Raw genomic sequence first — 57,671 nt, 5'->3', positions numbered from 1 at the left:
TTTGGGAGGAACAATTTTGTAGAGCGCGAGCACTTGATAGCTGAAAATGATGAGCAAGAGTACCGGTATAGCTCGAAAGAACTCAACAATAACTGCACAGAGCACTCGGACAATTCGAGATTGCGCTAACCTGCCAAGTCCGAGAACAATACCAAGTAAAACAGCAAAGAGAATAGATAAAAAAGCTGATTTTAAGGTACCGATAAGCCCAGGAAGTAAGTAGGTTTCCCAGGTAGTGTTTTGGGTAAAAGGTAACCACTTTTCGCTATCGAGCTGTCCATTATCCCAGAGAGCAAACCCAATCCATGCAAGAAGTGCAACGAAGATAATCGTCGTAATAGCTGTATAAACTCTATTACGTTTTCTCGTTAGAGGACCTGGAGCATCATAGAGGATTGTTGCAGAAGCACTCATTTTTTCACCGCCAATTTATGAGATAAATAGTGCGTGGCAGCACTCGTGAGCAAAGTAAGAATTATGAAACCAAGAGCAAAAACACCAAAGATGATCCACAGCTGGTGTGCATGATTTTCGATAACAGATTTCATAAGCAAAGATGCTTCTGCTACACCAATTACCGAAGCAATAGTGGTGTTTTTGGTAAGTGCAATGAATGTATTGCCCAAAGGAACAATGGCAGCGCGCATTGCTTGCGGCAAAATAATACTGCGGAATGTTTGACCAAAACTCAGCCCCAAAGAACGTGCAGCTTCAGCTTGCCCCAAACCAACAGTATTGATACCGCTGCGTAAGCACTCTGCAACAAAAGCAGCAGTGTAGAGAGTAAAACCTAGCACTGCTAAGCGGAAGTTGTTATCGGCAAGGAAAGTCGGACTATTTTTGTTGGCTAATTGTATGCCCAAAGTTTGATACAACCCAAAGGAACAGAACAACACGATAAGAGTTAATGGTGTGTTGCGCACCGTATTGATATACGCGCCAGCAATAAAGCGAAGTACCCCTAGAGGGGATACTCTCATTGCTGTGAGTATCGTGCCTAAAATAAGCGCTCCAACTGCACTAAAAACCGTGAGCTTTATGGTGATCCAAAAAGCTGGTACGACAGCTGGTCCTAATTGTTGCCACATGGCATCCATGTTCTAATCTCCCAAAGACTTAGCCGCGAAAAATTTGGTAACACAACGAGTGAGTTATTTTTCATCTAAGAAAGAGAAATCACCTATTTCCGTTTTGCTTACGGCTTCTGCAGCGCCAAGGTTCTTTTCCTTTACTTTGTCGAATTCTCCTGATTCATAGAAGTCCTTCAATGCAGCATTGACTGCATCAGTTGCCTCTTGATCATCTTTCGCTAAGCCAACTCCGTAGTATTCATTGGTAAAAGGTTGGTTATCTTTTTCAAGGTTAACCACCCGGAATTTTCCTTTATCCTGCTCAGAGTATCCATTGAGAATGGTGGCGTCGGTAGTCAACGCATCGATATTTCCCTGGCGCAATGCTTCAACGCAGGAGGAATAGGTGTCGTATTCTTGAAGTTGCACACCAGGCATTGCTTCTTTTACTTTCTGCGCAGGGGTAGAACCTGTTACCGAGCATAGGATTTTTCCATTGCCGAGGTCGTCGAGGGAACTGATAGAAGTATCATCAGAACGTACAAGTAGTGCTTGGTGGGTTAGTAGATAAGGCCCACCAAAATTGATGCTTTCAGCACGGGAACTGTTGATGGAATAGGTTGCGGCAATTAAATCGACTTCACCATTTTGGATAAGAGTTTCGCGCTGTGCAGATGGTGCTTCTTTCCAGGTGATTTCTGGTGCTTTCCAGCCTTTTTCTTCAGCAATGTGATTGACGATATAGGTTGCTAGATCAACGTCGAAACCAGACATGGAACCATCTGGGTTTTTGATCGCCAAACCAGGTTGATCATATTTAGTACCAATTGTTACTTTTCCTGATTCAAGGTGAGCGAGTAGATCTGCTTCTTCTGTTGAACCGCCACAAGCGCTGAGGCTGAGCATTGCAAGGATGCTGCTAGCGGCAAAGGCGAATGTTTTGGTCTTGATATCTGTAAACATTGTTTCTCCTTGGTAATTGGTTAATTGGTAGTGTTGTCGGTTGCTTAATGAGCAAGGATTTTGCCGAGAAAATCTTTTGCTCGTTCTGTTTGTGGATTGTTGAAGAATGATTCTGGATCGCTGTCTTCAAGTATTGCTCCGTCAGCCATGAAAATAATTCGATCGGCTGCCTTGCGTGCGAAACCCATTTCGTGTGTGACACACAGCATGGTCATTCCTTCTTGTGCAAGGTCACCCATGACATCGAGTACTTCATTAACCATTTCTGGATCTAATGCCGATGTCGGTTCGTCGAAAAGCATAATTTTTGGTTTCATGGCTAATGCTCGTGCAATAGCAACGCGCTGCTGTTGTCCACCGGATAATTGTGCTGGATATTTATCAGCTTGCTGCGCGATTCCGACGCGTTCCAACAGCTCCATTGCTAAAGAATCGGCTTCGGTTTTGCTGAGTTTGCGCACCTTGATGGGGGCGAGGGTGATGTTGTCTTTAATTGTGAGGTGGGGAAATAAATTGAATTGTTGGAACACCATTCCCACGTCAGATCTCAGCTGAGCTAGTGCTTTTCCTTCTTCGGGAAGGGCAACGCCATTAATAGTGATGTGTCCTTCTTCAATGGTTTCTAGACGATTGATGGTACGGCATAGTGTTGATTTCCCTGATCCAGATGGGCCAAGTACAACAACGACTTGTCCAGGTTCAATATCAAGGTTGATATCTTTGAGCGCATGGAACGTATCAAAGTATTTATTGACACCTTTTAATGAGATCATTGGCACTTTTTCTTGCTTAAAGTTGTCTTTGTCTCTTTCTGTGGGTCTTGTGTGTTCTGCCATGAGTAAAAAACTACCTTTAATTATTTGTCGGGAACATAGTTTTAGAAAGAAAGTTGAATAATCGCAGTTGATAAATGGTTGGTAGGGGTAAAAAGTAGGGTATAACTATAATAGTATAGAAATTATGGTGAGAGGAAATTTTTAGAAACAGAGCAAAGGGGATTAGACTTATCGGTCGTGTTACAACCCCAAAGTGAACGTAAAGAAAAAATGCAACAAGACTCATATACCAATAAACAACGCACCTATGAAGTGCGTACTTTTGGATGTCAGATGAATGTTCATGATTCAGAGCGTCTATCGGGATTATTAGAAGATGCAGGATATATTCCTGCACAAGATACTGAACCTGATCTTGTTGTATTTAATACTTGTGCGGTACGCGAGAATGCAGACCTGCGCTTATACGGAACTTTGGGGCAGCTACGTTCAGTTAAGGCACAGCACCCCGGTATGCAGATAGCAGTGGGCGGTTGTTTGGCGCAAAAAGATAAAGAAACTGTAGTGAAAAAAGCGCCGTGGGTTGATGTGGTTTTTGGTACCCATAACATTGGTTCATTGCCTGCGCTGCTGGATCGAGCGGCACATAATAAAAAAGCAGAAGTAGAAATCGTCGATTCGCTAGAGCAGTTTCCATCTGTGCTACCAGCTAAACGTGAATCCTCCTATGCAGGTTGGGTATCAGTTTCTGTGGGCTGTAACAATACTTGTACTTTTTGTATTGTTCCCTCATTGCGAGGTAAAGAAGTCGATCGACGCCCAGGTGATATTTTGGCTGAGGTAAAGGCCTTAGTGGAGCAGGGGGTAACCGAAGTAACCTTGCTTGGACAAAATGTTAATTCTTATGGCGTTAATTTTGCCGATCCTGATATTGAACGAGATCGTTCTGCCTTTTCTAAGCTATTACGTGCTTGTGGTGATATTGAAGGGCTGGAGCGTTTAAGGTTTACCAGTCCGCATCCTGCAGAGTTTACTTCTGATGTTATCGACGCTATGGCACAGACGCCTAATATATGTCCACAACTGCATATGCCATTGCAATCTGGTTCAGATAAGGTGCTCAAAGAGATGCGTCGCTCCTATCGCTCCAAGAAATTCTTAGCGATTCTTGATGAAGTACGCGCAAAAATTCCTCATGCAGCAATTACCACAGACATTATTGTCGGTTTTCCTGGTGAAACTGAGCAGGATTTTCAAGATACTCTCGACGTTGTGGCAAAAGCTCGGTTCAGCAGTGCATATACTTTCCAATACAGTCCTCGTCCTGGTACTCCGGCTGCAGAATATGATCAGCAGATTCCTAAGGAAATAGTCCAAGATCGTTACGAACGTTTGCTTGCGCTTCAGGAAAAAATTAGCTGGGAAGAAAACGCAAAATTAGTTGGTACCCAGGCAGAAGTATTGGTTCACGCTTTGACGACTAAAAAGAATAGCGGTATCAATCGTATGACTGGTAGAGCTCGTGATGGTAGATTGGTGCATTTCATGCCACAGGGCAATATCGATGGAAACATTCGTGCTGGTGATATTGTTCGGGTCGAAATTACTGATGGTAGACCGCACTTTCTCATTGCTGATGAGGGTGTATTGGAACATCGTCGTACCAAAGCTGGTGACATGAGCGAAGCTGGTCAAGTACCAACTACGCAACCTGTAGGAGTAGGATTGGGATTGCCAAAAATTGGTGCGCCGAAAAAGGAATTTCCTGACAATGCTCAGGGTTGTAGCTCATGCAATTGCTAAGAATCAATCCTGAAGACTAAGTGATAGTGCATATGGCGTGTCGATAGTAACGAGCGTGTATATGCAGATGTGAATAGGAAACTTAATATGCCTCATACTTCTCATGCTGATGTGCAAAAAACACTAGCTGAAAAAGAAAAAGAAGCCGCTAGTCACATAGAACTTGGTCGAATACGCATAGTGCTGATGCTGTGCTGCTGTGTTTTTCTTATTGGGTTATTGCTACCGCATAGTGGAAAAGCGCATGGCTATGATGTGTTGTTCCATTCTCAAAATGCACTATCGGTGCAAGTGAAAATTACTGAGTACCTTTTTGTTTGGCTCGGTAGCGTCGCTGTAGTAATTATCAATAGTGCTCTTGTTCTGACTCAGCGTACTATCTTTGCAAATATCAGTTTTCTGCTTTCTGGTATCGCATTGATCATTTCACTTTTTGCTTTGTGGCTTAGATTGCAAAATGCCGAGAACCTTGGATTATCAGGTATAGGTATGGGGTTTTATTTGGAAGTAAGTGCAGTTGTTGTTTCGGTATACGCATTGTGTCGTGTAATTTTTGCAAAAAGTGAGAAACAACGCGCATTGGCAATTCAGCGTGCTCAGCATGAGGAGCTTGATGAAGTAGCTTATGCACAGCGTTCAGCATTGGTCAGCCGTCAGCACAATACACCAGAAACTAATCCATTATTTGTTGATGATCGTAGGCAGCAAGCAATGCAGCGTTTTCGGACGAATAGTGATGGATAACGATGAACAAGCGAGGATCAGTCAAGGATAAATAAAAATACTCCTACAGTATTTGATAGCTGTAGGAGTTTTGCTTTACCACATCAGCGGGAAAACAAAGATATTGCAGTGAGAGCAGTGTAGCCTAGTTGGCATTAAAGCTCATTTACTGCTTTATTAGCTGCATCTGCCCATTCTTGCCACTGAGCAGCTTGTGCTCGTAGCTCAGCAGCTTTTTTGTCATTACCCTTTTCTTCTGCTGTTTGGGCTTGTTTAGTCAATTGCTCAACCTTGGCAGTGAACTGTGCGACACGCGCTTGAGTCTCAGGATCGGTTCGGCGCCACTGAGCTTTTTCTGCTTCACTCACTCGTGCTTCGAGAGCAGAGATTTTTTCCTCAAATTCGCGAACACGATTACGTGGTACAAAACCAATGCTATCCCACTGTTCCTGGAGCTTTTGCAAATGAGTGCGTGCTGCATTGATATCGGTCTGTGGATCTATGAGTGCGTCATACTCTTGCAACAGTTTTTCTTTGGCTGAGGCATTCTCAGCAAATTCACGGTCGCGCTCATCATTCTTAGCATTACGTGCTGCAAAGAAATGATCCTGAGCACTCTTAAATGCTGCCCATAGTTTGTCATCAACATCACGAGGGGCACGTCCAGCTTTTTTCCACTCTGCCATGAGCTGACGGAATTTATCTGCAGTTTCGTTCCAGTCGGTAGAGTTTTCTAGTTGCTGTGCCTTTTCTACAATTTCCTCTTTTGCCTTGCGTGCAGCAGCACGTCCACGATCAAGTTCTGCGAAATGTGCGCCACGACGTCGGTTAAAAGCATCACGTGCTCGTGAGTAGCGTCGCCATAGCTCGTCGTTCGTTTTTCGGTCAATTCCGCGGATCGTTTTCCATTCTTCGAGAATGTCTCGGATACGATCGCCAGCATTTTTCCAGTCTGTAGAATTCTGAGCAAGTTCTTCTGCCTCGGCAATCAGCGCTTCTTTTTGCGCGATCGCTTCCTGACGGCGACGCTGTTGTTGCTGCTTTGCTTGTTCTCCGACGCTATCTGCGGAATCAATAATAGTTTTTACTCGGCTTTTTACATTATTAAGATCGCCGATAACTGCAGCAGAATCTAGTTTTTCATAGATTTCTTGTGCTTTTTCTTTAATATGTGCTGATTCCTGTGGGTGATTGTTAAGCCGAGATTCGAGGAGCTCAACTTCTGTGTTGAGATCATCAAAGCGTGCTGCGTAGTGGGCAAGTCCTTCCTCTGGAGTTCCTGCTTGCCAGGAGCCAATGAGCCGCTCCTCATTGTCGAGTATCAGGAATACTTGTCCTTGTTCATCGACGCGACCCCATTTTTGCGGATCATCTGTGGAAGCATGAACAGCAGGACGACTACTATTTGGACGTGCGAGCGCAGAAGGTTTTATATGTGCACCTGGCTTTGGTCCTGGTTTCGGGATGGAAGGAGTCATGGTTAGTATTCCTTTTCTCTAGATGTGTCACGCGACGCGACTGCCATAAGTTATTGCAACAGAGGAATGAAGACCTCTATCAAAAAGATACCGTGAAAATGGTAATTGTGTTAGCTAAAGGGGGATAAAGCAGTAGGGAAACAGCCCCATAGGTGTAGAATGTGGAAAGAAAATAGAATCAGAAGTGGGATCTGTGCATTACTTACTTATCATTCCTTCAAGTCCAGCGCTTATTCGTGAATTAGCGCCTGCACATCAGCCTTCGCGGCAACTACAGGAAAAAATAACCGAAACTATTCATGAATTATGCTCTGCTTATGTAGAACATATTGAGTTAGTGTTTCCTAAAAACAACCGTGACTATACAAAGCTAACAGGTAGTTTCCAAGCCTGGGGAGCGTCGAGTGTCAATGTAGCGGCAGGAAATTATCTACCAGAATTAGTTGCTCGTTATCTCATTGGTGTTACGTATCAGCATCGCATTTGCACAGTTACGGAACATTTGTCATATGAATCATATGGCAAAGCACAGAATGTATTGACCATTGTGCTTGCCGACGGCAGTGCCGGTCTTAATGCTCAGGCTCCTTTATCAGAAGTTGCCGGTAGTTGGCAGGCGCATCAACTGTGCCAAGAGATTTGTTCGGGAAAGTTACCGCCGTATGCAACTAATATGGAAAATCTTAGTGCATGGTTGAGCACGCGAGGGGTGGTAGAGCCACAACCTTGGGTAGAACTGGCTACTTTTCTGCAATCAGGTAAGGTGACCCAAGCATCTGTATTCGCTGTCGACGATTCCCTCGGCGTAGGGCGTTATTGTGCATTATGGCAGTGTAGAGCATAGGAATAGCTAAGGATGGTACAACTCATATGATGACGATTCGACCACTTGCTATCGTTGGCGCAACGGCTTCAGGAAAATCAGCTTTAGCGATTGCACTAGCTCAACAATTAGATGGAGAAATAGTCAATGTTGATTCCATGCAGCTGTATCGAGGGATGGACATTGGTACTGCAAAGGTACCCGTCGAACAGCGTTGTGGTATTCCACATCATCAGTTAGATGTGTGGGAGGTGACCCAAACTGCGTCGGTTGCACAATATCAGCAAGCGGCGATAGCAGATGTGCAGGCTATTATGGCTCGTGGGAAGATACCAATTATGGTTGGTGGTTCCATGCTCTATGTTCAATCGCTTATTGACGATTGGCAGTTTCCACCCACTGATGCTGTGGTGAGAAAGAAGTGGGAGCAAGAACTAGAACAGTTGGGTATTGATGCATTGCATTCTTATTTAGCTCAGGTAGATCCGGCTGCTGCTCGTATTATTGAAGATAAAGATCCACGCCGTACTGTGCGCGCCTTAGAGGTAATTGAGCTTACCGGTAAACCCTTTCAAGCAAGTCAGCCACCCAAATCTGCGCCACCACGATGGAACACACAGTTGATTGGGTTACGCACTACATCCCAATGGCTTAATCCTCGTATTGAACAGCGTACTGAGATGATGTTCGAGAATGGTTTTATTGAAGAAGTTGCTCATTTATGTGAGCATAATGGATTAGTTGCGGATTCAACTGCAGGTAGAGCAATTGGATATGCGCAGGTTTTGGCTGGGTTTGCAGGACATATGTCTTGGGACGAAGTAAAAGAAAGAACAATTACTGGTACACGGCGTTATGTACGTCGACAACGAAGTTGGTTTAATCGGGACAAACGTATCCATTGGATAGATGCGTCTATCGGCTTGGAACAGCAAATAAAAGCGGTAAAAGGAATTACACAGTTATGAAACATCAATTCGCTAAAGGGCACGGTACAGAAAACGATTTCGTTATCGTGCCAGATCATCATGCACAATTGCAGCTTGAGGCACAAACAATCACTGCCATATGCGATCGACGTGCAGGCATTGGCGGGGATGGACTACTAAGAGTATCTACTGCTGGAGCTCTTCTAGCAGCAGGTGTGATTGATCATATTCCTCAAGGCGCACAAGAAGATGATTGGTTCATGGATTACTACAATGCTGACGGTTCTACAGCAGAAATGTGTGGTAACGGTGTAAGAGTTTTTGCCCATTGGATACGTGCTCAGGGATTAGTGCAGGAAAATTCTTTTCGCGTAATCACAAGGGCAGGTGTGCGCAGTGTTACTGTTCATCACTATGATGATAAGAGCGCTGATATTAGCGTAGATATGGGGCAGCCTAGACTTCTTGGAAAAACTTCGTGTACCGTCGACGGGCAGATTTTCCACGGTGTAGGAATTGACGTTGGTAATCCACATTTAGCTGCAGTAGTGCCAGAGTTTGATGAGCAAAAACTCAGAGATTTTCGACTCACCATGCCTGAGTACGATCAAGACTTTTTCCCCCAGGGAGTCAATGTAGAGTTGTTGACACCAATGTATAGCAATCAAGCGCATATGCGTGTATATGAACGTGGTGTAGGTGAAACTCGAAGCTGTGGCACTGGTACAGTTGCAGCAGCGTGTGCTGCACTTGAATATGAAGGAAAGACCACAGGCGTAGTAGAAATTATTATTCCAGGTGGTGTTGTCACAGTAACAATCACACCGGAATCTGCTATTTTGCGTGGTCCTTCGCAGTTAGTTGCTGTAGGGGAACTACAGATTCCTGTCCAGTAGATGAGGCGTTAGTTACTCGGTGGTACATCGCCTTCCATAACAATTTTTTCTTGTGTATTACTCCAGGTAAAGGAGGCGTAGCTCTTACCAGAGTCCCAAGAATAGGTTACAGAGATTGAGCGATCGCTTGTGCGCTGGACTTGTGGGTAATAAGGATAAGGCTCGAATGTAGCAGTACCGAGATATTTTCCATTTTTATATAGCGTGATGTGATACGGTGCTTGATTTTCTGGTACATTGCGTACTCCCACTACTATCCACGATAATGTTGCGCACGGATCATAAGTAGAAGTATCTGCTCCCTGAACGTCCCAAGACCATCCGTCTTGTGATCCTGGCAGTGTCTCAGCAACAGCTCGGGCTAGTATAGTGCTGCCAGTAGCAGTATCAGGGCAAGAAGAACCAGATGATGTGGTACGTTGTGGGGAAGGGGATGCTATTGCTTGACTATCATCACCATTTTCAGGTGTTACTGGTTCATTATTTTCTTCTTCGTCGTCGAGCTGAGTTTCGCTATCGTGCTGTTCAGTATCGCTTTGTTCGATGACTGTAAAAGCAGGTGCTGGGGTAGTGGTAGTGGGTCGAGAGAGAATATCTGTAGAACACGCGCTTAAAGCTAGTGCACATAGTGTGAGTATGCTTGCGGTTTTTAGAGTGTGAGAGCGCATTCTTATCCTTAATCTTTTCCATCACTTGTAGAGATAATCATTAATATACCGATGTGAGCAATGAAATAAAGTAGCAAAAGCATGAATAATGCTCTTGCTACTTATCATGTTTTCTATATCGCTAGATATAACTCAAGCGTTAGGCTTGTGGAGAATGAGGTGGAATATATCCTTGATTATTTCCATTAGGCTGCTGTGGATAACTTTGCTGTGGTTGTTGCATCCAAGGTTGTCCATCAGGGGTGAACGCTGCAGAAGCCTGTGCTGCCTTTTTGCTTTGGTTAAGGAAATATACGGCAGCGGCGATGATAAGCACCAGTACAAGCCAGGTCAGTATGAGTCCAATTCCTGGAACGAAGCTAACTTGTTCTTTGACGACTTCTGGATCTTCATCGGATAGTTTCGCTATTGCTCCTGGTATGGAGAAAGAAACTAGATATGTGAGAATACTGAGGACGAAGTAGGTAATGATGCTGATACCACCTAGGCGAAGCGCACGATTGAGATGTGCTTTAGAAAAGGCAAGTCCAGCTGATACCAACATTAAGATCAGCAGCACTGCAGTGTAGCTAGCAATCATTTTTAAGGAGAAGCTATATACTGTGCTTTTTTCTTCATAGGCAACGAACTTGCCGTTTCCATGGAGTCGAATACCTTTATTGTCTATTTCGGTACTCTTTGCGTTAACCCAAGAAAGAGTACGCAGTCCCCACAAAATGAGGGTAAGCACAATCATACTGATGCTAAAAATTTGGGCATTAGAGAAAGAAGATACTTTATTTCTTATCTCAGTTGCGGAGGGAACAGAGTATGGTTGCGCTGGTGTAGGTTGCTGTTGTTGGTAGCCATATGGTTGTGATGGCTGTTGAGGTGTAGTCATTATTGTTCTCTACCTTCTTTGTATCTGTTGTAACTACTGTTGCTGCGGGTTGTTGCTATTTGGGGTACCTGTCCATGGTTGAGCTGGTTGCGGTGATTGCGCAGGTGCTGGCAGCATGGATGGTTCTTCCTTGGTGGAACGTAGGAACAAGATAACGCTTAGCCCAGTGAGTGCAAGCACTACTAATACAGCTAGCCAATAGAAGAGAGTTGGTTTTACGTCGCCCATAGAATGGAAAAGATCGAGGAAACCAGATGCTGCTTCTTCGGATTCGAGCAAATCGGACATCTCGGTAAATAGGCTAGATAGGGAAGTTGCACCCAAAGTGACCCAGTATAGGGAAATGATTGATCCTAGTAGAGCTAAGAAACCACCTAGGCGTTGGGTTTTTGCTTTATTAAAAGATAGTGCAGCAAAAATGAGCAAAGCAACGGCTACAAGTGGTACTAGAACAACTGTAGGGGTTAGTTGCCACATTGAATCAGAGGCGCTGATTTCCATGTATTTAGCCAGTTTACTTGGCATACTGTATCCGATAACGCCAAAGCCACTGACACCAATTTTTACTTCCCCTGCGAAGCTATCGGAATCACTATAGGTAGACACTCGCCAATTAAAGAAGTTCAATACGAGGAATAGTAGAGAGCCGATGAGTAATGGCAAGAACCCTAGTGCTTGTAGCGTAGCATTTTTGACAGATGTGCTTGCTTTATTAAAAGAGTCTTTTGCTGTTGCTCCAAGCTGTGCTGCTTGCTGTGCAGCTTGATCGAAAGCATTAGGTCCTTGAGGGTTCTGAGCACCTGGAGCACCTTGGAAAGCATTGTGGTGTGCCTGCTGGAAATTTTGTTGAGGTGCTGCTTGAGAGCCATATGGAATGTGGGTTTGAGGCTGGGCACTCTGTTGTGGTGCTCCATAAGCTGGAGCAGCAGGTTCTTGTGCGGCAGCTGGTTGTTCCTGTGGCGCGCGAGAGTGGTATTGGGTTTGTCCGTAATAAGGTTGTACGGTTTCTTCCTGCTGCTGAGGAGAATTATTACCTGGCATTTGTGCTAATTCTTGTAAATCCTGTATAGAAATTGCGCGTATTGCAGGATCTTGTGCGAGCACTCGGTCGTATTGAACTTTCTTTGTGCTGTCAAGGAGGATCGCTTCTGCAAGCGTGACAAGTTCTTTCTTTTCTATATCCCAATCAGGAACATGGGTTTTTGCTTGCTCAACAGCACTGGAGATGTGCTCCTGAGTAGCAGATTTATCAAGATTTAGCTCTGCATATAGATCTATATGTTTTGGCATTTTTCTCCTTAAAGTACATCAGTTGATTCTTGGAAAAATCAAACTTAGCCATTAGAAATGGTAACGAAGATACTGAAACAAAACAACTATTCATGTTTCATTTGTGCTGGTTAGTGTGGTTATTATTATCCTTATCCAATACAGCTATACGACGTAGCTCTGGTACATCAACATAATCCCTCGTATCGTGCAGTCTGGAATCGTAGATTTTTCGTCGATAAGCAGAAGATAAGATGTTAATAGAGGTGGTAAGCATATCTACTTCCGGATCATTAATATCTTGCCCTTCGTCGTACGCAGACTGCAAGCGTTGGCTAAGAAGATCATTAATTGCTGTGCAAGACAGTGAAGGATCTATTTTTAATTTTTTGTATAGGTCATAGTGCATGTTGTTCCTCAAATACTAGAGAGGTATGGTGCTGGGCAAAATGTGGAATCATAACTTTTGCGCCTGCAACTGAGGATAAATGTTAAAAAAATATCTTAAAAGCCGATAGGAAGAATATGAGTAAAAATACTCGTAAGGTTGCTCGGTATGAATGGGAATAGTAGGTTTTAGTTAATTACAAGAAACTACGTATTTAGTTTTAATAGATATATAGACGGTATAGAGACATTGAGCAGGAGAAAATGAGCGAAAATACCCACAATAATTCTTTCGACGAAGCCCATTCTGCTCCTGTATCAGCAGATATAAGTTCTGAACCCACTCTTGATCCTGACGCATCGCTCGGGGCGAGTAAAAATGAGTTGTGGGGTGGAGTGACACGCCATGACTATATTGTGGACTACATTCAGGAGCATGAAAAACTAAATGGGCTTGAGTGTATTGGTCGCGGTGGTATGGGAACAGTCTATAAAGCGTGGGATCCCAACCTCAGCCGTACTGTGGCAATTAAAGTCTTAGGCGATAGCATTGGCCGTACCCGAGCTGATGATAATCGTTTCCGTAGTGAAATGCAGATTTTATCGGGTCTGAAACACCAGCATATTGTGAGTATTTATGATTCAGGTGTTACTGATCGCGGTGATGCATATTTTGTCATGGAATATATTGATGGTGTTCCACTAGAAAAATATATTAATGATCGAAAAAACAAGCATATACCGTTTACTGTAGAAGAAGTATGTCAGCTTCTCGCTCCCATTGCAGAGGCGCTTGATTATCTGCATAGTCGCCAACCAGAGGTTATTCACCGTGATATTAAGCCTGCAAATATCATGGTTCCTAAAGATTACTCCGGGGCAGTGTTGGTTGATTTTGGGATTAGTAAAACAACTGAGAGCACAAAAATTACTTCTTTTGATTCAGTGATTGGTACTCGGTGTTATATCGCGCCAGAATTATATGACACCGCTAGCTATCAGGAGGAAACAAAAAATACTGATAATTATTCTTTTGCGCTCATTGCTTTTGAGATGCTAACTTTGCACTCTTTGGAGTCGTTAGTCAATAGGCACGCATGGACAACTCCGCATGGAAGACGACTACCGGCGAATCTTTTGGGATTGTTGTCTCCTGCTAATGTGTCACGGCATAGTGATATTGGGTATGTACTCCAGAAGGCATTACATAATGATCCGCAAGAAAGATTTACAACAGCTACTGATTTTATCCAAGCGCTTTCTGGGAGATTCATTTCCCAGAACCGCAGTGATGATACTCGTTTCTATGAGGCGGCGAGTGAAAATACAGCAGATAGTGGTGCATACAGGGTAGAGAAGAAAAAGAATAAACCTCTTCTCTTTTCCCTTGTCGGATTACTTGTAGTTGCTCTTGTTGCTGCTGGATTATTCTGCTATACGACGTTTTTCCAAGACAAATGGGAGGCAGAAGCAGCTAACATTGCACAGGCTTTTCCTGGGCTTGTATCTCAAGCACCTGGTAAACCAGGGTGGGAGAACGCGAAGTGTGAATTAGAACAGCCACAGGATAAGGAGAAAGCTCGCATAGCGTGCCATAATGATGAGGGATTGTCATATGTGATTGCTGATTTTTCTGATTCTGCGATACGTAATGACATAATCGGTGTGGATGATATACAAGATGAAGACAAGGAAACGCTTTCTAATGGGCTATGCACAATAACGTCGGTAGAGCGTGTTGAAGGTGATAATCATTATTTCACTTTATTGCCGGAAAAAGACAAGTCTCGTTTTGCAGTGCTCGTTTATGGAACCGATTCCAGTCAAAAAAGGATGAACATACCACTATGCAGCTAAATATTTCTTCTGAGCAATCGCGTGCACAATCATTGCCGCCGCGATTGTATTTTGATGATTTATTGGGCAAAAAAGAGTTTTTTACTCCACCACAAGACACAGTAGTTACTGTTGGGCGGGGTGGAACATTCCGCATCGGTGAGGATGATCAATTTCTTCACCGTGAACTCATGCGCTTCTGGTATGAAGATAACACTTGGTATATGAAAAATGTGGGGACAAAAATCCCTGTTATGGTACGACCTCGCACAAAAAGGGTTTATGCTGGTCTGACAATGGGAAGTGGCGCCATTTATCCTGTCCCGCTCGGTGGTTCTGCAGTTACTTTTTCTACTAGAGAAAGGAACTATGAATTTCATTTCAACTTAGTTTTGGATAAACCTCAATTTGCGCAACCGCAATCAACGGAAATAACTGGTGCCGAAACTATGGACGGCAATATAAAGATGCGTGATGAGCAGATAGAACTGCTCATTGCATTGAGATCCCGCTTCTATGATTCTGGTGCTGACTGGTCTGATGCTCCTTCTGTTGAGGAACTTGAAGATAAGCTCGGATGGTCAAGGAAAAAAATCGAAACAAAAATTAATCATCTGTATAAAACCCTTGAAGACAGAGGGGTTTTGCGTCCGACAAAGCATTCATCTATGTCAAAAAGACTTATTTTGGCGCGCTATGCCTGGGAGCATAGCGACTATTTGCCAGAGAATGGCTGATGCTCGTGCTTGCAGAGCTATTTTTAGAAGAATTTTTCCTCTAGCTCGATGTGAGCATGGCTATAGGCCAACGCTTCTTCTTTGGTCGCAAAAGGATAGCGTATTTCTTTTATGAGTTGGTCATATTCATGGAGATGATCAAGCCAGGTGCATTGGTTGGCTGCCTGTTCTAATTCAGCCAATGTTACTCGATTGGTAGCTAGTGCATGGCTCAGTGTAACAAATGCAGAATGAGCGTCATGAATACGGAAAATATCGAGGATCGTTCTTGCAATGTTAGTGACTTTAACCCCTTCCAGGACTTCTATTTCATCTGGGGTAACGCGGACGTTGTACAAATGCAGTGGGGCAGTGGTTCTCTTTCTAAAAAGAGTTGTCCGTCTATGTATTTCTACTCGAAAAGGACGGGAGTTATGAAACCATAGGTTATGCAGGATTGCTGCTGAATTTCCGACCATTGCATACTGCGCATAGTCTGCAGCAACTGCTTTGATCCACACGGTGTATTGCTCTAATTCATTGAGAGAATGATAATGGTGCGCTGGGATGAAGCTGCCTCGCCCTAGACGCAGTAATTGTCCACTGCGTATTCCAGTATTAAGGATTTCTAATCCATTTATAATTCCTTTCTGTTTGCGAACAAAAATGATGGAGTTTTCATCTTTAATGAGTGATTGCATAGTTGATATCCCCCTTGGATTAATTTTGTCTATAAAAACATAAAATGCTTAATCGTGAAAGTCAAGCTCCTATCACGATGGGGGTAGTGGAAAGAAAATATCATTCTTCGTTTAGCGTTAGAGCAGCTTGTCTAGCCATAATCCATGCTTGCTGCAGTTCTTGCGCTCGACGATCGGTGATATAGAGCAAAGATTTTAGTTGAGCTGCGTCAAGATCTTCTTCTAGTTTTACGTGTACGCGTGAGATAAAGTTTTCGCTTGCGGAATATAGATCATGAAAAGCGGAAATCGCTGAGACACGTGAATTCTTATTGATCAGCTCTGGTCGGTATAAAGTGCGATCTGCAATGGAATCTGCGTCATTTCCGAAAGAAAATTTCTGGTATTGATTCAGTACTTCTTGGATATCTTCGACGGATAACAAGATGGAAGCTCGCAGAGTGGTAACTTCTTGATAATTGGGTCGATAATACCAGCTAATAAACGCCCCAATTCCGATTATTATTGCAATGATTAGTCCGGCGGTTTTTAGTAGGTACACCAAAAGAACACAACACAGGATGATGAAGATCAAAAGCCTCCATTGGTTGTGATGCTTAGGTGGTATAGAAGAAAACTCCGGCATAGTATTTCAAGTTTATCGTAATTTGCAGCAAGTAGCTTTGACTGGTGGGGTAACGGTGGGAGAATGCTGGTGCACTATTGCTTTATCGCAATGAGTTATCAGTGCCGCCACAACCACAGCCACCAGCTTGGCAAGCGCCGCCACAGCCTTGAGGTGCAATAAGAGAACCAACCAGAGTAGCACTACCACGGATAATAGCACCTTTCTTTGGTAATTCCTGATCTCCAGCAAAGCAGAGATCAAAGGCAAAAGAACCGTCGACAGTGGCGCGGATAAAACGCTGACCAGTTAAACTATTGGTTCGATATTCTGCTTCAAGAACCTTCGCGCTAAAAGTAGCTTCGGCATTAGGGGTGGCGGAACCATCACCAATGGCTGCGGTACCAAGGGAATGAAACTCATGCGTTAACGCATCTGGGTAGGAAGCCAAGAACTCAGTTTCGGAAGAAAAAATTTCTATTTCATGTGCAAGAGCAGTCAGTCCAATTTGCTGCCAACGCTGTTCGGGCTCATCTACGAGTAATGGTCCCTGAGAAAGGTTGCAAGTTAGTTGTGTGATTGGTTTTTCGTCGTAGCCAATAATCTCGCACAGAGCAAGAACAACATTGAGCATGGTGACATGAGCAAAAGAGACAGTAAGCGCCTCAAATCCAGCGAAAGCCGCAAAGGGTTCTACTGCAAGAATGTTGATCTGAGCACCAGAAGCATCGGTATATTGTACAAGCTGGCCACCGCGTACTTCACCAGTAACACTGAGTTGATTTGTGGCTATTGCTGCTTCAACGGCGTGCTGCCAATTGTCGAATACCATTCCGAAACTTGCCAAGTCATTGCTCATGGAAGAAAAGTGTACGCCGATTGAACAGAAGAAGAAAACTCACCGAGTGCTACAAGTTTCCTCATGGAAAAGCACTAATAAAACTGGGAATATGCTCAGGAGTAACTAGGATATATTTGTAGCTAAAGAATAAAAGTAATGAAAGAAATAATTTAAGTATTTTTAGATGAAAAAAAATAATTATAACGTGCAGAAAAAAACATTAAATCCTCAAGAAACAGAGCAATTATTAGAAGAGGTTTTTTCCGATCATCACAATACAGCTGAGCAATCGTATAGATTGCTTGAAGCAGAGAATGCGCCAGAACAATCTTTAGAATTTGTTGAGTCGCAGTCTTTAGTTGACTCTTATGAAAATATGAGTCATCGTCCCATACCGACTACTGGTGAATTAGATCTTGAAGCACGTTCTAGTTTGCGTCGTCTGAGTAGGGGCGGGCAAATTCATGCTACCGACCAAGATGATGGATATGACGTTGAATACCGTAAATTGCGTCTGGAAAGGGTTATTCTTGTCGGTGTATGGACCGATGGGACTACTGCAGAAATTGAAGCCACAATGCAGGAACTGGCAGCTCTTGCTGAAACGGCAGGTTCAGAAGTGGTAGAAATGCTCTATCAAAAACGAGACAAGCCAGATCCAGGCACATATATTGGGTCAGGTAAGGTGGCAGAACTCAAAGATATTGTTGCTGATACTGGGGTGGATACAGTTATTTGTGATGGTGAGCTTTCACCTGGTCAAATGATTGCGCTGGAAAAAGCACTCGACGTCAAGGTAATCGATAGGACAATGCTTATCCTGGATATTTTTGCTCAGCATGCAAAGTCTAAAGAGGGTAAAGCTCAAGTTTCACTTGCTCAGATGGAATATCTGATTACTCGTGTTCGCGGTTGGGGTGGTGCACTGTCCCGTCAGGCAGGTGGTCGTGCAGGCTCGAATGGCGGGGTTGGTTTGCGTGGTCCTGGCGAGACAAAAATTGAGGCAGATCGTCGTCGATTGCGTTCTGATATGGCAAAATTGCGTAAAGAGATCGCTGGCATGAAAACTGCTCGTGAGATTAAACGCACTCGTCGTCGCCAATCGACAGTGCCACAGATTGCTATTGCCGGCTATACCAATGCAGGTAAATCATCACTGATCAACGCCATGACTGGTGCCGGAGTGCTTGTCGAGAATGCACTTTTTGCGACTTTGGATCCCACTACACGTCGTGCTGAGCTTGCCGACGGCAGAACCGTGGTTTTTACCGACACAGTAGGTTTTGTGCGGCATTTGCCCACTCAGCTTGTTGAGGCGTTTCGTTCGACTTTGGAAGAAGTTATTGAAGCTGATTTAGTCTTGCACGTGGTTGATGGCTCTGATCCTTTTCCTCTCAAACAAATTGAAGCAGTCAATAGCGTTATCGGAGATATAGTCCGAGAACTCGATGTGCAAGCACCTGCAGAAATTGTTGTCGTCAATAAAATTGATGCTGCAGATCCGCTTGTCCTTGCTCAATTACGGCATATGCTTGACGACGTTATTTTCGTCTCGGCACATACAGGTGAGGGCATAGCTGAACTAGAGGCTAGAGTAGAGCTATTCCTTAATACACAAGACCAACATGTAGAAATGCTGATTCCTTTTACCCGAGGTGAAGTCATTTCACGGTTACATGAGTATGGCACGGTGCTATCAAAGCAATACACTGCTCAAGGAACAGAAGTTGATGTGCGTATTCCTCGTGAACTTGCGCAAGAGCTACAAGAGTTTATTAAAGAGTAAAACTTAAGGGACAAAATCCTAAGGATTTTGTCCCTTTTCCCGATGCTAGTGGTTTTTACTCTGCATCAAGATCCTTTTCAATTAGTGCGGCAATAGCTTCAACTGCCTCAGCATTCTCAGAAGTAACAGTGACTTTGTCGCCAGCTTCTGCACCAAGAGCCATAATCATGAGGGAAGAAGCAGCATCGGTTTCGTCATCTTCTCCACCTTCAAGAGTGAGGAAAATTTCTTCATCATATTCGCCAGCCGCTTCTGCAATGATGGACGCAGGGCGAGCGTGTAGTCCAACAGATGAACCAACGACGACAGTTTTGGAAGCCATAGTTAAAGAACCTTTCGTTATACGTTTGCGATGAAGTTTGAGCTAAGACATTGTTAGAGAGCTTAATGAAAAACTAAAATCTATGAAGTCTTGCGAACAAACTCAATTCTCATGTACAAGTGTATGCAAATAAGACGTTTTTTGCCATGAATGCTTGGAATGTTTAAGAAAAGCGATACAGATTTTTGTCTGTGCCCATTTATTTTTGATTACCGAAATTTTTGTTTGGTTTTGTTGCATTGATGGGTATTTTGTGATGATGTAGAGATAACTGAAATTTTACCGTGGAGATAGGTGAACCACTTTGGATTCTATGACAAGTACCACTGTTATTAAAGGTACAGCAGTCGTACCTGGTGTGCGATATGCTAAGTCAGTATGGATTAGTCCGCGCCCAGAGCTGCCACAAGCAGGTGAAGTAGTAGCAGAAGATAAGCGAGAGACAGAGCAAGAGCGCTTCACACAGGCTGCTGATATTGTGGCGCAGCGTCTGACGGATCGCTCGCAAAAAGCTCAAGGTGACGCAGCAGAGGTACTCAAAGCAACTGCCGGTATGGTCAATGATCGTGGTTGGCGCAAAACAGTTGCTAAAGGTATCAAAGGGGGACACCCAGCAGAATATGCGGTAGTTGCTGCTACAACAAAGTTCATCAGTATGTTCGAGGCTGCTGGTGGAGTCATGGTGGAGCGCACTACAGATTTACGTGATATACGTGATCGAGTAATTGCACAATTACGTGGTGAGGCAGAACCAGGTCTGCCGAGTGTGAATGAAGAAGTTATTCTTTTTGCTGATGATCTCTCACCTGCTGATACTGCGGCACTGGACACCAAGTATTTTGTTGGATTGGTTACCGAATTGGGTGGCCCTACCAGTCATACGGCAATCATTGCTCGACAGCTTAATGTTCCATGCATTGTTGCTACAGGCGAAAAAATACGTAATGTTAAAACTGATGTAGCAGTTTTAGTTGATGGTGCCTTAGGTACTGTTACTTTGGATGCTGATCCTGATGTTGCGCGGCAGGCACAACAAGAATCAAAGTTACTTGCAGAGCGTATTGCTCAATGGCGAGGACCGGCGCAGACTAAAGATGGTCATCGGGTGCAGTTGCTTGCCAATGTGCAGGATGGCAATGCAGCACGTATTGCTGCGACACAGTCACAGGCAGAAGGTGTTGGGCTATTCCGCACAGAAATGTGTTTCTTGAGTGCTACACAAGAGCCTAGCGTCGATGAGCAGGCAGAAGTTTATAAGAAAGTTTTAGAGCAGTTTCCTGATTCTAAGGTGGTTATTCGCTCGCTTGATGCTGGCTCTGATAAGCCGGTAGCTTTTGCATCTATGGCTGATGAGAGCAATCCTGCACTTGGTGTTCGTGGTCTTCGAGTTGCTCGGGCAAATGAACCATTGCTTACACGTCAGCTTGACGCTATTGCTCAGGCTGCGCGGGAACTTGGTCGTGATGAAAAATCACCAACATGGGTCATGGCTCCTATGGTGGCTACAGCACGTGAAGCGAAATGGTTTGCAGGTCTATGCGCTGAGCGAAATTTGATTGCTGGTGCGATGATTGAGGTACCGGCGGCATCATTGATGGCGGATAAGCTTATGCCTCATCTTGACTTTGTCTCTATTGGTACAAATGATTTGACTCAATACACTATGGCTGCTGATCGTATGTCACCGCAGTTGGCTTATCTTACTGATCCGTGGCAACCTGCTGTTCTTCGCTTGATCGAGCATACGTGTAAAGAAGGAAAACGATTAAATACAGCAGTAGGCGTTTGCGGCGAGGCTGCTGCAGACCCACTGCTAGCCTGTGTGCTGACTGGATTGGGAGTATCGTCTTTGTCTGCAGCTTCAACAGCCATTGCTGGTGTGGGCGCACAGCTTGCTGCAGTTGATTTGCCTACTTGTCAGCAGGCGGCTGCAGTTGCTTTGGACGCAGAGGGAGCTACAGAGGCTCGGGCAGCTGTGCGCGATATCATTCAACCATAACTGAGTTGTATGCGAAGCAATTTTTAATGTTGAAGGCACGATCACATTGTGATTGTGCCTTTTCTGATTCTTTTAAGAAGACTGGGTAATGATGACTTCTACACCTTTTTCTCTTAAAGAGGAGATGAAGGAAGCAGGAGCATTTTCATCGGTGATGATGACATCAATATCTGTGATAGCACCAAAACTGACTAAGTAGTCAGTGCCCATTTTAGTGGAATCGCATAGTACAACCACTTTGGATGCGTTGGTGATGAGCGCAGATTTGATGGCGGCTTCTTGCGAATCTGCGGTAGATAAACCGTGGTCAATAGTAAGAGCGTTGGTGCCGATAAAAGCAACATCGGCACGCATGAGCGCTAGGGTGCGTAGTGCTGTATCGCCTACGACGGCCTGAGTAATTGCGCGCACTGTTCCGCCTAGGAGTTGTACGTCATGCACACCTGAATCAGCAAGTATAAGTGCAATCGATAAACTATTAGTAACGATAGAGCAACGTGGTATCCCTTGAGTTGCGCACATCAGTTCTGCTAAAGCAGCAAGTGTTGTTCCCGCATCCAAAAAAATTCCTGCATTTTTATGTGGAATAAACTCTAGTGCTGCTTGTGCAATGGCATTTTTAGCTCCTGATGCTGATCTAGCACGAGTGTCAAGACTCAGCTCAGTAGTTTGGAAAGCTTGACTGGCTACTGCACCACCGTGAACTCGATGAATGATCCCTTCTTGATCTAAGAGCGCAAGATCACGTCGGATAGTTTCAGCCGTAACATTAAATCGTGCAGCAAGTTCGGTAACATTAACGCGTCCCTCAAGCGCAGTCAATGATGCAATTTGTCTTCTTCGTTCCTCGGAATACATTTTTATTACTTCCTCTATGGATGTTGTAAGGAACAATATCAAAGCAATAGGGGAGAGCCTGTTTTGCTTTGACATTTTATTCTTGTTTGCTTCCGTTATTGTTTCATGATTCTGGAAAAACCGAGCGATAAAATGCACATAACTAAAAAACGATAGTAATAACTATGTTGTTTTTATCCGAGCATTGTGAAAGTGCAGGAAAAATCAGGGGAATGTACCCGTATTATTAATAAGTAGTACATAGAGATCAGCACATTTTCTCCCCAGAATGAGGGGAAGGTTTATTGCTTTAAGTGTCTGCACATTGACTGACTTTTCTTATAAACGACGCATGACTGATACAACTTTACCCATAATTTCAGCATGCTCACCTGGAATTGGATCAAAAGCGTCATTATGGGGCAAGAGCCATATGCCTGAGGAATCTTTGTGAAATTCCTTTACAGTTGCCTCTCCGTCAATCAAAGCAGCTGCAAATTCACCTTGCTCAACGACAGGCTGTGATCTAATGACAACCCAGTCTCCATCGAGAATTCCTGCATCCTTCATTGACTCACCAACTACTTGAAGCATGTATAGGTCACCGTCACCAACAATATCTGCAGGTAAAGGATAATATGTGTCTATATTTTCTTCGGCCAAAATGGGTGATCCTGCTGCTATGGATCCAACAACAGGAATCATGCTGGTAGGTGAAGATACCTGGGCTAAATCAGGCGAGATGGTTTGGCTAGCTCTATGCTGTGCAGGTTTCTTTTCTTCTGGGGTAAGAGTACGCACATCTACAGCGCGTGGTTTATTGGGATCGCGTCTGAGAAACCCTTTTTTTTCTAGTACCTTTAGTTGATAAGCAACAGAAGAGGTTGATTGTAAACCAGTAGCGTCACCAATTTCTCTAATGCTTGGTGGGTAGCCGCGAAGGACAATGGCGTCTCTAATAACTTCAAGGACGCGACGTTGTCTATCGGAAAGTTGAGATATATCTGGTGCAGCTTGTGGTGAATTTTGTTTTTCCTTCTTCATTTCTAACACCTCTGGATCAGTTTTGTTCGAGAAAATACAAATTGATTGTATGTTCGATAAAAAAATTTTCTATGCCCAATAGTAGCGCATTCTTTGCAAAAAGGACACAAGCGTTCGATAAAAAATTTTATTTTTTGCAAAAATCTTGACAAAGTGTTCGATGTTGTTCGATAATTTGTTCGAGCGATGTTATCGAAAATATGATCGGTAAATTGCATATCTATGTCGAAGCAAAAGTGCATTATCTATCTACAGCATTAACGCTTGATGGATAGTGCGTAAGAACTAACAGAAAGAAGAAAAATGTCCCTTATCTATTCAACTTCAAGTCGAACATCCAAGAAAAAATCAGCAATCGTACCAGCTGCTGCCACCTGGAATGGTGGTAATCCATTTGGTCCTAAGGCAGGAAAATCTAGTGTCAGAACTCTATCACCAAATTGTCTAGTGCCTAGGGGAATGACTCAGATTTCGGATAAACAAGAAAGAACCATACCTCCTTCTGCGGATTCTTCATATCCGCGTATAGCAGCTACTGTTGCCTCCGAAGGCAATAAATACGATAAACGGCTTAATATCTTTCTTGGTAGCTTATTTGGTGTCACTCTTACATTGGGAATGTTTCTTTCTCAGACCCTAAATAATGATTCTGTCTCACCTTCGTCTCCTCAGGAAAAATATTCGATCTATGGCGTGCAGCAGAAATGAGTTATCTAGCAAGGTAGAATAAACATTGTGCATTGTCCTTTTTGTCAAAATACGCATTCCAGAGTTATTGATTCACGTGTGATTGAGTCCGGTGCAGCAATACGTCGGCGGCGTGAATGTGAAGAATGCGGTGGTAGATTTACTACTGTAGAAAAAGCTCAGTTACTTGTTATGAAGCGTAATGGGATTAGTGAGCCTTTTTCTCGTGAAAAAGTAATCAAAGGGGTACGTAGAGCATGTCAAGGAAGAGATGTGCCAGAAGATGCCTTGAAGCGCCTCGCCCAAGAAGTAGAGGAAACTGTGCGTAATCGGGCTAATAAAGCTAGTTCCCAGATTCATGCTAATGACATCGGATTAGCTATCTTGGATCCACTGCGTGAATTAGATGAAGTAGCATATCTCCGCTTTGCCTCTGTGTATAAGTCATTTGTGAGCGCTGATGATTTTGAGTCAGAAATACGACTTATGCGTCGTCGCGATCGAAAAATAGAATGACTCTATTTAGTTTGGAGACGCAAAAGCCCCACCATGTGCTATATGCGTTAATTGTCTTTATCGAACGTGTTTTCTTCTGTAAAAGCAGGAAAGATTTATTGCAGAGCAGCAATAGCTTTAGAAATTTTATGTTCAGATACGCTTGTAGCAGTCCCTAGTTTTTGTGCGAATAGGCTTACTCGTAGTTCTTGCAACATCCACTTGATCCTATGCACAGATTGCGCAGGTGGTTTATGAGGCATATTATGTATTTTTTCTTCAAGACTCTGCTCTAGTTCATTGACTATCTTTTGTCGTGCCCGATCCTTAGCTGAGTTGTGTGCTGCATCATGAAGTCTGATGGAGATAGCTTGAATATATCGAGGAAGGTGCTTGAGTTGGTTGATACCATGAGTTGCTAATGCGTGAGGAGAAAGCAGAAAATCAAGTTGCTTTTTCATATCTTCGGCAGCTTGTCCAGTATGCTTTTCGAGTTGGTTTTTTATTGAAAAATAATCTACCAAACCAGGTGCAAGGGTAACGATAAATTGTCGTATCCGACCGGGGGCTTGTCGGGTAACAATATCTGCAAGCTGTTCATAGCGTTCTACAGATCGGCTCGGGCCGCCATTTTCTAAAATTAAGTCACGAATAGCAGTAACTTTGGCATCACTCATAAGCGCAGAAACCCCACCGTGAGGGTAGTTTTCTACCGCAACTTTTTGTTGCAAAGTTAATCCATTGATCATTTTTTGTGCCGATATGGAGATCTTACGCATGAGTAAAGTCAAAGTAGCGGTCAGCATTGCGCTATGTGCTGCTTGTTGTGATGGCATTGCTTTGATTGTTATTCCTTCGTTTGTGACTACCAAAGCAGGATATGTGGTGACTTTTTGCCCATCAACCACGCTAATAGCTTTTTCTGGAATATCACCTAAAGTTTCCTTTGACCACTGCGTTGCAGTGCTGTGCGGCATATCGATTGTTTTTGCCACAGAAGATTTGATTTTATCTGCTTGGCGGTTTTGCAATTCCACTAAATCACGGCTGGCATCTATGACCGCTCCAGAGCGATCGACGGCAGCAAAACGCATACGAAGATAAGCCGGTAGTGCGTGAGGAGAAAAATCATCTTCTCGTATTCCACCACGGCCTATTTTTTCTAATGCAGTGACAATTTGAGAGTAAAAGTTGCCCTGGCGTGGTGACAGCAGCGGAGATATTTTGGCTGCAAAATCAGGAGCGGGGACAAGAGTTCTCCTTATCTGCTTAGGCAAAGTTCGGATAAGCTCACTGAGCAGTTCAGCCCGAAGACCTGGAACAAGCCATTGAAAATCTTGAGGATCAAGATTAGCTAATAAAGGAACAGGAACATATACTGTAACGCCATCAGCCTCATGACCAGGCTCAAATCGATACTCTAACTCGAACTCTAAGTCATTGTGTTGCCAAGTATCAGGGAAATCTGCACCAGGTATATGCTCGGCGTCACTATTGAGCAGTGCATCAGGATCAAAATCTAGTAGTGAAGGATTTTTAGGACGGTTTCGTTTCCACCATCGGTCAAAACTGATTCCGTTATAGACTTCTCCTGAAATACGTTGGTCATAAAAATCGAATAAGCTATCTTCATCAATCACTAAATCACGGCGTCGTGTTTTTTCTTCTATCTCGGAAGCAGACTGCAGTTTCTGCATATTAGCGTGAAAAAATTTGTGATGTGTGTTCCAATCACCTTCAACAAGAGCGTGACGAATGAACAGCTCGCGTGCCTCTTTTTTATCTACCACATGGTATGAAGTCAAACGATTGCTAATGATCGGTACACCATAGAGAGTGGAATTTTGATATACCATCGCGCTAGCACGTTTAGCAGACCAATGAGGTTCAGAGTATTGGTGCTTGAGCACATCTTTTGCGTATTTTTCTACCCATGCGGGATCAATGCCAGCACTATTGCGTGCCCACAGTTTTGTTGTTTCCACAAGTTCTGCAGCCATAAGAAATTGAGGTGGTTTTTTAGCTAGTGCAGAACCAGGGAATATCATAAAACGAGTATTGCGAGTTCCCTGAAATTCCTTGGATTGATTCAGACGAATACCGATTTGAGAGAGAAAACCAGATAAAAGTGCCTGGTGAATAGAATCAGCATCCGGGACATGGTTATCTGCTTCGGGTTGCTCCCATCCAAGTTGATCCCCGATATTTTTAAGCTGGGCGACCAGATCCCACCATTCGCGGATCCGCATATAATGCAGATATTCCTGTTGGGTTAGTCGTCGAAAAGCATTGCCACTGAGTTTTGCGCGCTGGCTATCCAAGTAATTCCAGAGGCTAAGGTAGCCAAGAAAATCGCTAGTTTTGTCGTTGAATCGTGCATGAGCCTGATCAGCCTGAGCCTGATAATCTAATGGGCGCTCTCGTACATCTTGGATGCTCAATGCTGCAACGATGATGTATATATCATGTAGGCAACCAAGTTTTTCTCCTTCGATCAAAATGCGCCCCATACGCGGATCGAGTGGGATACGAGCTAATTTCTTCCCGACGGCACTCAAAGAGATATTTTCGGTTGCGGTACGCGAGTTAGTGCTGTGCGCAAGAGCACCAAGTTCGTGTAAAAGTAACAATCCATCCCTAATGGAGCGAGTATCTGGTTTTTCAATGAAAGGGAAACTCTCGATATCTCCTAGGTGCAGGCTTGCCATACGCAAAATGACATTGGCAAGATTTGTGCGCAGAATCTCTGGATCGCTAAAGCGTGGGCGCGCGTGAAAATCTTGTTCCGAATAGAGCCGGATGGCAATGCCTTCTGCAACACGGCCGCATCGACCGGATCGTTGATTGGCACTGGCTTGAGAAATTTTCTCAATGGGCAGTCGTTGTACTTTGTTTTTAACGGAGTACCTAGATACACGAGCTGTACCAGTATCAACTACATATCGGATACCTGGAACAGTAAGTGAAGTTTCCGCAATGTTTGTGGCTAAGACGATTCTCCTACCAGAGTGTGCGCTAAAAACACGATGCTGTTCCGCGTTCGATAATCTACCAAATAAGGGAGTGACTTCGGTATGCGCCCATTTCTGATTTTCAATTGCCTCCATGGCTGCACGAATATCTGCCTCACTGGGGAAAAAGCATAAGATATCGCCGGGACCGTAGGACATGAGTTCTTCAATTGCTTGAATGAGTCCATCAAGCGGGTCAAGGTCAATCGTAGTATCGCCATCTTCTCGCGTTAGTGGCCGATAAAGAATATCAACTGGGTAGGTACGCCCTGACACTTCAATAATTGGAGCAGGATTGCCGTCACTGTCACAAAAATGTTGTGCAAATCTATCTACATCAATGGTTGCAGATGTGATAATCACCTTCAGATCAGGTCGTTTGGGCAGTAATTGCTTGAGATACCCTAGGAGAAAGTCAATGTTGAGGCTACGCTCATGTGCTTCATCAATGATGATTGTGTCATAACGATTCAGGTAACGGTCTTTTTGCATTTCCGCCAGCAAAATACCATCAGTCATTAATTTGACTGAGGTGGTGTGATGTGCGTGATCGTCGAACCGGATTGTATAGCCCACGGTATTGCCCACAGGCTGATCAAGTTCTTCGGCGATACGTTCAGCTACAGTTCGCGCAGCTAGACGACGTGGTTGTGTGTGTCCAATAAGCCCTCGGATACCTCTACCAAGTTCTAAGCAGATCTTAGGTATTTGGGTTGTTTTGCCCGAGCCAGTTTCACCAGCGATAATAACAACTTGATGTTGCTCAATAGCTGCGGCAATATCATCTTTACGCGAGGTGACCGGCAAAGTTTCAGGATAAGTGATCGTCGGAATACTTAGGCGGCGTTTTTCCAAGCGATCTTGTGCCTCAGTAATGTCTTTTTCAATAGCTGCTAATGCTTGCGCAGAACGCGCTTTGGCAAGACGACGTCGAAAAGTTCTTTCTTCAGCAATGCTAACTTGGCTGAGTTTCTCATAAAGACATCGCGTGTGAGCAGTATGTTTATTACCGTGATGATGTTCAGACATGATTATTAGATGTTACCGCATAAATGCTAAAGCCTATCGACGTCCGCCTATGTAGTTGCAATGCTATGGTGAAAAGCTCGGTTGATGACTGTGCCTAATTTATGATATTCATCAGAACGCGAGCTTGAACTACGATAGATAAGACCTACTTGGCGAGCCGCAGAAACCTCATCACTGAAATATGCGGTTGCCACATCGACCCGCGAACATTCGATGGCAATTGCTGATTCGGGTACCAGAGTTCCGCCTAATTCAGAACTGATCAATTGCATCACTGTAGTTAATGATGAGGCACGGGTGTTACTGAAAGGTGAGTTGCTGGGGTTAATATCAACTTTTTTACATAAATTGACTGATTGTTCACGAAGACAGTGTCCGTCGTCAAGCAAAATAAGGTCAATATCTTTGAGATTGGTTAATTCTAAATCATTGCGTCCAGCAAGTGGGTGATTGCGGGGAACCACCATGACAAAGTTTTCTGAGTATAGCGATATTTCCTCAATGCCTGGTTGGTCAATGGGGAGAGCCAAAAGTGCGCAGTCTATTTGGCCATCTTTTAATAACTGCACCAGGTGTTGAGTTTGATCTTCAACGATGCGCAAATCCAGATCTGAGTAATCTTTATTTATTTCCGTTAAGAGCGGTGGGAGTATATAAGGTGCAATTGTGGGGATGATGCCTAATGTTAATGGTCCTGACAACATACCAGAGACGCCTTGTGCATGGGAAAGGAAAGAATCGGCAGAGTCTAGGACTGCTTTAGCGTAGGGGAGGAGTTCCTCACCTGCGGGAGTGATGATGACTCGTCGTGTTGATCTTTCAATAAGTTGTACTTCTAGACCTATTTCTAAAGCAGATAAGGCTTGCGAAAGGGAGGGCTGGGAGATGTGAAGTTTTTGAGCGGCAACTCCAAAGTGTTTGTTTTCTGCGATGGTGACAAAAGTGCGTAACTGAGCAAGCGTAGGGCGATATTCTTTATTGTTCATGCCTATTAACTATAGGCTTTTTTAGAAGAAAATCATATTGACGGGCAGGGGAAATATAGGTATAGTTAATTAAGCAAGGTTGTTTTCTAGGAAAATCCAATCAAAAGGTTGGTTTTTGTATTAGATTGCAGTTTTGCGGATTGATATAAAAGTGCATATTTCATTTCTTTGTGAGAATTCCTGCTTTCGCCTTACATTGCCGTTATAATGGTGATGCAGGTCATTGAGTGAAATATGTGTGATAAAGAGAATGCTTGTACGCCGTGTCACGCATTATGCCTGTGTGAATCAGATGGAGGAAAAATGACTATCAAGACTGTTGGGGAAAAATTCCCAGAATTTAAGCTTACTGCTCTTAAAGGCGGAGACTTGCACAATGTTAATGCGTCTCAGCCAGAAGACTACTTTGAGACAGTTTCTCTTGACTCCTATGAGGGCAAGTGGAAAGTAGTGTTCTTCTACCCTAAAGACTTCACTTTTGTCTGCCCAACCGAGATTGCCGCATTCGGTAAGCTTGATGAAGAATTCCAAGATCGCGATACTCAGATTCTTGGTGGTTCTACCGATAACGAGTTCTCTCACTTCAACTGGCGTGCAACACACCCAGAGCTTAAAGAAGTTCCTTTCCCAATGTTCTCTGACATCAAGCACGAGCTTATTCGTGAACTCGGTGTGGAAAATGCTGAAGGCGTTGCAGATCGTGCAACCTTCATCATTGATCCAGATGGAATCATCCAATTCGTATCTGTAACACCAGATGCTGTTGGTCGAAACGTGGATGAAGTTTTGCGTGTACTTGACGCATTGCAGTCTGAAGAAGTTTGTGCTTGTAACTGGCAAAAGAATGACCCAACCAAGAACATTGATAAATTCGCTGAGCTTCAAGAAGGGCTTAAGTAATCATGTCCATTGACAATCTCAAGTCTGCTCTACCAGAGTATGCAAAAGACCAAAAACTTAACCTTGGCTCTCTCGTACGTTCCACTGAACTTAGCGAACAACAGCTATGGGGAACATTATTGGCGAGTGCAGCAGCAACACGCAATGAGGCTGTATTTTCAGAAATCATTGATGAAGCAAAGGAACACTTGAGTGCAGAAGCCGTAGAAGCTGCACTTGGTGCTGCAACAGTTATGGCTATGAATAACGTTGCATACCGTGCAAAAAACTGGCTAGGCGATGATTACGCACAGGTGAAGTTCGGTTTGCGCATGAACATCATCTCAAAACCAGGTGTGGAAAAAGTTGACTTCGAGCTGTGGTCACTCGCTGCATCAGCAATCAATGGTTGCGAGCATTGCGCTGTTGCTCACGCAAACACAGTTCGTGAAGAAGGACTGACCAAAGAGCAGGTATGGGAAGCCGTTAAAATTGCTTCTGTAGTTCAAGCTGTTGCTCAAGCAACTCAAATTGAAGCTGCACGCTGAGAAGTATTTACTGGTAAATACATAAAACAGCTATTACGAGCCGTGCTATAGGAAAACAATTCTATGGCACGGCTTTGTGCGTAGGGAACACGGCAAGCCAATGTCATCTACCAATGCACAACTCTAGATATCTCTTTCGTCAGTGCATATTCTGATGCGCTCATGTAGCAAACTTAATACACAAACTCAATACTGCTCAGTCGTATTTCCTCAGCTGCGTCGCTCGCCGGAAGATCCACCACGCCAACAAGTCGGTAAGCGTTATCATTGTCTGGATCTTTCAGTATCTGTGTCACTTCCCAAGAAGATTCATCTTTTTTGATGGAAAAATACTCTCGTCCTCTAGCTTGGGCACTTGTATCAATATCGTCATACTCATCAAAATAGGCATCAAGACCTGCGACCCAGTCAGGTTGTTGCTCAAGGTAGTCTAATTTTTCCGCGAGTTGTGATTCTTTTTCATAAGCGAGCAGCACCACAAGTTGAAAGAAAAAGTTACGCACTGCAATCTCAAAGGCGCGCTTATTCGCAGTAAATGCATCAGGATTATCGACGCCAAAAGCAACCTCTTTTTCCAACATATCGCGGGAAATTGGCTGCTCTGGATCAGTGAGCTCTAACCACTCATTAACCAGGGAAGAATCAATGTGTTTGATACTTTCCCCAAGCCATTCAATGATATTTTCTAACTCTTCAGTCTTGTATTCCTGTGGCAGCGTATGCTCGAGCGTGCGCCAGGCATCAATGAGATAGCGCAGAACTACACCTTCAGCGCGTGCAAGACCATAAGCGGAAATAAGATCAGAAAAGGTCCAGCCTTTTTCTAACATTTCGCGGACGACGGATTTCGGGTGGATATCAAACTCTTTTGCCCAAGGATGTCCCTGGGTATAGCTGTGATAGGCATTGCTGAGCAAATCACCGAGAGGTTGTGGCCAAGTAATCTCGTCGATAGCTTTCATTTTTTCGCTATAGCTTGCGCCATCGGCATTAAGCGCAGCGAGCTCTGCACTTTTTGCTTCCTTTTGTTGCGCAATAAGCACTATGCGTGGGTCTTCTAGAATTGCCTCGAATACACTGATCACATCAAGTTCATAAGAAGGAGATTGTTTATCAAGTAATTCCAAAGCTGCCAAGGCGAAAGGCGATAACGGCTGGTTGAGCGCAAAATCATATTGCAACTCCTGTGTAAGCTGATAACGACCATTACCTGCAACTACAATTCCTGCATTGACTAAGCCACGCACTAATTCAATAGCAGTCAAAATATCTTGATTTTGCTGTCGACGACTATTGTGGTTTGTTCTTAGCAAATGCTGCATATGAGCATAGGTATCTCCGCCACGCGCAATAACATTAAGCAGCATGGAGTTACTTACCTTGAATTGACTTTGCAAGGGTTCTGCCGGGGCGTCGATAAGTCGCTTATAAGTATTTTCTGTCCAACCGACTTCACCCTCTCGGGTAGATTTTTTACGAATCTTCTTAATTTTTTTCGGATCGCTACCTGCTCGTTGCCTAGCACGCCAATTTTCTATTTCATGTTCAGTCGCCTGGATAACGACATAACCTGTGCTATCGAATCCAGCTCGCCCAGCGCGCCCGGCAATTTGATGAAACTCACGAGAGCTAATGATGCGTTGCTTATTTCCGTCGAATTTTGCCAAACTACATAGCAACACAGTGCGAATAGGGACATTGATTCCCACTCCAAGAGTATCTGTCCCGCAAATAACTTTTAACAAACCAGTTTGTGACAATTTTTCTACTAATCGACGGTACTTCGGTAACATACCTGCGTGATGAACACCAATACCACGGCGTAATAATTTCGATAGCGTATGACCAAAGGTAGTGCTGAACCGAAAATTTCCGATATGCTGCGCAATGCGTTCTTTAGTCTCTTGGTCAATAATCGTTATACTGCTGAGAGCTTGAGCACGTTCAATTGCTTCACGCTGGGTAAAGTGAACAACATAGATGGGTGCTTTATCGTTTTTTAGTAGTGTTTCGATAGTTTCATGCACAGGCGTATAAACAAAGTCAAACTCTAATGGCACCGGGCGTTGTGAATGTGCGCCGACCAGGGTTGTTTTTCGATTGGTTCTTTTGCTTAGATCAGCACTCAGCTGTGTTGTGTCTCCAAGAGTAGCTGACATGAGTAAGAATTGTGCATGGGGTAATTCTAATAGGGGAACTTGCCATGACCAACCACGTTGAGGATCAGAATAATAATGGAACTCGTCCATAATTACTTGATCTATATGTGCGTTTGCTCCTTCACGCAGCGCCATATTTGCGACGATTTCTGCAGTGGCACAAATAATTGGCGCCTGGGAATTAACTGATGCATCGCCAGTCATCATGCCGACAGATTCTGGACCAAAAATTTCACATAGCGCGAAGAACTTTTCGCTTACCAGGGCTTTAATTGGCGCAGTATAAAAACTGCGCTGGCCACGTGCTAGGGCTATGAAATGTGCGGCAATAGCTACCATAGATTTTCCCGAGCCAGTAGGCGTGGCGAGAATAACATTATCACCAGTCAATATACTCAGCGCAGCTTCTTCTTGAGCAGGGTAGAGCTGTATATTCCGAGTACGCACCCAACCTAAGAATGAGTCAAAGATAGATTCATCAACGAAAGATTCTGGTACTTCTGCAAGATCGGGCAGCATACTGGAAAGATTCATATTTTCTTACAATAGTCGCAATCCGTGATAGACGAAACCATATCCTCTCAATGGTATAGCCCTGAGGAACACTGAGAACTCAGGGTTTATTGCTTGTGTGCTAAAACCACCACAGATATTATGCCTGAGAAAATACGTGCAATGATGGTGACAAGAGTTATTCTTCTCTTTCAGTATTTTCCTGTGCATCATTGGTTGGAGGCAGATCCACGTCAATTGAGGTTTCTGCATCCACAATAGGCGCATCAATGATGTACTCTTGGCTGTTCTGGTGATTATCACGCGCATCGGTAGTGTCGAAATCTTCGAGAGCGGCTAGGAATTGCTCAAATTCAGCTCCCAAAGTTTCTCCACTAGGTACTTCAGACTCTAAAGCAGATTCACCAGGCATGAGTGCGTGGGGATGGCGTTGCCGATAGCGTTCTAATTCCTCATCGTATTGTTGCTCAAGCATATGTACTACTTGTTGGATCTCGGAAGAACTAGATACTTGTTCTTCAATCGATAGCGCAACTTGTTCAGCATCAATAACTAAGGAGTTAAGCGGAAAATCTAGATCAGTAGCTGTAGATACTGCTTGCAATAGCCCTAATGTAGCTTGTGGGTAGGACGATGACGCTAGATAATGTGGTACATGAGCTGTATAGCCAGCGACATTACGTCCTTGTTTGTTTAATAAGCGCTCGAGCATGAGCGATGCTGAGCCAGGGACTGTATAAGAGGCATCAAGAGAGAATTGTTTTTCTAACAGTTTGGGTGAATTCCCATGAGCGCTTACTACTAAGGGACGAGTATGGGGAACTGTCATCGGAGCAGCATACAAACAAATGGTCTGGCTTACCTGGAATTTTTCTACTAAAGATGCAACCGCTGCGGTAAATGCTTCCCAACGAATATCAGGTTCTGGGCCGCTTAGCAATAAAAACGAGCGACCAGAAGTATCTTTTACTGCGTTAATACTTAAATGTAGTTCTGCGATTCCTTCAACTGAGTTATTATCAATAACCACGCCTGGACGCCGTGCTCTGTAGTCAATCAGCTCATCATTATTAAAACTTGCTAAAAGACGATGGTCTAGTGCAGAAAGCAAAAAGGATGCACTTTCATTGATGGCTTGACCTGCATCAGCATAACCTTCAAGTGCCACGATAAGAGTAGGACCTTCTTCACCAGATCGAGATACCTCAGGAGCTGGAAATTGAAGTTCATACATACTGGAATCATAATTATGCATGGTTTCCTCCTCTATCTATCTCTATGCACGTTCTATTCATATATTTATCAATACTATCGTTTTTGACAACAAAAAGGCTGATATTAGCACCTATCTGTATGCATGGATTTTGCATCACTTGTCGAGGTATCTACTACAACGCACACTATCGGAAATATGTTCCCTTCATTATGGATTTTCTAAGTAGCATTGCAGAAAACAAGAAAAATAAAGAGCGTAATTGTGCATAACTTACGAGACTGACTATTTATCCACAGAAAAATAGTAGCTATCGACGAAACACTATGCAGGTGGCAATAAAATTGGCATTGTCTTTTGTGTGAATACACAACGAAACGATGACATAACGATGAAGCAGCTTCTTGCTGATATTCCAGGGCACTTTGGCTACTACCCGGAAGAATCAGTAGTTTTTTTAAGTTTTCGCCATGTAAAAAATAATGCAACGGTTACACATACAGATAGTGAGAATACGTGGAGCATATGTAGCGATAATATAGAGCCTGGTCCAATCATTCGCCTTAGTCTTGCAGATTTGGATTATGCTCATGATGTTGGAGTAGCAGTACGTTCCATAGGAGCCAACATTGTTCTGGCAGTAATTATTACTCGAGAAAACGTCGATAAGCTGGATGAATTACACGCAAAACTTATGCATATTGCTAATGATGCTGTGTCGGAAATAGTTGGTTGTTGGTGGGTACCAGAAATTAAAACAGAAGCAGAGTACCAATTGCTCTTTGCAGATGAAAATTTCTTTCCTGATATGGAAAAGAATTCACAGTGGTATCAAGGAAAAGTTGCTTTTATTTCTTGTTCTCCTGTAATGCAAGCCATAATGAGAAAAGGTGAATTGCCTGATCTCACTCGGGAGGAAGCAATGGATTATTTTTCTCATCGGTATTCTGCCTTTTCAGCAGATAAAAGAGAACAACTCAATAAAATTGCAGTCAGCAATGGCATGAATTTACAAATTCAGATGTTTTCAGAGAATATTTCCGTTTCAGAGCTATTAACAGAATTTGAGAAAGAGCTATTGTGTACTGACGATAGGACAGCCTATAACAGTGAATTACTTGTGTTCTTTGCTGCACATTTTGCTACAAGTTTTGTTCGCGACAGAATTATTTTGGCGCTGCTTAACCAGCCTCAAGCAGCGAAAATTATTTTGCTAGCAGTTGCTAGATCCTTTTCTGGTGAGATCCGGGCTAATGCTTTGACACTTTTTGCCATTTTAGTGTTTATATATGGTCCGCATTTTAGGGGAGTGATTGCGTTACAACAGGCACAACTAGCTGTCCCAGGGCATATTTTGAGCAAACTTATTCTCAAAGGCTATCAGCGGGGAATGACCAAAGAGCTTCTTGGTGCCATCTGCCGGGGTGCTCGTGAGAGCATAGAAGATACATGGCCTGTGAGAGATTGACGGCAATAATTCTTCTACCACTGTACTAAGAGACTGAGAGGCCAGGCGCCCTAGAGTAAATTATGCTGGCGTAGGCAACAACACATACGCCAGCATAAAAGCACCTTAACGATCTGTATGTGAACGGGCATATTCAGAGGTGAAAGCCCAGGCATCCTGAACAATGGTGTGCAAATCGGTACGTGTTGGTTGCCAGTTAAGTTCAGTTATTGCCTTATCTGAAGAAGCGATCAAAACAGCGGGATCACCAGCTCTACGTGGTGCTTCTTGTGCAGGAATGGGGTGTCCAGTTACTTGCCTGCACATATCAATAACTTCTTTGACAGAAAAACCAGTGCCAGAGCCTAGGTTAAATATTCTGTGTTCAGCGGGAACATTGGAGTCAAGTGCAAGGCAGTGTGCTTCGGCAAGATCACGGATATGAATATAATCGCGGATACAGGTTCCATCCGGGGTAGGCCAATCTGTGCCATAGATGGAAATATGATCACGCTGACCAAGTGCTACCTGAAGGACAAGCGGAATAAGATGAGTCTCAATTTCACGGATTTCACCAAGATTGCCATATGCACCTGCGACGTTGAAATAGCGCAGGCTGGTAGCAGCGATACCATATGCTTTGCAATAAGAAGAAATGGCATAATCGATGGCGAGTTTTGTTGCACCGTAAGGATTAGTGGGCTGAGTGGGGTTTAATTCCGTGATTGGTGTGTTCTCCGGTTCCCCATATGTAGCGGCGGTAGAGGAAAAAACCAGGTTGGTGACATTATTGTCTTTCATGGCGTTGAGGAGAGTTAAAGTGGTAATAACATTATCTCGCCAGTATTCATCTGGTTTTTCAACAGATTCTCCTACCAGAGAACGTGCTGCAAAGTGTACAACACCATCGAAGTCGCCACTGGAAAGCACCTGTGAAGCAACATCGTCGACATTGCCTTCAATGAAAGTTGCTTCTGCTGGGATGGCCCAACTGTTTCCTGTGGAAAGATTATCGACAATAACGACCTCATGCCCTTTTTCTAGAAGAACCTTTGCACACACACTGCCGACGTAACCAGCTCCGCCAGTGACCAATAATTTCATCGTATTCTGATCCTTAATGCTTTATATTTCTATGGAATGCAACCAAAAGTGTTTAGATTTCTTCAATATGAACTGCGTGGGCTAGGTCGTCGATAAGCTCGATTGTTTTTCCGTTAGCAGATAGGAAAATGTGACCTGACTTGTTCTCGAATTGCACTTCACTGCCGATTGTAATTCCGGCATTAAGCAGAGCTCGGAATTGATCAGAATCATCTTGAAGAATCTCATTAATCTGCACAATACGCACAGTGCGAGGTTCTCCAACTGGTGCATCAATAGTGCGTACTCCTGTACTTGTGTTAGAGACTCCTTCGACACCTAAATCTTGAAGTCCTGGAATAGGGTTACCAAAAGGGGAGCGTTCAACGTCATCAAGTACATCCACAAGACGTCGCTCTACTTCGTCACTCATGACGTGCTCCCAGCGACATGCCTCGCTATGTACTTTTTGGATATCAAGCCCAATAACATCGGTGAGTAAGCGTTCTGCAAGACGATGTTTACGCATTACAGCAGTGGCAAGGGCACGCCCTTTATCCGTCATTTCTAAACTACGATCTGCGCTAACATGTACAAGTCCATCTCGTTCCATGCGAGCTACTGTTTGGCTTACCGTGGGACCTGATTGTTCTAGTCGTTCAGCAATACGCGCTCGGAGTGGAGTAATGCCTTCTTCTTCTAGTTCATAAATCGTGCGGAGATACATTTCTGTGGTATCGACTAGATCTTTCACGGTTATACCTCAATTCCTTAAAACACTATGCGCTAATTATTTAATAATTATATAAAGATTAATGTACTTGGCATATGTATCATCAGATAATGTTAAATACTAACGAAAAATCTGCTAGCTTTCTTATCACCTTGATACAACGATCATACACAAGACAAAACTATAAGCAGGGGTAAAGATTAAAAAAGATGACAACCATATAGCATATGGTTGTCATCATCAGCCAAGGGGCTATTACAGCGCATATTCTCGCAGACGATCAGCGTGTGCGCCTCCGCGAAGTTTTGACATTACTTCCCGTTCTATTTGCCGGACACGCTCGCGAGACAGACCAAACTCACGACCAATTTGATCCAAAGTGCGCGGGACACCGTCGTCTAGACCATAACGCATACGAATGACATCTTGTTCACGTTGTTCGAGAGTACCTAAGACCTCACGAATATCAGAGTGGCGCAATGAAGCAACTACCGCAGCTTCAGCATCAGCTGCTTCTGAATCTTCAATAAAGTCACCTAAAGGTGCCTCTTCATCTGCCCCCACAGGCATATCCAAACTTACTGGGTCACGCGACTGCCGCAAGAGCATCTCAATCTTGGACTCATCAATTCCTGATTCTTCGGCAAGTTCCTCATTTGTTGCCTCACGTCCTAGATGCTGATACATTTCGCGCTTGATACGTGAAAGTTTATTGACTTGTTCTACTAAATGCACTGGTAAACGAATTGTGCGAGATTGATCGGCCATGCCGCGTGTAATGGCTTGGCGAATCCACCATGTAGCATAAGTAGAGAACTTAAATCCCTTGGTATAGTCGAATTTTTCCATAGCGCGGATAAGACCCAAGTTTCCTTCTTGAATGAGATCCAATAATGGCATCCCACGTCCGGTATAGCGCTTAGCAAGGGAAACGACAAGGCGTAAATTTGCCTCCAAAAGATGCGATCGAGCTTTGCGTCCTTCCTTGACAAGGACTTTAAGATCACGTTTCTTTGCACGAGTAAGCTGATCAGCAGAGTTTTCTAGAAGGTACTCAGCATAAAGACCTGTTTCGATAGTTTGCGCTAGATGAACCTCATCTTCGGCAGTAAGCAAAGCGGTCTTACCGATACCATTGAGATACACACGAACAAGATCTGCTGAGGGATTATCATTCGTATGCCCTCGACGGCTACCCTGATCGACTTCTTCAGCTTCATAATCCTGTATGGAAGGGCTAGTCACCTTGCTACCTCCTGAAATCGGTGTTCTATATGAAGTAACGGGTTAGGTCATGCTTTTGTTCCCACCCCATTCAGAATATTTTTCAGTATCGAAACCCCATTACCGATCATTACCGATCAGAAGAAGCAACCCGTAGAGGTACAAAGCTCACATTAGGTTTCTACCAACACAGTAAAAGGACCGTCGTTAGTGGAAGAAACTTTCATATGCGCACCGAATTGTCCTTGCTCTACATATATGCCACGCTCGCGCAATAAAAGAGCTACTTCTTCTATGAGCGGGTGAGCAAGTTCAGAAGGAGCAGCCTCAGACCAAGAAGGCCGTCGTCCTTTTGCTGTTTGCCCTAACAAAGTAAATTGACTTACTAATAAAACTGGGGCGTGAGCCTGTTCAACATTCTTTTCGCCTGCCAAAATACGTAGTTCAGCAATTTTTCTTGCCATCAATGCTGCATCAGTGCTGTCATCACTACGAGCAACTCCCACCAGGGCTAAAATACCGCCGCTATCTGAGCACTTTATTTCAGCAATTTTTTCCCAACATTCTGTGCCGTCGTTATTATTTTCTCGCTTTACTCGTACATCCGCGTAGCTCACTCGAGTTAATACTGCTTTCATAATTTATTCCTCGTCTGATGCATTGTCATCAGGTGTATTAGTAGAATGTTCTCTATCATTTTTTGATTGCGTGTGGTGCTCCTCAAGCGCTGCTTGCTGTGCACTAATTTCTTGTTGAGCTCTTATCAACGCAGGCTTATATACTTGTTGTTCCCGCTTATCTCGACGCTGCCCAGTTTCATTAGCAATGACAACAGCTATCCACGGTAACGGAATGGACACCAAGAACAGAATCGTCGAAAGCGCGATATTGTGCATGAAAAAATACGTCAGAGCTGCCAATAGCAGAAAAGGGATTCGCAACCCTTGCAACCAGGTATAAGTCTTTTTGCGACGCTTTCTATTTTGCTCCGGACTTTGTTTGGCATCAGTAATGAGCACAGCTGTGCGTCTGCGCATTGGCCGAGATACAAAATCCAGTATCTGCCCTATACGTGGGCGACGCGAAGGGAAATTATCATCAGATGATTGCTCATGCTCGACAATTGTCCCACGAAAGTTACTCATATTAGCCAAGCGTAGCCCCATTATGTGCTTTCGGCATAGAAGTGGGGCATTATAGATGAGGTGAGCACTTCAACGCAGACACTGGAACGTCCGGATACTCGGGAAAAAATCAGCACTGGGGACGATACACCTCAATTTTTCCACTATGTCAAAAAAGACCAAATAGTTGATTCTGCCATTTCAGGGAAAATGGTTGTTGCCTTGTGCGGTGAAACTTTTCCAGTAACAAAACAAGCCAAACCAGGATCACCTGTATGTCCAGATTGCGAGAGAATCTATCGAGGTCTACGTAAGAAGTGAGTGATAACCTTCGCGCCTGGCAGCGCAAGGCGCTCAGCAAATACTTAATGACCAATCCACGTGATTTCCTTGCTGTGGCAACACCTGGAGCGGGAAAAACAACCTTTGCATTGCGAGTAGCAACTGAGCTGAAAACCCAACATACCGTGGATCGGGTAATCGTGGTCGTTCCTACAGAGCATCTTAAGCAACAGTGGTCGGGAGCTGCTGCGCGAGTTGGGCTTGCTCTTGATCCAAAGTTTAAGAACACTGATGCAGTAAACCCGCATTATGACGGAATTGTTGTTACCTATGCGCAGGTGGCAATGCACCCTTATAAGCATTACAGCATTGCCACGGCAAAGCGATCATTGGTGATTATGGATGAGATTCATCATGGCGGTGATACAAAAAGCTGGGGAGATGGAATTCGAGAAGCCTATTCTGATGCTGAGCGACGTTTAGCACTTACTGGTACTCCGTTTCGATCTGATGATTCTCCCATTCCGTTTGTTCGCTATGAAGAAGACGGCGAAGGACACTTAGTCTCGCAGTCGGATCATACTTATGCGTATGCAGACGCACTAGCAGATGGGGTAGTGCGCCCTGTGGTTTTTCTTGCTTACTCGGGTGAAGCTCGGTGGCGTACAAGTGCTGGGGAAGAGTATGCTGCCCGCTTAGGTGAACCGCTCAATGCTGAACAAACAGCTCGTGCATGGAAAACCGCTCTTGATCCTCGTGGTGATTGGATACCTGCAGTCCTTCGTGCTGCTCATACTCGGCTAATGCAACTGCGCAAGCATATCCCTGATGCAGGTGGCTTGGTGATTGCAACTGATAAGACAACAGCTCGTGCTTATGCGAAAATTTTAGAAGCATTGTCGTCTACGCCTGTGTCAGTTATTTTGTCTGATGAGACTGGTGCCTCACAAAGGATTGAGGATTTTTCTGATGGCACTGATGAGTGGATGGTCGCTGTGCGTATGGTTTCTGAAGGGGTTGACGTGCCTCGTCTTGCTGTAGGCGTCTATGCTACAAGTTCTTCTACGCCGTTGTTCTTTGCCCAGGCGATTGGGCGCTTTGTGCGTTCGCGGAAAAAAGGTGAAACGGCATCAGTATTTTTACCGTCAGTGCCAGTCTTGCTTGACTTAGCAGCAAAATTAGAAACATCACGTGATCATGTTCTTGGCAAACCTGATCGCCCTAAAGAAGGGTGGGATGATGAATTATTGGCAGCAGCTAATAAACAAGAGACACATAAAGATGAGTTGCCTGCTTATGAGTCGATTGGGGCAGAAGCAGAGTTAGATGCATTGATTTATGATGGCTCTTCGTATGGAACTGGTACACGTGTCGGTTCGGAAGAAGAAGCGGATTTTCTTGGGTTACCGGGTTTACTTGATGCAGAGCAAATGCGGGCGTTGCTCAATAAACGTCAGAGTGCGCAATTAGATGCTCGCCAAGCTGAAGATAAGCGGCGGCAAAAAGAGGAAGAGCAGCGTCGAAAAGCTCAGAAAATGCAGGGTGCACAGTCTCAGGTGACGAGTCAAGAAATTCCAAAGCTACGTAAAGAGCTCAACGCTTTGGTTGCCATTACTGCTTCGCGTACTGGGCGACCGCATGGGGCTATTCATACGGAGGCGCGAAAAAAGTGTGGTGGGCCGCCGACTGCGATGTGTTCTGCTGAGCAATTGCGGGCTCGGATTGAATACTTACGACGTTGGTAAAATTCTTTTATTAACTTAAAGCTATAAGTGTTTTCTAATAACAAAATAATAACGAAGTGATGATGATAGCTGCGGTACTTTTCAGGTTGCCCTACTATGGCAGTAGATGTTTTTCCACTTCGAGTGAATAAAAATCATAGGCATATAGATACAGATTAAGGAAGACGCAAAGAATTATGAGTAATCCCTATGCTCCTGGAACACCACAACCTAATCAGGAATCGAATGGCAGTACAGCCTCAGGTTATACGCAGTATCAGGAAAATGGTGCTCAGGGTATTACACCAGGAACAGATGCAAACACCTATTCTCCTTATTCAGCAGCACAACCACAACCACTTAGCGGTTATCCCGCTTCTTACAGGCAACCAGAAGTAAACGCTCTCGCACCTTGGGCGATGGGTATTGGTATCGCATCACTATTCCTCGGTGTGACCATCTTGTTGCCTATTGCTGGCTTAGTGTTGTCCATCCTTGCGCTACGAAAAGCAGCGAAAATGTCTGATACCGATCAAAAGCGCAAAGGTATGGCGATTACCGGACTCGTGACATCAATCATTTCTCTCATTATTACTGCTATCGTGGCAGTATTTTTCACCATGTTCGTTCTCGGCATTAAAGATGAGGTACAACACTGCGATGACATTACTTCCACCCAGCAAGAACTTGATCAGTGCATCGAAAAAACTATCGATGACTATGTGAACGGCTAATGTGAGCAAGTGATGGAGTGTTCGTGCTTTTACTCGTGTCACATTACTGAGTAGGCACAAGAAGAGCATTATCTTCAGAAGATAAGAGGGGCAGGTGTTAGCTATGGAAGCTATAAATCTGCCCCTGTTTGGGTATTTGAGTGCAGTGAAGTAGCTAAACCGAGTGGATAAGGCGATAAATAATGAACCAAAAAACAAGACTTCTTCTTCCTGATTTTGCTCGTGGTCTAGCATTACTTGGTATTGCCATTGCAAACGTACTCACAATCTGGTGCTATTACGACGACGGCTTTTATAACAGGCTTAGCGTCACTGATTATGGAGCTATTCATTATCAGGCAGGAATACAACAAACCTTAGATAAAGTGACAATTGTGCTCGCCGCCATGTTTGCGCATGTACGTGGATTGCCAATGTTTAGCACCTTATTGGGCTACGGAATTGGTCTTATTCTGATGCGTGAGCTTAAAGCAGGAGCGCGTTTGTCGCAAGCACGTATGGTGCTTATTAGGCGCTATGCTTTTTTGGCGCTTTTTGGCGCTCTTCATGCTATTTTTCTTTTTAGTGGCGACATCATGCTCTTATATGGTGGAATAGCTGTTTTGCTTTCTTTTACGATTTCTTTGTCAGATAAGTGGTTGCTTGTTATTGCCGGTATTTTTTTCGCGCTCATCAGCATTATCACTGTTGGCAATATAATTTTCTTCTTGGATTGGAACAACAGCACAGCTATCGTTGATGATCCTTCTCTTGTTGGCGGACCGGGTAGTTATCCTGAGCAGTTACTTTTTGGTTTGATTGTGGTAGTAAGTAGTTTTATCCGAGTTCCGGCTGCTCTTTTTTCATTTGGGCCAGTGATCATACTGGGATTTGTCGCTGCACGACGAAATGTACTCACACGTATTGATCGTTATCGACGGCATCTATACGTATGGGCTGCTATTTATGTAGTTATTGTTTTTGGTATTGGGTTGCCTTGGGGTTTGTCGATGATTGGCGTGATACCAGGGTACGATATTTGGGGAGAGCTCAATAGTTCTTTGGGCGTACTTACCGGTCCTGGTTTTCTTGCACTACTTGCTTTGCTATTTGATCGCATTACTACTGATCAGAAACCACAAACATGGATGAAACCTTTTATTGCTTTAGGAAAGCGCTCGATGAGCGGATATCTTTTGCAATCTGTCTTCTTTTTTATCATTGTCAATAAATATACGCTGCATCAAGGAGTCAATGCTTCGGCATGGAAACTTGTGGCAATAGCATTTGGGGTATGGCTAGCGACGTTCATCATTGCCGGTATTTTAGAGAAACTAAAGAAACCAGGTCCGTTTGAGTGGTTGCATCGAAAGATTGGTTATGGAAAACCTAAGGCATATACTACGTTCGTGCTTTCAGATTTAGAGCAGATTAAGGCATTAGAGTATCAGCGCACAGGGTCAGAGTTTGATTTTGCCCGATACGTCGAAAAGCACAAGGAACAGCCAGTTACCACTGTTGTGTAACGTTGAGCCATAAAACCCAAAGCAGCATAGGGAAACCTTGAAAAAGGGAAGTCCCCATGCTGCTTGATTTTTGGAGAGGCTAATCGAGGTAATCGCGTAAAACTTGAGAACGAGAAGGATGACGTAGTTTCGACATAGTTTTCGACTCAATTTGGCGAATACGCTCACGGGTAACACCGTACACTTGACCAATTTCATCCAAGGTACGTGGCATACCGTCGGTAAGACCAAAACGCAGCTTTACGACACCTGCTTCACGCTCAGAAAGAGTATGAAGCACATCTTGGAGTTGATCTTGCAATAACGTGAAAGAAACAGCATCGACTGCAATTACGGCCTCTGAATCTTCGATAAAGTCACCAAGTTGGCTATCACCTTCATCACCAATGGTCTGATCCAAAGAGATAGGTTCACGAGCATATTGTTGAATCTCTAAAACTTTTTCTTCGGTGATATCCATTTCTTTGGCCAACTCTTGTGGCGTTGGCTCACGACCAAGATCCTGAAGAAGCTCACGCTGGATACGGCCAAGTTTATTAATGACCTCTACCATGTGAACAGGAATACGAATGGTACGAGCCTGATCAGCCATAGCACGGGTAATTGCTTGGCGAATCCACCAGGTTGCATAGGTAGAGAATTTATATCCCTTGGTATAGTCAAATTTCTCTACAGCGCGAATAAGACCCAAATTACCTTCTTGAATGAGGTCAAGGAAAGCCATGCCACGTCCGGTATAGCGCTTAGCAAGAGAAACAACAAGACGCAGATTTGCTTCTAATAAGTGGTTCTTCGCTTTGCGGCCGTCACGAGCAATAGCACGTAAATCGCGTTTGACTGCTGGTGTTAACTTAGCGTCTTTATCGCCATTATTATAGGCTTCTTCCATTTGCTCCATGCGGTACGTAGCATAAAGACCAGCCTCAACTCGCTTGGCGAGTGAGACTTCTTGCTCCGCATTGAGCAGTGCAACCTTACCAATTTGCTTAAGATAAGCGCGTACAGAGTCTGCTGAAGCAGTGAGTTCTGCGTCTTTACGAGCCTGGCGTAGTGCTTTGGATTCATCCTCATCCCAGACAGCAGAAGTATGCTCTTCATCATCTTCATCTTGGTCAAGCCCAACTTCAGATTCACCTTCATCAAGGTCATCGTCTAGGTCAGGATCGAAGTTTTCCTCATCCAGACCCACATCGAGGTCATCGGAGAATTCATCATTATCCTCTTCTAGAGTAAGCGGAGCATCATCGATATCAAACTCAGATGTTTGCTCAGCTTTATTCTTAGTAGGGGATTCTTCGTTAGCGGGTGCTTGCGGTTTCTCGGCAGCTATCTTTGTGGCTTTGCGGGTAGCTTTTTTAGCAGTTTTGCGTGCAGTCTTTTTAGCCGTTTTCTTCGTTGCAGATTTGACGCTACGCTTGCTGGTTTTCTTCGCAGGAGTGCGTGTTTCTGAAGCATCTGCAGCGTCGGAGGCTGCAGAGCGATCTTCTGTAGTAGCAGTAACAGAAAGATCTTGGAGAACGTCTACTGAAGTAGCAGCACGGGGAGTTACCTTACGTGCTGTCTTTTTTGCCGTACTTTTCTTTGCTGTCTTCTTCACAGCTTTACGGGTAGGAGCTGTAGCTGAAGAATCTGCATTTTCAGTGGCTGCCACGTACGCCCTTTCGCCTTCGGAGGATGAATATTGCGTGTCACAAAATAACTGCGGTCACTATAAGTTAAGAAACTGAGTTAACTTTGTTGAACGGTGTAGAACATGAACAAAACTATGCGATCTATATAACAAACCATCATGGAAGAATGACTATGTCTAGATGCTAGAAATGCTCATGTTCACAATCAAAGTGCCATTATAAAACATTTATAAAAACTATGCGTTGAACTGGCCTGAAAAACCAGGGAAACTTTAAGGCTTAAGAGCTTTTTCTACTGCTAATGCAGCCCCCACAATTCCTGCAGTATTACGCAACTGAGCTGGGATAACAGGGGTAGAATTTGTTAATTTTGGCACCCATTTTTCCGATTTACGAGAAATGCCACCACCAACAATAAAAACTGAGGGGAAAAACAACCGTTCGTATTCTTTGAGAACTTTACTTACTCGTTTCGCCCACTTGGTGTATGAAAGATCTTCTCGTTCTTTTACAGCAGAGGAAGCTAATTTTTCAGCTTCGATTTCCCCTATCAGCAAATGTCCCAATTCTGTGTTGGGCACAAGAGTGCCATTAACGAGAATTGCAGAGCCAATACCGGTACCGAACGTAAGTAAAATGCTCAATCCTTGCCGTGCTTGTGCATCACCATAAGCTACTTCAGCAAGACCTGCGGCATCGGCGTCGTTAAGCACGGAAATAGTGCGTTTACCAAGATGGTCGGTAAATAATTTTTGGACATCGACGCCAACCCATGAGGAATCTATATTAGCTGCAGTCAAAGCGGTCTGTTCCTTGATGACTGCTGGCAGCGTAATCCCTAGGTCACCATCCCATTGTGCTTGATCGACAATGCGAGCAACTGTTTGTGCAATCGCTGCAGGAGAAGCTGGTTGCGGGGTAGTGATTTTAATGCGTTCGCCGATGAACTGACCAGTATCAAGATCTACTTTGGCTCCTTTGATACCAGATCCGCCGACATCAATGCCAAATCCAACTCGTGTCATAGAGTCAAATTTTAACATTGCTCAAAGTAATATTCATTGCTTTTTATTCTTAGCGCGGTATGTGAGTGATAGTAATCAATACATGGTGCTGATATGGAGTGTTTTATTAGTGGATAAACGTACAGATAAAAGCAGGTTTTGCGAAAATAACTCCAGTGTTATATTTTAGGGCGTGACATACAGTGACAGGGAGACATATAGCGAGCATAGCGTGTCATATGAATATGATTCGCCTGTATATGTTTTACTATGCTGCGTCAGGAAGCTTAGAAAAAATATAAGTTTAAGGAATATCCTCGCCTTAGACTTAATCGTTAAGGAGCAAAAACGTTCATGGCAACCGATTACGATGCACCTCGTCGACGTGCAGAAGATGATCTAGAGATTGATTCTTTAGAAGGACTCAAAGCTGCAGAGGTATCTACTAGTGGCATCGACGACGATGGGGAGATTATTGAATCATTCGATATCCCACAAATGGACTTGTCTGGTGAGGAAAATGAGGTTGAGGTAGTTCCTCGTCGAGAGAATGAGTTTACATGTTCAAGTTGTTTCCTCGTGCAACGTCGTAATCGAATCTCGCATGTCGAAGATGATGGCTCAGTCATCTGTTTGGACTGCGCATAGAACTGGTTGATTACGCTAAGTGCAGCCACATATAACCACATATAAAAAATAATGATCCTCTCAAGAATGCTCTAGAGAGGATTTTGTTTTTCACCGCAGCATTTTTCTAAGGATCGTTCCTAGGGGACTTTGGGGATAAAAGCAGCAAGTAATGCTTCTGGATTGCGTGAGCTAACCAGCCAATAAGGGGTAGGATCATCTTGGTCATTAAGAACAAGCATGACCATTTCTGGCACCCAAGAACGTGAAATGATATAGGCAGCAGGGTCTAGTTGCCTACCCATAGCGTTACGTTTTGCAGTAGCAGGGACAGCTATGGAACGCGATACAACTGTATGCGGAAGATTAGCTTGACCAGAGACAAGCCACCTCGTACCATCAGGATCTTCTTCAATGCGGATGCGAGTATTAGACAGAGTAAGCAATACCCATACCGCAATAATGCTCAAGACGATTGCTGGAATGTATAACCACAAGACACTACGATTGAGCGCACATTGCGCAGTTAATAACGCAACAATAAAAACAGCAATGAGCCACCAATACCAGGGAACCCACTGACGCTCCGTATAAATAACTTTTGGCTGCTGGCTATCTAATTCAGTCACGTCTTTTAGTCTACTTTAACGATGAATGAGGCAAAAACAATCAACAAGAATGTTTTTGGCAACACACTTGAACCCTACAGAATCATTGCTCTTAGAGGCTCTATAGGGGTTACCGGCGATAGCGAAGATTTAACGCCAAAAATTACTGTATCCTTCTTTGTCTTTTATATTGAATTCAATCATTTTCCCGATTAGTTCTACAGCCATATCATCGCAATGCGCTTGTGTAATAGTCTTGGCACTAGGCCAAGGGACACGAACCAACATTGTGGTATGAGAGAGTTTTGCTTTGTCAAAATCCGCAGCGAACTTAGCAATTCCAGCTTGTTCTGGCGAAACAGCCATATGGTGTTTGGCATAGGAAAAGCCAATGATAAAAGTTCCGTGGTGTGTAAAAATAGGCTGATTCCATGCTATGCGGATATCCAATTGCGGATAGGCGTTATGAACCCACTCAAGTACCTCGAGCGCAAGACGCCGTTGCTGTTCATCGGCTATACGCTCGAGTACGGGGGCGAAGAACTCTGCTAAATCTTGACCATTCTGCCAGTGCTGTACAGCCATTATTCCTTTGCTCCTTTTACGTGATCTTCTGCGCTTCTTAAACGCTTATCAGAAACACAATCACATGCTAGATTATCTGATTTCGAGAAAAACAGTTGGTTCAACGCTTGCACAGTAGGTAGCGCTAACGTCGACATCATGCCGAGCTTAGCGGGTCGGGATCTTTTATAGATTGCGTAATTCCACTGATGAGCTGCTGATATGGTTCATGTTTATGCTCAACATGATATGCATAAGCGACAAGCGCTAAGGTAGTAAGTGCTATGAATAATGCTATGGAAAAAGATCAGAAAATAAACCAGAAGATAGACTCAGTCCAGATTCGTCGTCTTGATACAGAATTACCTATTCCGGTTCGCGCCCATCGTGGCGATGCTGGAGTTGATTTGTACTCTACAGAAACTATTAGCATTGAACCTGGTCAACGTGTTTTAGTTGGGACAGGAATTGCCATTGCACTACCACTGGGAACCGTTGGGTTAATTCATCCCCGGTCAGGTCGCGCATGGAAAGAAGGACTAAGCATTGTTAATACTCCAGGCACTATCGATGCAGACTATCGTGGAGAGATAAAAGTATGCCTGATCAATCTTGATCCGCATACACCTATTGAAATTAAGCGTGGACAACGTATTGCACAGTTAGTGGTTCAGAAAGTAGAACTCGTTGATTTTATCGAAGTTGATGAATTAGATGCCACTATACGAGGTGCAGATGGTTATGGTTCCACAGGGATCAAGTGAGATAAAAACAGCAGTACAGCACTTGCTTTTGGCATGCTAGAACCACAATAAGTTAAGGAGCACATTATGGCATTGTGGCGTTTTTTTAAGGATAAGAACCAGGAAAAGACTGATAATCATCCTGATGCTCACAGCGAACGTACGACGAAGAACCACCCCGAGTCATTAACTGATTCCGCTGAATCACAGCCCCAAGAGGGAACAAGCACATCAGATGCAGTAACTGCAGCAGAGAATACAGAGCGTAAAGACAAAGCTGACGCAGACATCCAGAACGTGCAAGAAACAGCGGAACAAACTTTCCATCTCGGTGCTGAAGGGCCTTTCGACGGCGACAGCATGAAATATGAGGACTTTGATTTTTCAGATTTTGGTGCACATGCCCTTAATCTCGGTTCAATGGTTATCACTCTGCCTCAAGATGCAGAGGTGCAAGTTGAGATGAATGACCAAGGACCCAAAATGCTGCATATTCTCACCCCCTATGGCAGATTAACTCCGGCAGCTTTCGCTGCTCCTACCTCCGGTGGACAATGGCGTAAAGCTGCTAAAGAAATCGCAGAGGGAATGCGCAACGATGGATTGACTGCCCAAATACATATGGGACCGTGGGGGCGGGAAGTCGTCGGTCGGGCAGCAGATGCTAAGGGGGTCGTTCGTGTCATCGGCGTAGAAAAATCACGCTGGATGTTGCGTATAACAGTAGCTTGCCCCGTAGAGTACGAGTCAGAAATGGTTGAGTTGGCGCGTGAAGTAATTGCTCGTACATTTGTATATCGCGGTTCACAACCGATTATGGCAGGAGAACCACTTCCTGTAGGGTTGCCAGAAGCTCTTGCTCAGCAAGTACAAGCTGAGCTTAAGCGTCGTCAAGCAAACCACAATCAGGCGCAGGAAAACACGTAATGACTACATATGAAAAGGGTACCCGCCATACGTTGCGCATTGAGCGCATGGCACATGGTGGGGAAGGGATCGGCCTCCTAGACGGACAGGTCGTTTTTGTAAAAAGTGCCTTTCCTGGCGACGAAGTCCTTGTGGAGATCACGCAAAAGAAGAAAAACTTTGCCCGTGCACGGCTGCTCAACATAGAGGTACCCTCTGCTCTGCGTACGAAGCATCGCTGTGAAGCAGCGCAGCATGGAGGCGGCTGCTGCGACTTGAGTGCTGTGAAACCAGAGAAGGAACTAGAACTTAAAGAACAAATTTTGCGAGATCAACTCTCTAGACTTGCCCAGATAGATCCTCTCCCACCAATTTCTGTGCATGATTTTGGTCTCACAACACAGTGGCGAACTCGTATGCGTCTCGGTACAGATACACAAGGTCGCGCCGGGGTGCGCCTTGTGCATTCTCGGGAAGTAGTGACAGACTATCCATGCTCTCAAGCAGTACCAGGATTGCTTGACGACATCACCTCTTATCGTTTTACACCTGGATCAGAAGTGATTGTGGTTGTTGATGATGAAGGACAGCGTAGTATCGTCGAAATCTCTAAAGCACCTCGCGGACGACGCAGTGAAAAGATTACAAAAGTAATAGCTGGTAGTGACACTGTTGTGCAGTGCGTAGGGGATGAGGAAGAACGTAACTTTACGATCCCTGCTACTGCTTTCTGGCAAGCGCATAAGAATGCTACTACCGCTTATACACACCAGATTAAGCAATGGATTAGCACGTGGTGTGAACAAAAACAGCACAGTAATCACCTTGTTGCATGGGATCTTTATGGTGGCGTGGGTGCTTTTGTACCAGGGATACTCGATGCTGTAGACACAGCTGTCTCTGTTCATTCTGTAGAGGCCTCAGCGCAATCTGTACGCGCAGGCGAGAGTGCTTTTGAGGAGGAAGGCGATGACAATTCCCATGTTGTCTTCCACTCGATGCCAGTAGAACAAGCACTAGGACAATTACCTAGTCCTGATATTGTGATCTCGGATCCACCGCGAGTAGGTGCTGGTGATCATGTTGTGTCTGCTATTGCTGCAGCATCTCCTCAACTAGCAATCCACATTGGCTGCGATCCTGCAACTTTCGCTCGCGATCTTAAGGCATGGATAGCTGGTGGTTATCGAGTATGCGAAATAGTGCTCTTTAATGCTTTCCCAGCAACTCATCATTTTGAGTGTTTAGCACTTATCGAGCCTGGTACACAGCAGGATTGAGCAGTAGCTTAAGAGCGATTGCGTCACTTCACGCTACAAGGAGTAAGATGTGGCAATGAATGTAATGAATATAAATAAAGGAAAAGAATAAAAAGTACGTGTGGCGCAAAAACATTGCAAAAACATGATGGAAGGATGCTCAACGTAAAGCATGGAAATTCTCAGCAGAATTAACTCTCCGGCGGATCTAAAAGCATTAACAGCTGAGGAAATCGCCACACTTGTTGATGAAATACGTTATTTTCTTGTCGAAAAAGTATCTGCAACAGGTGGACATCTAGGTCCTAACCTTGGCGTCGTGGAGTTGAGTGTAGCTATACATCGTGTTTTTGAGTCACCACATGATCCAATTATTTTTGATACTTCTCACCAATCCTATGTGCACAAGATTTTAACTGGTCGCGCTGCCGATTTTGATACATTAAGGCAAAAAGATGGATTGTCGGGGTATACGTGTCGTGAAGAAAGCGAACATGACTGGACAGAATCTTCTCATGCATCTGCTGCTCTTAGCTATGGTGATGGTTTAGCAAAAGCCTTCCAGATTAAAGGTGAGCATGATCGTAACGTAGCTGTTGTCGTAGGCGATGGAGCGCTTACTGGTGGTATGTGCTGGGAAGCACTCAATAACATCGCCACAGGAAAAGATCGCAATGTCGTGGTTATCGTCAATGATAATGGCCGTAGCTATTCCCCAACTATTGGTGGTTTGGCAGAAAACCTGGCAGGACTTCGCAAAATACGTACCCAACCGCTCTATGACCGACTCATGGCGCAAGGAAAAGAAACCCTTAAGTCTTTAGGTTGGTTAGGCGAACGCGCCTTTGAGGCACTCCATGCTGTAAAAGAAGGCGTCAAATCCACTGTTATTCCAACAGAAATGTTTTCTGATTTAGGCATGAAATACGTCGGTCCTGTGGATGGTCATGATGTTGGGGCTGTGGAATCAGCCTTGCAGTATGCTCGTGCCTATCACGGGCCGATTATTGTTCATGTGGTTACCGAGAAGGGGCGCGGATATTTACCTGCAGAAAATGATGAAGCAGAACTTATGCACGCTACCGGTGTCATTGATCCTAAGACTGGAGAGCCAATTGGTGCTAAGAATCCTGGTTGGACTCAGGTCTTTAGCAAAGAACTTCTTGCCCTTGGCCAAGAACGAGAAGATATTGTGGCCATCACTGCGGCAATGTCTGGTCCTACAGGATTGGCTCCTTTTGGAGAGAAATACCCAGAGCGTTTTTTTGACGTCGGTATTGCTGAGCAACATGCGCTGACTTCTGCTGCAGGAATGGCCCTAGCAGGATTGCATCCAGTGGTTGCGCTATATTCTACGTTCCTCAACCGAGCGTTCGACCAACTGCTCATGGACGTTGCGCTCTTAGACTTACCAGTAACATTAGTGCTTGACCGTGCAGGAGTTACCGGCTCTGATGGTGCAAGCCACAATGGTGTGTGGGATTTTGCAATAGCAGGTTTGATTCCACGAGTACGGGTCGCTGCTCCTCGTGATGGTGCCCAGCTCAAGGTACTATTCCGAGAGGCTGTCACTGTGCCAGCACCTACAATTGTGCGTTTTCCTAAAGGAGATTTACCTCAGGAAATCCCAGCAATAGAAGTGCTGAGCGACGGTGCAGAGATTATTCATTCTTCTTGCCACGATGATAAAAAAAACGCAGAAAGCAAGGAAACATCTCCAGCAATTTTGATTGTTGCCATTGGTGCGATGGCAACAAATGTCATGGCCGTATGCAGTGAACTTGCTCATTCTGGATTAAACATTACTGTCGTCGATCCACGCTGGGTTATTCCTGTATCCACTGATCTGGTTTCTTTTGCCCAGCAATATGACCTCATCGTCACTGTGGAAGATGCTATGTTGCATGGTGGCGTGGGATCATTATTTGCTCAAGCCCTTGCTGAGGCCAATAGTGATATACCGGTGCGGCATTTGGCTTTCCCACAATTTTTCCCTTTGCATGCCAGCCGCAACGAATTATTAAAACAAGTAGGTCTTGATGCTCCTGGAATTGCTGAGTCAATCAAGAAGTGGGCTGATGAAATGAAATAATAATGTCGGGAGCAAAGCAATTTCTCCCGACATTTTCTTATCTCTTATGCGCCTAAAACAGTTACGCCCTCTGGCGGTAGGCCGGCGACATTAGCGAGGACTTCTGCAAAAGCTCGAACATGATTCTCTAGATTCTCTTCAGCCGGAGTCCAACTGGCTCGCATTTCTACTTGATAAGCTCGTGGCGGACCACCGATATCGCCAAAGCGTACTGAGGTAGTTGAGGTAACAGTGCCGCCAAGGTTGGAGAAAGGCGCTTGCGTTTGCTCGAGAGATTCCGTAAGCCATTGCCAGGCAACATCAGGCAATAGCGGATCATTGGCAACAGAATCGTCCATATCTGCTTGAATATATGCCACCAAGCGCATGGAACCTTCCCATGTGTCTTCTGAACGAGGATCATAGAGTAAGATCAACCGCCCAAAGGCATCACCTTCATTGCCTTCATCAGGGTGAGATTCTGTTTCGGCACTTTGTTTGGTGATTTCTAACCCAATAGCGTGGCTAAAAGTTGCTAGTTTACGTGGCGGGCGAATCGTGCTCAGGCTAATCTCCGGACGCAGATGTGCGTGGTGCATGGACTCAGTTGCGCGCAAAAATTCATCAGGAGTGTTTTCCGATTCAACAGGTTGCGCGAGGCGGGGTACTATCGACGACGTTGCACGAGATTCAGTCACAAAAATAGCTAACTATGTTTGAGGAGCGAAAATGCGAAGGCGCGCCGAATAAGCTAGGTGGTACATGATAAAAGATGAGCAACGATGAACGGAATGCAAATAAGAGAAAAAAATCACTGTGATTGATGATGAAAAAACGTCATTATCCAACTTATGATGGATAACAGTGAGTATTAGCTTAATGCAAAGCTCAATACGCGATCCGATGGAAAGGTTACTATCGTGGCTGAAAAGCTAGATTTCGATGAATTAAATTCCCGCCAATGCTACTCTCAATGGGCAGCGTTTAAGATTATTCCTGGTGCTTTGGGGACTGAGCGTACAGAAATTATCCAGCAAGCTCGTGATTTTTTCTCTCGTATCAGCGATGACGCTGTTGTGACAGTTCGTGGTGTTTATGATATTACCGGTTGTCGTGCAGAAGCAGATTTCCTCATTTGGTGGTATGCAACTGAATTTGATCAGTTGCAGAAAGTTTTTAATGAGTTCCGTCGCGATACTGTTTTGGGGCAGGTAAGTGAAGTTTTTTGGATCGGAAATGCTTTGCACCGACCAAGTGAGTTTAATAAATCACATTTGCCATCATTCATAATGGGCGAGCAGCCAGGTAATTGGGTTACTGTCTACCCATTTGTACGTTCTTATGATTGGTATGTCATGGATGCGCAGAAGCGTCGTCGTATTCTAGCTGAACATGGTCAAGCTGCGCGTGATTTTCCAGATGTACGCGCAAATACGGTTCCTGCTTTTGCATTAGGAGACTATGAGTGGATTCTTGCTTTCGAGGCGCAAGAATTGCATCGAATTGTGGATTTGATGCACAAAATGCGCTACACCGAAGCACGTTTGCACGTTCGGGAAGAAATACCATTCTTTACTGGGCGTCGAGTAGCAGATATTAAAGAGCTTATCGACGTACTTCCTTAATATGCTGGGATATGGAAAAGGGCGGAAAATGTTTCCGCCCTTTTCTTATACTTCGCCTTCGGCAAATTTTAGTGATATTGAGTTAATGCAATAGCGCAAATCTGTGGGAGTATCATAACCCTCACCAGAAAATACGTGTCCAAGGTGACTGCCACAAGTTGCACATAGTACCTCTGTGCGCACCATACCTAAAGAAGTATCTTCTCGTTCAATTATTTTATCGCCGGCAAGAGGAGAGAAGAATGAAGGCCAGCCACAATGCGAATCGAATTTTTCTGTTGATCTAAACAATTCCGTATTGCAACCACGACATGAGTAAATGCCTTCTGCGGTGGTATTGGTATATTCGCCAGTATGTGGTGCTTCAGTTCCTGCTTGGCGCAGTACACGATATTCTTCTGCGCTAAGCCGTTCCCGCCACTGGGCGTCGCTAAGAAATTGGAACTTGGTCATGTGTTTCCTTGCTCCCTTTCTTCATTGTAGGATTTTCTGAATAGTACCAATAAATAGCAGTAATACTGATTACGATAATGAGCAAAGCCCACGCGAGGGTTGCTTGGACAGTAACAAACCAATGACCAAAATTAAACCACTCGTCTGATTCCCATAGGTCAGCGCTTAAGCATAGATAGAAAGCAATCCATGCCACAGGATTGGCGACGATAGAGCCTTTTTTGGCAATAGTGAACACCAGTGGGAAAAGGAAAAGCGAATAGTACATCTGCCCGAGTGAAGACAAGAGAAAAACACCAGTCAGGAGCAAACTAGCTGTATAGATAGCCCACTCAAGTGGTTGCTTTTCCCGAATACGTAACAAGAAGAATAGCCCTGCGATAATGACAAGCGCAAAGAACGCAAAGGCGATTTTGTGTATCCATTCTGGGAATCCAAAATACACGAACACACCTGCTAAAGATGAATTGGCATAATTGCGTACTTCCCCTAAATATGGAGTAACAATGCTGAGATAGTCTCCTGCCTGTGGGATGATATTCCAAGCAATCAGGTTCATCAGGACGGGTACTGCAATACCGAGCACAATGGTTTTCCACTGTACCTTGATAAAAGGAATGAAAAGCAACGGCAGGAATAAGGGTTTAACAAGGATTGCTAGTCCGATAATAATGCCTGCAATGATTTCCTTGTTTTTCCACTGCGCCCACAAAAATGTAGTTAGTGCGAGCAAAAGTATGCCATTGATATTGCCAAAAACAATGGTGTTACGTACTGCTTCGGTATGAAAAGCAACAATGAGAGCTGCTGGGAAGAAAAGGGACGAGAGGCGATAGCCTGCAAAACTCTTAAGGAGAAACCCAATGGCAAAAATGATGGCGAGCATATTCACCAAGATGAACAGCAAACGTGCCAGTGAAGCGTCGCTTAGTAATGCAACCGGTGTTAACAGTAGGGTAGCACCTGGATTATAGAGATAATGTGGATCAACAAAATAGTAGTTCTCGGAATAGACCGCAACGCCTTCTATGCTGCGTCGTACGGCATTGTAGACAGTAGAGAAGTCATCGGTGGTGTTCCCATTGACGCAGAGGATGAAATAGCGATGAAGTAGGGTGAATATGGCAATAGGCCATAGCGCTGCATTGCCTATGACATCGAACTTTGAGGTATCTAAGGGCAGTGTTGTTAGCGTTGTTGTAGCTCGGCTTTGACTGACCCACACTGTACTAAGACGTTTTCTAAGAGCTTCTACCACTAGGCAGACGCTACCATAGTGCTGCGACGTAGGGAGTGCGATACGCTCGAAAGTAATAAAATTTCTAGATCTTTTTATAGCGCAAAAATAGTATTCCGTCTGAAGTAGCTTGATAGTGTTCTAACGCGAAAGAGATGCGTGTACTGGGCGCAGAGGAAGCGCTGGTTGCTGTGCATAAAGGCGGAAAAAGCATAG

General features: G+C 44.3%; 56 protein-coding genes (2 of these 56 running past the window's edge). 24 read left to right on the top strand and 32 right to left on the bottom strand.

What is annotated here, in order from left to right:
* The 4 genes in view from EML15_RS01335 to gluA are tightly spaced (at most 54 nt apart) and all read right to left on the bottom strand, a layout consistent with a single transcriptional unit that may run on beyond the window.
* Positions 1–414 carry the 5' portion of an amino acid ABC transporter permease gene (locus EML15_RS01335; RefSeq protein ID WP_144273050.1) on the bottom strand. Its footprint begins 426 nt before the window's first position, so the window shows 414 of its 840 coding nt (coding positions 1–414); its start codon is at positions 412–414; its stop codon lies beyond the left edge, outside the window.
* On the bottom strand, positions 411–1,097 hold the full coding sequence (locus EML15_RS01330) for an amino acid ABC transporter permease (protein WP_144273049.1): 687 nt from the start codon (positions 1,095–1,097) through the stop codon (positions 411–413). Before EML15_RS01330 ends, EML15_RS01335 begins: the two co-directional genes overlap by 4 nt.
* Positions 1,098–1,151: 54 nt before the next feature.
* On the bottom strand, positions 1,152–2,033 hold the full coding sequence (locus tag EML15_RS01325; RefSeq protein ID WP_144273048.1) for a glutamate ABC transporter substrate-binding protein: 882 nt from the start codon (positions 2,031–2,033) through the stop codon (positions 1,152–1,154).
* A 44-nt stretch (positions 2,034–2,077) separates the two neighbouring features.
* The gene (gene gluA, locus EML15_RS01320; RefSeq protein ID WP_144273442.1) at positions 2,078–2,806 is read right to left on the bottom strand and encodes a glutamate ABC transporter ATP-binding protein GluA; all 729 of its coding nucleotides are present in this window, start codon (positions 2,804–2,806) and stop codon (positions 2,078–2,080) included.
* 273 nt (positions 2,807–3,079) lie between these two features.
* Here gluA and miaB point away from each other — a divergent pair, with 273 nt between their 5' ends.
* Positions 3,080–4,612 (top strand): tRNA (N6-isopentenyl adenosine(37)-C2)-methylthiotransferase MiaB, encoded by a 1,533-nt coding sequence (miaB, locus tag EML15_RS01315; RefSeq protein WP_144273441.1) that lies wholly within the window; start codon positions 3,080–3,082, stop codon positions 4,610–4,612.
* Positions 4,613–4,699: 87 nt separating this feature from the next.
* Positions 4,700–5,356 carry a hypothetical protein gene (locus tag EML15_RS01310; protein WP_144273047.1) on the top strand — a complete coding sequence of 219 codons (657 nt, stop codon included), beginning with the start codon at positions 4,700–4,702 and terminating at the stop codon, positions 5,354–5,356.
* Between the two features lie 134 nt (positions 5,357–5,490).
* On the opposite strand, the gene EML15_RS01305 is transcribed toward EML15_RS01310, so the two are convergent.
* A complete protein-coding gene (locus EML15_RS01305; RefSeq protein WP_144273046.1) occupies positions 5,491–6,813 on the bottom strand; it encodes a DUF349 domain-containing protein in 1,323 nt (440 codons plus the stop codon).
* Between the two features lie 184 nt (positions 6,814–6,997).
* Here EML15_RS01305 and EML15_RS01300 point away from each other — a divergent pair, with 184 nt between their 5' ends.
* Genes EML15_RS01300 through dapF form a run of 3 tightly spaced genes read left to right on the top strand, consistent with a single transcriptional unit; the run spans position 6,998 to position 9,461 of the window.
* Positions 6,998–7,657 carry a hypothetical protein gene (locus EML15_RS01300; RefSeq protein ID WP_144273045.1) on the top strand — a complete coding sequence of 220 codons (660 nt, stop codon included), beginning with the start codon at positions 6,998–7,000 and terminating at the stop codon, positions 7,655–7,657.
* A 26-nt stretch (positions 7,658–7,683) separates the two neighbouring features.
* Positions 7,684–8,604, top strand: a complete 921-nt coding sequence (gene miaA / locus EML15_RS01295; RefSeq protein ID WP_144273044.1) for a tRNA (adenosine(37)-N6)-dimethylallyltransferase MiaA — start codon at positions 7,684–7,686, stop codon at positions 8,602–8,604.
* The gene (dapF, locus tag EML15_RS01290) at positions 8,601–9,461 is read left to right on the top strand and encodes a diaminopimelate epimerase (RefSeq protein ID WP_144273043.1); all 861 of its coding nucleotides are present in this window, start codon (positions 8,601–8,603) and stop codon (positions 9,459–9,461) included. The genes miaA and dapF overlap by 4 nt, the downstream gene beginning before the upstream one ends.
* Before the next feature lie 8 nt (positions 9,462–9,469).
* Here dapF and EML15_RS01285 read toward each other — a convergent pair whose 3' ends face one another.
* The 4 genes from EML15_RS01285 to EML15_RS01270 form a co-directional block, all read right to left on the bottom strand.
* Positions 9,470–10,129 carry an LppP/LprE family lipoprotein gene (locus EML15_RS01285; protein ID WP_144273042.1) on the bottom strand — a complete coding sequence of 220 codons (660 nt, stop codon included), beginning with the start codon at positions 10,127–10,129 and terminating at the stop codon, positions 9,470–9,472.
* A gap of 139 nt (positions 10,130–10,268) precedes the next feature.
* Positions 10,269–11,009: a hypothetical protein gene (locus EML15_RS01280; protein ID WP_144273041.1), complete on the bottom strand. Its 741-nt coding sequence runs from the start codon at positions 11,007–11,009 to the stop codon at positions 10,269–10,271.
* Between the two features lie 33 nt (positions 11,010–11,042).
* Positions 11,043–12,299, bottom strand: a complete 1,257-nt coding sequence (locus EML15_RS01275; RefSeq protein WP_144273040.1) for a hypothetical protein — start codon at positions 12,297–12,299, stop codon at positions 11,043–11,045.
* A gap of 97 nt (positions 12,300–12,396) precedes the next feature.
* Positions 12,397–12,687 carry a hypothetical protein gene (locus EML15_RS01270; RefSeq protein ID WP_144273039.1) on the bottom strand — a complete coding sequence of 97 codons (291 nt, stop codon included), beginning with the start codon at positions 12,685–12,687 and terminating at the stop codon, positions 12,397–12,399.
* Between the two features lie 242 nt (positions 12,688–12,929).
* Between EML15_RS01270 and EML15_RS01265 the strand changes: the two genes are divergently transcribed.
* A complete protein-coding gene (locus tag EML15_RS01265; protein ID WP_144273038.1) occupies positions 12,930–14,522 on the top strand; it encodes a serine/threonine-protein kinase in 1,593 nt (530 codons plus the stop codon).
* Positions 14,513–15,238 (top strand): hypothetical protein, encoded by a 726-nt coding sequence (locus EML15_RS01260; RefSeq protein WP_144273037.1) that lies wholly within the window; start codon positions 14,513–14,515, stop codon positions 15,236–15,238. Before EML15_RS01265 ends, EML15_RS01260 begins: the two co-directional genes overlap by 10 nt.
* Before the next feature lie 23 nt (positions 15,239–15,261).
* Here the strand turns inward: EML15_RS01260 and EML15_RS01255 are convergent, their stop codons facing one another.
* The 3 genes from EML15_RS01255 to EML15_RS01245 all read right to left on the bottom strand — a co-directional run bounded on the left by EML15_RS01255 (position 15,262) and on the right by EML15_RS01245 (position 17,381).
* Positions 15,262–15,918, bottom strand: a complete 657-nt coding sequence (locus tag EML15_RS01255; protein WP_144273036.1) for a hypothetical protein — start codon at positions 15,916–15,918, stop codon at positions 15,262–15,264.
* A 100-nt stretch (positions 15,919–16,018) separates the two neighbouring features.
* On the bottom strand, positions 16,019–16,543 hold the full coding sequence (locus tag EML15_RS01250) for a hypothetical protein (protein WP_144273035.1): 525 nt from the start codon (positions 16,541–16,543) through the stop codon (positions 16,019–16,021).
* Positions 16,544–16,625: 82 nt separating this feature from the next.
* Entirely contained in the window at positions 16,626–17,381 is a 756-nt protein-coding gene (locus EML15_RS01245; RefSeq protein WP_144273034.1) for a hypothetical protein, read from the bottom strand.
* 166 nt (positions 17,382–17,547) lie between these two features.
* On the opposite strand from EML15_RS01245, the gene hflX reads away from it, so the two are divergent.
* Entirely contained in the window at positions 17,548–19,149 is a 1,602-nt protein-coding gene (gene hflX, locus EML15_RS01240; protein ID WP_144273033.1) for a GTPase HflX, read from the top strand.
* Between the two features lie 55 nt (positions 19,150–19,204).
* Here the strand turns inward: hflX and EML15_RS01235 are convergent, their stop codons facing one another.
* Entirely contained in the window at positions 19,205–19,471 is a 267-nt protein-coding gene (locus tag EML15_RS01235) for an HPr family phosphocarrier protein (protein ID WP_144273032.1), read from the bottom strand.
* Between the two features lie 313 nt (positions 19,472–19,784).
* Here EML15_RS01235 and ptsP point away from each other — a divergent pair, with 313 nt between their 5' ends.
* Entirely contained in the window at positions 19,785–21,470 is a 1,686-nt protein-coding gene (gene ptsP, locus EML15_RS01230) for a phosphoenolpyruvate--protein phosphotransferase (protein WP_144273031.1), read from the top strand.
* A gap of 72 nt (positions 21,471–21,542) precedes the next feature.
* Here ptsP and EML15_RS01225 read toward each other — a convergent pair whose 3' ends face one another.
* A complete protein-coding gene (locus EML15_RS01225; protein WP_144273030.1) occupies positions 21,543–22,328 on the bottom strand; it encodes a DeoR/GlpR family DNA-binding transcription regulator in 786 nt (261 codons plus the stop codon).
* A gap of 318 nt (positions 22,329–22,646) precedes the next feature.
* Positions 22,647–23,351, bottom strand: a complete 705-nt coding sequence (gene lexA / locus EML15_RS01220) for a transcriptional repressor LexA (RefSeq protein ID WP_144273029.1) — start codon at positions 23,349–23,351, stop codon at positions 22,647–22,649.
* Positions 23,352–23,654: 303 nt separating this feature from the next.
* On the opposite strand from lexA, the gene EML15_RS01215 reads away from it, so the two are divergent.
* Positions 23,655–24,059: a hypothetical protein gene (locus EML15_RS01215; protein WP_144273028.1), complete on the top strand. Its 405-nt coding sequence runs from the start codon at positions 23,655–23,657 to the stop codon at positions 24,057–24,059.
* Between the two features lie 27 nt (positions 24,060–24,086).
* The gene (nrdR, locus tag EML15_RS01210; protein WP_144273027.1) at positions 24,087–24,554 is read left to right on the top strand and encodes a transcriptional regulator NrdR; all 468 of its coding nucleotides are present in this window, start codon (positions 24,087–24,089) and stop codon (positions 24,552–24,554) included.
* A 95-nt stretch (positions 24,555–24,649) separates the two neighbouring features.
* Here nrdR and hrpA read toward each other — a convergent pair whose 3' ends face one another.
* On the bottom strand, positions 24,650–28,573 hold the full coding sequence (gene hrpA, locus EML15_RS01205; RefSeq protein ID WP_144273026.1) for an ATP-dependent RNA helicase HrpA: 3,924 nt from the start codon (positions 28,571–28,573) through the stop codon (positions 24,650–24,652).
* Positions 28,574–28,620: 47 nt separating this feature from the next.
* Positions 28,621–29,559 carry a hydrogen peroxide-inducible genes activator gene (locus EML15_RS01200; protein ID WP_144273025.1) on the bottom strand — a complete coding sequence of 313 codons (939 nt, stop codon included), beginning with the start codon at positions 29,557–29,559 and terminating at the stop codon, positions 28,621–28,623.
* A gap of 303 nt (positions 29,560–29,862) precedes the next feature.
* Between EML15_RS01200 and EML15_RS01195 the strand changes: the two genes are divergently transcribed.
* Both EML15_RS01195 and EML15_RS01190 read left to right on the top strand, forming a co-directional pair.
* Positions 29,863–30,459, top strand: coding sequence for a peroxiredoxin (locus EML15_RS01195; protein WP_144273024.1), 597 nt, complete (start codon positions 29,863–29,865; stop codon positions 30,457–30,459).
* Positions 30,460–30,461: 2 nt separating this feature from the next.
* Entirely contained in the window at positions 30,462–30,986 is a 525-nt protein-coding gene (locus EML15_RS01190) for a carboxymuconolactone decarboxylase family protein (RefSeq protein ID WP_144273023.1), read from the top strand.
* Between the two features lie 173 nt (positions 30,987–31,159).
* Here the strand turns inward: EML15_RS01190 and EML15_RS01185 are convergent, their stop codons facing one another.
* Positions 31,160–33,679 carry a DEAD/DEAH box helicase gene (locus EML15_RS01185; RefSeq protein WP_144273022.1) on the bottom strand — a complete coding sequence of 840 codons (2,520 nt, stop codon included), beginning with the start codon at positions 33,677–33,679 and terminating at the stop codon, positions 31,160–31,162.
* A gap of 157 nt (positions 33,680–33,836) precedes the next feature.
* Positions 33,837–34,913 carry a PAC2 family protein gene (locus EML15_RS01180; protein ID WP_144273021.1) on the bottom strand — a complete coding sequence of 359 codons (1,077 nt, stop codon included), beginning with the start codon at positions 34,911–34,913 and terminating at the stop codon, positions 33,837–33,839.
* A 319-nt stretch (positions 34,914–35,232) separates the two neighbouring features.
* Here EML15_RS01180 and EML15_RS01175 point away from each other — a divergent pair, with 319 nt between their 5' ends.
* On the top strand, positions 35,233–36,339 hold the full coding sequence (locus tag EML15_RS01175) for a DUF4192 domain-containing protein (protein WP_144273020.1): 1,107 nt from the start codon (positions 35,233–35,235) through the stop codon (positions 36,337–36,339).
* 105 nt (positions 36,340–36,444) lie between these two features.
* Here the strand turns inward: EML15_RS01175 and galE are convergent, their stop codons facing one another.
* The 5 genes from galE to EML15_RS01150 form a co-directional block, all read right to left on the bottom strand.
* On the bottom strand, positions 36,445–37,422 hold the full coding sequence (galE, locus tag EML15_RS01170) for a UDP-glucose 4-epimerase GalE (RefSeq protein ID WP_144273019.1): 978 nt from the start codon (positions 37,420–37,422) through the stop codon (positions 36,445–36,447).
* A gap of 52 nt (positions 37,423–37,474) precedes the next feature.
* Positions 37,475–38,155: an iron dependent repressor, metal binding and dimerization domain protein gene (locus tag EML15_RS01165; RefSeq protein ID WP_144273018.1), complete on the bottom strand. Its 681-nt coding sequence runs from the start codon at positions 38,153–38,155 to the stop codon at positions 37,475–37,477.
* 234 nt (positions 38,156–38,389) lie between these two features.
* Entirely contained in the window at positions 38,390–39,379 is a 990-nt protein-coding gene (locus EML15_RS01160) for a sigma-70 family RNA polymerase sigma factor (protein WP_144273017.1), read from the bottom strand.
* Between the two features lie 152 nt (positions 39,380–39,531).
* Positions 39,532–39,996 carry a D-aminoacyl-tRNA deacylase gene (gene dtd / locus EML15_RS01155; RefSeq protein WP_144273016.1) on the bottom strand — a complete coding sequence of 155 codons (465 nt, stop codon included), beginning with the start codon at positions 39,994–39,996 and terminating at the stop codon, positions 39,532–39,534.
* Positions 39,997–39,999: 3 nt separating this feature from the next.
* Positions 40,000–40,503, bottom strand: a complete 504-nt coding sequence (locus tag EML15_RS01150; protein WP_246858048.1) for a DUF3099 domain-containing protein — start codon at positions 40,501–40,503, stop codon at positions 40,000–40,002.
* A gap of 60 nt (positions 40,504–40,563) precedes the next feature.
* On the opposite strand from EML15_RS01150, the gene EML15_RS01145 reads away from it, so the two are divergent.
* From EML15_RS01145 to EML15_RS01130, 4 genes are all read left to right on the top strand, one after another.
* On the top strand, positions 40,564–40,803 hold the full coding sequence (locus tag EML15_RS01145; RefSeq protein WP_144273015.1) for a DUF3039 domain-containing protein: 240 nt from the start codon (positions 40,564–40,566) through the stop codon (positions 40,801–40,803).
* A complete protein-coding gene (locus tag EML15_RS01140) occupies positions 40,800–42,509 on the top strand; it encodes a DEAD/DEAH box helicase (protein WP_144273014.1) in 1,710 nt (569 codons plus the stop codon). The genes EML15_RS01145 and EML15_RS01140 overlap by 4 nt, the downstream gene beginning before the upstream one ends.
* Positions 42,510–42,685: 176 nt before the next feature.
* Positions 42,686–43,222 carry a DUF4190 domain-containing protein gene (locus EML15_RS01135; protein ID WP_144273013.1) on the top strand — a complete coding sequence of 179 codons (537 nt, stop codon included), beginning with the start codon at positions 42,686–42,688 and terminating at the stop codon, positions 43,220–43,222.
* A 182-nt stretch (positions 43,223–43,404) separates the two neighbouring features.
* The gene (locus tag EML15_RS01130; RefSeq protein WP_144273012.1) at positions 43,405–44,727 is read left to right on the top strand and encodes a DUF418 domain-containing protein; all 1,323 of its coding nucleotides are present in this window, start codon (positions 43,405–43,407) and stop codon (positions 44,725–44,727) included.
* Between the two features lie 79 nt (positions 44,728–44,806).
* Here EML15_RS01130 and EML15_RS01125 read toward each other — a convergent pair whose 3' ends face one another.
* Positions 44,807–46,378 (bottom strand): RNA polymerase sigma factor, encoded by a 1,572-nt coding sequence (locus tag EML15_RS01125; protein WP_144273011.1) that lies wholly within the window; start codon positions 46,376–46,378, stop codon positions 44,807–44,809.
* Positions 46,379–46,630: 252 nt separating this feature from the next.
* The gene (gene ppgK / locus EML15_RS01120) at positions 46,631–47,383 is read right to left on the bottom strand and encodes a polyphosphate--glucose phosphotransferase (RefSeq protein ID WP_144273010.1); all 753 of its coding nucleotides are present in this window, start codon (positions 47,381–47,383) and stop codon (positions 46,631–46,633) included.
* Between the two features lie 333 nt (positions 47,384–47,716).
* Between ppgK and EML15_RS01115 the strand changes: the two genes are divergently transcribed.
* Positions 47,717–48,010: a DUF4193 domain-containing protein gene (locus EML15_RS01115; protein ID WP_144273009.1), complete on the top strand. Its 294-nt coding sequence runs from the start codon at positions 47,717–47,719 to the stop codon at positions 48,008–48,010.
* Between the two features lie 119 nt (positions 48,011–48,129).
* On the opposite strand, the gene EML15_RS01110 is transcribed toward EML15_RS01115, so the two are convergent.
* Positions 48,130–48,618 carry a DUF3093 domain-containing protein gene (locus EML15_RS01110; RefSeq protein WP_144273008.1) on the bottom strand — a complete coding sequence of 163 codons (489 nt, stop codon included), beginning with the start codon at positions 48,616–48,618 and terminating at the stop codon, positions 48,130–48,132.
* A 129-nt stretch (positions 48,619–48,747) separates the two neighbouring features.
* A complete protein-coding gene (locus EML15_RS01105; protein WP_144273007.1) occupies positions 48,748–49,182 on the bottom strand; it encodes a DUF1801 domain-containing protein in 435 nt (144 codons plus the stop codon).
* Positions 49,183–49,457: 275 nt separating this feature from the next.
* Between EML15_RS01105 and dut the strand changes: the two genes are divergently transcribed.
* The 4 genes from dut to dxs all read left to right on the top strand — a co-directional run bounded on the left by dut (position 49,458) and on the right by dxs (position 54,161).
* Positions 49,458–49,925, top strand: coding sequence for a dUTP diphosphatase (gene dut, locus EML15_RS01100; protein WP_144273439.1), 468 nt, complete (start codon positions 49,458–49,460; stop codon positions 49,923–49,925).
* Between the two features lie 66 nt (positions 49,926–49,991).
* Entirely contained in the window at positions 49,992–50,831 is an 840-nt protein-coding gene (locus EML15_RS01095) for a DUF3710 domain-containing protein (RefSeq protein WP_144273006.1), read from the top strand.
* Entirely contained in the window at positions 50,831–52,090 is a 1,260-nt protein-coding gene (locus tag EML15_RS01090) for a TRAM domain-containing protein (RefSeq protein ID WP_144273005.1), read from the top strand. Before EML15_RS01095 ends, EML15_RS01090 begins: the two co-directional genes overlap by 1 nt.
* Positions 52,091–52,241: 151 nt before the next feature.
* Positions 52,242–54,161 (top strand): 1-deoxy-D-xylulose-5-phosphate synthase, encoded by a 1,920-nt coding sequence (gene dxs, locus EML15_RS01085; RefSeq protein ID WP_144273004.1) that lies wholly within the window; start codon positions 52,242–52,244, stop codon positions 54,159–54,161.
* 44 nt (positions 54,162–54,205) lie between these two features.
* Here dxs and EML15_RS01080 read toward each other — a convergent pair whose 3' ends face one another.
* Complete coding sequence (locus EML15_RS01080) at positions 54,206–54,838, bottom strand: DUF3000 domain-containing protein (protein WP_144273003.1); 633 nt, start codon at positions 54,836–54,838, stop codon at positions 54,206–54,208.
* Between the two features lie 222 nt (positions 54,839–55,060).
* Here EML15_RS01080 and hemQ point away from each other — a divergent pair, with 222 nt between their 5' ends.
* A complete protein-coding gene (gene hemQ, locus EML15_RS01075; protein WP_144273002.1) occupies positions 55,061–55,765 on the top strand; it encodes a hydrogen peroxide-dependent heme synthase in 705 nt (234 codons plus the stop codon).
* Between the two features lie 45 nt (positions 55,766–55,810).
* Here the strand turns inward: hemQ and msrB are convergent, their stop codons facing one another.
* The 3 genes from msrB to EML15_RS01060 all read right to left on the bottom strand — a co-directional run.
* Complete coding sequence (gene msrB, locus EML15_RS01070; protein WP_144273001.1) at positions 55,811–56,218, bottom strand: peptide-methionine (R)-S-oxide reductase MsrB; 408 nt, start codon at positions 56,216–56,218, stop codon at positions 55,811–55,813.
* Positions 56,196–57,476, bottom strand: coding sequence for a glycosyltransferase family 87 protein (locus tag EML15_RS01065; protein ID WP_185967134.1), 1,281 nt, complete (start codon positions 57,474–57,476; stop codon positions 56,196–56,198). The genes msrB and EML15_RS01065 overlap by 23 nt, the downstream gene beginning before the upstream one ends.
* Before the next feature lie 64 nt (positions 57,477–57,540).
* On the bottom strand, positions 57,541–57,671 hold the 3' portion of the coding sequence (locus EML15_RS01060; RefSeq protein WP_185967133.1) for a dihydrofolate reductase family protein. The gene runs 502 nt beyond the window's last position; the window shows 131 of its 633 coding nt (coding positions 503–633); its start codon lies beyond the right edge, outside the window; it ends in the stop codon at positions 57,541–57,543.

The organism is Corynebacterium sp. sy017, from assembly GCF_017918135.1.
Classification (GTDB): Bacteria; Actinomycetota; Actinomycetes; order Mycobacteriales; family Mycobacteriaceae; genus Corynebacterium.
The sequence above is the reverse complement of the archived record's forward strand: the minus strand, read 5'-3'. Positions and strand labels throughout refer to the sequence as shown.

Bases quoted from the DNA above. Each gene is read 5' to 3' on its own strand.
- EML15_RS01330 (WP_144273049.1), bottom strand. From the start codon at position 1,097: ATGGATGCCATGTGGCAACAATTAGGACCAGCTGTCGTACCAGCTTTT.
- EML15_RS01325 (WP_144273048.1), bottom strand. From the start codon at position 2,033: ATGTTTACAGATATCAAGACCAAAACATTCGCCTTTGCCGCTAGCAGC.
- gluA (WP_144273442.1), bottom strand. From the start codon at position 2,806: ATGATCTCATTAAAAGGTGTCAATAAATACTTTGATACGTTCCATGCG.
- miaB (WP_144273441.1), top strand. From the start codon at position 3,080: ATGCAACAAGACTCATATACCAATAAACAACGCACCTATGAAGTGCGT.
- EML15_RS01310 (WP_144273047.1), top strand. From the start codon at position 4,700: ATGCCTCATACTTCTCATGCTGATGTGCAAAAAACACTAGCTGAAAAA.
- EML15_RS01305 (WP_144273046.1), bottom strand. From the start codon at position 6,813: ATGACTCCTTCCATCCCGAAACCAGGACCAAAGCCAGGTGCACATATA.
- miaA (WP_144273044.1), top strand. From the start codon at position 7,684: ATGATGACGATTCGACCACTTGCTATCGTTGGCGCAACGGCTTCAGGA.
- dapF (WP_144273043.1), top strand. From the start codon at position 8,601: ATGAAACATCAATTCGCTAAAGGGCACGGTACAGAAAACGATTTCGTT.
- EML15_RS01285 (WP_144273042.1), bottom strand. From the start codon at position 10,129: ATGCGCTCTCACACTCTAAAAACCGCAAGCATACTCACACTATGTGCA.
- EML15_RS01280 (WP_144273041.1), bottom strand. From the start codon at position 11,009: ATGACTACACCTCAACAGCCATCACAACCATATGGCTACCAACAACAG.
- EML15_RS01275 (WP_144273040.1), bottom strand. From the start codon at position 12,299: ATGCCAAAACATATAGATCTATATGCAGAGCTAAATCTTGATAAATCT.
- EML15_RS01270 (WP_144273039.1), bottom strand. From the start codon at position 12,687: ATGCACTATGACCTATACAAAAAATTAAAAATAGATCCTTCACTGTCT.
- EML15_RS01265 (WP_144273038.1), top strand. From the start codon at position 12,930: ATGAGCGAAAATACCCACAATAATTCTTTCGACGAAGCCCATTCTGCT.
- EML15_RS01260 (WP_144273037.1), top strand. From the start codon at position 14,513: ATGCAGCTAAATATTTCTTCTGAGCAATCGCGTGCACAATCATTGCCG.
- EML15_RS01255 (WP_144273036.1), bottom strand. From the start codon at position 15,918: ATGCAATCACTCATTAAAGATGAAAACTCCATCATTTTTGTTCGCAAA.
- EML15_RS01250 (WP_144273035.1), bottom strand. From the start codon at position 16,543: ATGCCGGAGTTTTCTTCTATACCACCTAAGCATCACAACCAATGGAGG.
- EML15_RS01245 (WP_144273034.1), bottom strand. From the start codon at position 17,381: ATGAGCAATGACTTGGCAAGTTTCGGAATGGTATTCGACAATTGGCAG.
- hflX (WP_144273033.1), top strand. From the start codon at position 17,548: ATGAAAAAAAATAATTATAACGTGCAGAAAAAAACATTAAATCCTCAA.
- EML15_RS01235 (WP_144273032.1), bottom strand. From the start codon at position 19,471: ATGGCTTCCAAAACTGTCGTCGTTGGTTCATCTGTTGGACTACACGCT.
- ptsP (WP_144273031.1), top strand. From the start codon at position 19,785: ATGACAAGTACCACTGTTATTAAAGGTACAGCAGTCGTACCTGGTGTG.
- EML15_RS01225 (WP_144273030.1), bottom strand. From the start codon at position 22,328: ATGTATTCCGAGGAACGAAGAAGACAAATTGCATCATTGACTGCGCTT.
- lexA (WP_144273029.1), bottom strand. From the start codon at position 23,351: ATGAAGAAGGAAAAACAAAATTCACCACAAGCTGCACCAGATATATCT.
- EML15_RS01215 (WP_144273028.1), top strand. From the start codon at position 23,655: ATGTCCCTTATCTATTCAACTTCAAGTCGAACATCCAAGAAAAAATCA.
- hrpA (WP_144273026.1), bottom strand. From the start codon at position 28,573: ATGTCTGAACATCATCACGGTAATAAACATACTGCTCACACGCGATGT.
- EML15_RS01200 (WP_144273025.1), bottom strand. From the start codon at position 29,559: ATGAACAATAAAGAATATCGCCCTACGCTTGCTCAGTTACGCACTTTT.
- EML15_RS01195 (WP_144273024.1), top strand. From the start codon at position 29,863: ATGACTATCAAGACTGTTGGGGAAAAATTCCCAGAATTTAAGCTTACT.
- EML15_RS01190 (WP_144273023.1), top strand. From the start codon at position 30,462: ATGTCCATTGACAATCTCAAGTCTGCTCTACCAGAGTATGCAAAAGAC.
- EML15_RS01185 (WP_144273022.1), bottom strand. From the start codon at position 33,679: ATGAATCTTTCCAGTATGCTGCCCGATCTTGCAGAAGTACCAGAATCT.
- EML15_RS01180 (WP_144273021.1), bottom strand. From the start codon at position 34,913: ATGCATAATTATGATTCCAGTATGTATGAACTTCAATTTCCAGCTCCT.
- galE (WP_144273019.1), bottom strand. From the start codon at position 37,422: ATGAAATTATTGGTCACTGGCGGAGCTGGTTACGTCGGCAGTGTGTGT.
- dtd (WP_144273016.1), bottom strand. From the start codon at position 39,996: ATGAAAGCAGTATTAACTCGAGTGAGCTACGCGGATGTACGAGTAAAG.
- EML15_RS01150 (WP_246858048.1), bottom strand. From the start codon at position 40,503: ATGAGTAACTTTCGTGGGACAATTGTCGAGCATGAGCAATCATCTGAT.
- EML15_RS01135 (WP_144273013.1), top strand. From the start codon at position 42,686: ATGAGTAATCCCTATGCTCCTGGAACACCACAACCTAATCAGGAATCG.
- EML15_RS01130 (WP_144273012.1), top strand. From the start codon at position 43,405: ATGAACCAAAAAACAAGACTTCTTCTTCCTGATTTTGCTCGTGGTCTA.
- ppgK (WP_144273010.1), bottom strand. From the start codon at position 47,383: ATGACACGAGTTGGATTTGGCATTGATGTCGGCGGATCTGGTATCAAA.
- EML15_RS01115 (WP_144273009.1), top strand. From the start codon at position 47,717: ATGGCAACCGATTACGATGCACCTCGTCGACGTGCAGAAGATGATCTA.
- EML15_RS01105 (WP_144273007.1), bottom strand. From the start codon at position 49,182: ATGGCTGTACAGCACTGGCAGAATGGTCAAGATTTAGCAGAGTTCTTC.
- dut (WP_144273439.1), top strand. From the start codon at position 49,458: ATGGAAAAAGATCAGAAAATAAACCAGAAGATAGACTCAGTCCAGATT.
- EML15_RS01095 (WP_144273006.1), top strand. From the start codon at position 49,992: ATGGCATTGTGGCGTTTTTTTAAGGATAAGAACCAGGAAAAGACTGAT.
- EML15_RS01090 (WP_144273005.1), top strand. From the start codon at position 50,831: ATGACTACATATGAAAAGGGTACCCGCCATACGTTGCGCATTGAGCGC.
- dxs (WP_144273004.1), top strand. From the start codon at position 52,242: ATGGAAATTCTCAGCAGAATTAACTCTCCGGCGGATCTAAAAGCATTA.
- msrB (WP_144273001.1), bottom strand. From the start codon at position 56,218: ATGACCAAGTTCCAATTTCTTAGCGACGCCCAGTGGCGGGAACGGCTT.